The organism is Psychrobacter sp. BF1 (genome assembly GCF_019279065.1).
Taxonomy (GTDB): Bacteria; Pseudomonadota; Gammaproteobacteria; order Pseudomonadales; family Moraxellaceae; genus Psychrobacter; species Psychrobacter urativorans.
Genome location: NZ_JAGYWV010000016.1, coordinates 1 through 47,618, shown reverse-complemented (window position 1 = coordinate 47,618; position 47,618 = coordinate 1). Strand labels below are relative to the sequence as shown.

Below are 47,618 nucleotides of genomic sequence, written 5' to 3'. Positions count from 1 at the left end.
TTGTTTGCGCTTGGCCTGGATGTGTTGATTGAGGGCCTTCACTTGGTGTTCTTTAACAATGATAAGACTGTATTTCGACAGTTAGTTAGCTTTTTAACCCCTAAACCTATGAAAATCGGGTGGGGATGATTTTTTTGTCGTGTGCAGAGGTATAAGATATAATAGATCTCTTGCATAAGTCATTGCTAGCCTTTGATACTCCGTTAACGAAGGTCAATAAAACGGTACTTTTGCAAGAGGTCTAATATGTTACTATCTACTAAATTTTTCAGATAGAGCTAATAGATAAGGTATGCCTCTGCCTTACTAATAACAACCTAAGATCGAGGATTTACAGTTGGAGCCTACAGGCGTAAAAAGTTAAAAATACTAAATGACGCAGGAACGCATGTTGTTCTTAAAGTGTCTATTGCTCCTCTGAATTTTATTGAGTATACCTATGGCGAATCAATCAGGTGCCTTCACTGGTTCGGTCCCCTAGTGAGGACTTGAACCTTAGGCTGTGAGATATTGCTATTAGTACTCTAAATCTATTTAGATAAAATCAGTGTACATAGCAATGTAACTTTCAAAATGTAAGGTTGAGTATACAAACCGGGACGAATAATAATTATTCAAGATTATCTTTTACTTTGAAAGGTTCTGAGAATTGTAGAATTAAGAAATTAACAACTGATAATATAATCGCTATCTCATAACGTCCATAAGCAACAGAGATGCCGATAGCAGCGGTATTCCATAAACTTGCAGCTGTCGCAGTGCCTTTTACCGTATTATCACCTTTAAAAATCGCCCCACCACCGATGAAACCCATGCCCGTAATAATAGCGTACATGATTCTCGCTTCGGGTTCTGCTGCACCTCCATGATAGATATCGACAGCCACTAGCATGAAAGCACAAGATGCAATACTGACTAATGGGAAGGTTCTGAGTCCTGCACCCTTATCTTTCATCTCACGATTAAGCGCAATCGGTAGGGAAAGCACGAAAGCAATTGCTAATTGAATCAAATGATATAACATTAATTTTAAGTTTAAATCAAATTCAAACATGGCTTACTGCACTCTTTAAAAGAAGGTTAAAGGTTAAATGAACAAGGGTGATCATCGTTATTTTTAATGCGTCGAAGATGACTTATTACTGCGTAACTTACCAATCATGGTAACAATAGCCATGACAATAACACCGACTACTAAACCTACCAACGCATTTAAAAGCATGGTTGTCACACTTTCAAATATGCCAGTTAGGTGCGCTAAGTCTTCCACTTCATGATGCAAAAAACTGATCCCATGCACTAAGATACCGCCGCCCACTAGAAACATTGCTAATGTCCCAGCAATGGATAAAAACTTCATCAGCTTTGGTGCCGCAGACAATAAAATCCCACCTATTTTCTGCTTTGCACCGTTCGTCTGTTTCATTAGGTAAAGACCTAAATCATCCATTTTAACGATACCCGCTACTAAGCCATAAACGCCTACTGTAATGCCAATAGCAATAATAGACAGCATCACGCTCTTCTCTAAAAGCGTCGCTCCAACTGCTGAGCCGAGTGCAATTACGATAATTTCAGCCGATAGAATAAAGTCGGTGCGCACCGCACCTTTGATTTTGTCCTTTTCAAAAGCAACCAAATCAATCGTCTCATCAGCATTGGCACGTAGACGGGCTATTTGTTCTTCATCGTGAGGTAAGATATGTGGCCAGAACTTATGAATGATTTTTTCAGCACCCTCATAAGCCAAATAGACACCTCCGCACATCAATAAAAACGTGACTAATGGCGGGTAGATGGCACTAATCAGCAACGCTAACGGCACTAATATAAGCTTGTTAACGAATGAGCCTTTGGCAACGGCCCAAACTACTGGCAGCTCACGGTCTGCTTTAACACCTGAAACTTGCTCTGCATTAAGGGCTAGATCATCGCCCAATACACCCGCCGTTTTTTTAACGGCAACCTTGGTCATAAGTGACACATCATCTAATATCACACTGATGTCATCAAGCAAGGTTAATAAACTGGCTCCTGCCATGTGTGCTCCTTTGCGTCTATTTATATAAATTAATTGATAGGTTTTTTATTAAAGTCTTTCTAATGTTTTTTGGTGTCACCGACAATCTTATCCATCAAAGCAAATAACAGGCCTGACAGTACAAACGTCATATGGATAATCACTTTCCACATCAATCTATCAGCATCACCTTCGCTCATCTCTTTAGGTATATCCATAAATGATTTAAGAAGATCAATCGCAGAAATGGCAACGATGGCACCAATCACTTTTAGTTTCAGCCCAGAGAAATTGATTTTTCCCATCCATTCAGGGCGGTCCACATGATCTCCGGTATCAATTTTTGAGACAAAAATCTCATAACCACTAAATATGATGATAAGCAATAAACTTGCGACTAATGACATGTCGATAAGCGCCAACGTACCAACGATGACATCGGCTTCAGATGCACTGAACACATGAGTCGTCATATGCCACAGCTCTTGAAAAAACTTAATAAATAATAAAATGATACCGAGCACCAATCCCAAATAGAACGGTGCTAGCAGCCAACGACTATTAAATATGGTTTTTTCTAATCTTTGTTCAGCTTTCTTCAGCATTTGTGTCTCTTGTTGTGGGTAATATAAATGTTTAAATATGATGTCTATTATTAGGTAATAAAAAGCAATGCATGTTAATAACAGGTTATACCAATTATTTGGTATAACCTGTTATTAACGATATTCTAAGATAATAATTTTTTGCTTTACATTCTCTACACTCTAAGCAGTGAGTTTTGCCTGTTGCTTACGATGTTTCAGTGAAGCAAGCAGGGCCCAACCAATAAAGGCAATACCGATCAGTCCCGTAATAAGCTCTGGCACATGGAATTTCACCGATAACAACATGATGATGGCTAAAGCGCCGATGGCATAATGCGCGCCGTGTTCAAGATAGACAAACTCATCAAGCGTGCCTTTATCAACTAAGAAGATAGTCATCGAACGCACAAACATCGCACCGATTGCAAGACCCAGCATAATCACGATAACGTCATTGGTAATCGCAAATGCGCCAATCACGCCATCGAAACTGAATGAAGCATCAAGGACTTCTAAGTATAAGAAACCGATAATACCGCCTTTCATAATGGCGCTAGTTGCAGCACCAGTACTATTACCTTGAGCGTCTAGTTCTTCTTCAAGATCACCTTCAAGCATACCAGAAACCACTTGTACGCCAAGGTATACCAAGATACCCCAAATACCCGCAATCAATACCGCTGCTGACTGCTCAGGGTTAGCAAATGATACCGCAATCATCAACACGATAAGCGCCACAAACACGCTCATGGCATCGACTTTACCCAGTTTTGCCAAGCGGCTCTCGAGCCAATCAAACCAATGTACTTCTTTATCATCAAAGATAAAGTTCAAGAACACCAATAGTAAGAAGATACCACCAAAGGCTGAGATTTCAGCATGGTGTGCCATTAGTCTTGCCGAGTATTCTTTAGGATCGTTCAATGCCAAATCTATAACTTGCATCATACCAAGATCAGCGGTAACCGCGACGATGACAATAGGGAATACCAAACGCATACCGAAGACGGCGATTAAAATACCGACGGTTAAAAATATCTTTTTCCAAAACTCATCCCAGCCTTTAAGAACTGAGGCATTGACCACCGCATTATCGAATGATAATGAGATTTCCATGACGGCCAAAATCGCGGTAATAGATAAGGTTGCGATCAAACCACCCATCCCGCCATGTGAATATCCCCACCATGCCGCGATCGCTAATGCAATGGCGGTAAAGATGAAGTCTAAATAAAAATGTCTCATGACACATCCTGTCTGGTTGCGTAAAGCTAAGTGTATCTACTAAAAGTATGAGGCATAAAAAAAGTGGCTATCGTGAGCCACTTCCCTATGTGATTTTTAATAGAATATAAAGTATTTTTTTAAAATATTCTATGCAGAATTGTCACTGTATTTTTTATGCTTTGGCGATTAAAAACACCTTATATTTTAATAATAATTCTAAGTATAAGATACTGATCAAATAGAGTTATGCTGCGTAGTTTAGCTTCTGTATTAGCATTACTTAGAAAAATGCGAATTCCACTCACAAATAAAATTTTGCTATTTTGGGTATACCCTAGCGAGACCAGTAAAACAAACCATAATTTGAGCTAATGAGTTACCTAGAATGAACAATGTTAACAGGACTATTAATTATCTTAAATGGTTGCCTTTTGGCTACTAGCCCATGTTATGTCTAATAATGATAGAAACTATGCCACCGCTGGCCCCTCTAGTTGTTTTAGGCCAATCGTTCTCAGTCTTCCTTGGTCATCAACTTCTTTAATGACCAACAACCACTTCTCATTAATCGCAACCGTATCGCCTGCTACGGGTGCCATCTTTAAGCTATCCTTAATGTATTCAGCAACCGTTTGTTCCCACATGTTTTTTGTGTTCAAGCCATCGTCCAGAGACTCGGATTTCATCCTATCGGTAAAGAATGGCACATCTTTAAGTTTGACACTCGGCGATAGCATCCAATCGCCATAAAAATCATCGATGGCTCTACGGTCTAACGTCGTGTCATTAAAAACATTCGCAATCTGATCGGCATAATCGCCACTCATGGCATACCAAACGCTATCGCCAAATTTGAGCTTAGTCTCTTCATTAATTGCCAAGATTTGCTGACCACGCACCAAGGCAAAAACATGAATTCCTTCAGGGCTGATGCGCGTAGAGATGTCCCTCGGATGACGACCAATTGCAAACGCACCTAACTTTACTTCAAATTCATACAACGTAATGCTTGCTCTATCTGACACCCACACTTCATGCTCTTCTTTTGGGCCCTTATTGTTAGGAATACGCACCTTAAACAGATTGGCCATAAAAGGAATGGTCGTCCCTTGTAATACTAATGATAAAACTACCACACCAAAAGCAATATCAAATAGCATAAAGGCATTATCTACCCCTGCAATCACTGGCAACATGGCAAGGGTGATGGGTACCGCACCGCGTAAGCCAACCCAAGAGATGAAACCGATCTCTTTGTTTTTAAACTTAAAAGGTAAAACACTGGTATAGACTGCAATAGGACGAGCCACTAAAATCATAAAGGCAGCAATGGCCACCGAATAAGGCCAAACTTCAAGAACGTTCGATGGTGTGACCAATAAACCCAATACGACGAATAACACCGCTTGCGACAACCACGCAAAGCTGTCCATCACGCGCATGACATGTTCAGTTGAGCGTACCTTATGGTTGCCAATCATAATACCAGCGATAAAGACCGCGAGAAACCCACTACCGCCCAGTAAGTTAGTGGCAGAAAACACTGCTAAACCCGCCGACATTATTAAAATGGCATACATACCTTCTGCCAAATGTATCTTGGGTAATAACCGAGATAGGAAATAACCAAAGAACAAGCCCATTCCTAAACCAAAACTAAGCTGTTGTAATAGTAGGCCTAAGAAGCCTAGCGCTGTCTGTCCGGCAGGATCAACATTTAAAGCAATCAATCCAGTGACTAACAGAATCGCTAAAGGGTCGTTGGCGCCCGACTCTAATTCAAGCGTGGCTTGGACACGATCATTTAATTTAACACCGCCATTACGCAACAGTGAAAATACCGCTGCCGCATCGGTTGAACCCACGATTGCTGCCAGTAATAAGCCAAAGCGCCAATCGACATCCAGCAGCCATGTGACGAATACACCCAGTATCATGACTGTCGCAAGTACGCCCCAAGTGGCCAGTGTGATGGCTGGTTTTAAGCCAACTCGGAATGATTTAACAGAGGTGCGCAACCCACCATCTAACAAAATACAGGCTAGGGCTGCTTGTCCGACAAAATTGGCTATCGCATATTGAGAAAATTCAATACCCAAGATACCTTCTTCACCAGCGAGCATCCCGACGACTAAAAACAATAGCAAAAGTGGAACACCCAAACGCGCCGATAACGTACTTGCCATGATACTGGCGAAAATTAATACTGCTCCTACGAGATACACGATATTTAAGGTATCCATGTTTCATTAAGCCCTATTTTATAATACTAAGCTGTTTTAACCAGAACGGGAGTAACATTTACCCATTGCTTTCAACGGTTAATTATTGTTTTAACATACTCCTTAAGAATAACTGAGCTATGCTTGTATGTTGGTAAATATCTTATTATATTTTCGCTAAATGAGTCATATTATGAAAAAAGAGACACTGACAGGACTGTCTATTATTACATTTGCAGCATTTTATATTTGGATTCAAAATGGCAGTAACCCATCTGATAAAAAAAGAAACACTGAACTCGAACAAGCTCAAAAAACATCAAAGATTGCATTGCTAACGAAGTGCCAGAAAGCAGTACAGCCCATGCTTAAAGGTTTTAAATCTATGGACATTAAACGAAAAAACACAGACTACAGACGATTAAATAATGGTAACTTTGAAGTCATAACACATTACTACGCTGAAGATAGCTTGGATGCGGCCCCGCTCATTATCGTCGACTGCTTATTCGATAAAGATGGCAGTTTATTAGAAACAGGGCAGGTTAAATAACTTCCAGTATAGCTATGGAGCTGTAGTAGATAAGACTTTAAATAACACACCTTTTTCTAAAATTTTTTAAGCTGCTCATGATGCTGGCCATTTGCTCAGCCAGTTTTTTAATATCAGATTGAGTAGTCATTGCTTATTCTCCTGTTATTGAATTATAAGCAGTTGCACAATTTTTAGGAAAAGCTTTTCAATCTGGAATTAAATTACTGGTTCAGTTGGGGTATACCCGAGCGGAACCGGCTAACTCACCCTTCAAACCCATTGATAGACCATTTAAAATGGACTAAAGCAGTAAAACCACTTCAAGCGTACTATTATTAGCATATTTTTAATAAAAAAAAGCCAACCATAAGAGGGTGGCTTATTAGCGTTTGAATCACTCGAATTCATTATTACACATTAAAGCCTATGTGCTTCCCTGTTGGCAGCTCAACATCGATACGAAGCTTACCACCCATAGCTTCAACATATTTTTTCATGGTCGATATTTTAAGATCATTGCCGCGATTTTCTATAGCAGACAATGAAGGCTGTTTAATACCCATGGTTTGAGCCAGCTCTTTTTGAGAGATCTCTAACTCTTCACGGATACGAGACAGCTGGTTTTCTAAAAGCAGTTGCTCTGCCAGTTGTTTAATACGCGCTTGGCTATCCAAAGAGCGCTCAGCTAACATCTCTTGTAATGTCTTAGTCATGTTATGGATCTCCTAAAGTTCTGAGGTGACACTCATACTGTTGGTCTGCAGTGGCTAGCATTTCTTTATAAAAACGCTTTCTATTACCCTTATCACCAATACAAAGCACAATCGCTTGCCGCTTTGGGTCAAAGGCAAAAAAGGCTCTGAGTGGCTTGCCTCTGTGCTGAATACGCAACTCTTTCATGTTGGTAAACTTTGAATCATACACCGTATCTACTAAAGGGCGACCCAAGCTTGGACCTTGCTGTTCTAAAACCACCAAAGCTGCCAGTACTTTTTCTTGCGTTGATTCGTCTTGCTGATCAAACCATTGGTTGAACAGCTCTGTTGTGATGACAGTCCACATATAAAAACCAATATATAGATTATAGTCTATATTATACAGCTAATCGAGACAGTCTGCAATTATAGTGAGCAGCTCTTAACAGCCTATGCTTAGTGGCGACCATATTTTCTATCATTAGCCTATACCTAAAACATAAAACCTTTAAATGATAACCTATCTATCATTAGACTTTTTTATGTTATTAAATGATAGTAATATCTTGCTATTATCAATGAACATTAATTATTAAGTCTAAATAATAGAGGTGGCGTTATGACTGTTCGTATTTATGTGAGAGCCAGCACTAAGGATCAAGACGCGACCAGAGCATTGTCTGACTTGATTAGCTTTAGCCAAAGCTATGATGATAACCATGTTGAGTACGTAGAGCATTTCAGTGGTACAAAGTTAGATAGACCAGCACTCACTAAGTTACTCAATGATGCTGAGCAAGGCGATATATTGCTTGTTGAGAGTGTAGATAGATTGAGTAGATTGTCTCAGGATGATTTTGCTATCTTAAAGCAGCGCATCAAAGATAAAGGTTTGCGATTGGTAGTGGCTGATCTACCAACTACACATACGGTTAGCGAGGGTATGACAGGCGACATCCTTAGGGTAATTAACAATATGCTGATCGACTTATTAGCAACGATGGCAAAGCTTGATAACGATAAGCGTAGAGAACGTATCAAGCAGGGATTAGCAAACAGTGGATATAAACCTACTGGTAAGAAAGCAAATCTAGCAAAACACAATCGTATTAGAGAATTAGACAGTCAAAATAATATGACAAAAGAGGAAATCGCTAAGGCGGTTGGTGTTGGGGTAGCTACGGTTTATCGTGTCTTAAAACAGGGTTAATAGCTGAAGTATTTTAAACATTAATTTACGTTTCTATAGACGCGATGCTATCAAATATATAATCATTAAGTTGATAGATTTTAATCATGTATCTTGATTCAAAAAAACCCTGTATTTGAGTATTTGAGTATTTGAGTATTTGAGTATTTGAGTATCACTTTGCCTTTTTAGCTATGATAGTAATCAGCTGTATCAACTTTGTACGTACTAGCGTTGCAACTGATTTATTTTATATATCGAATGCAGCGACTTTATGCCCATGCTTTGAGCAAATGCTATAAGCTCATTTTTAGCACATATAAGTGGTTCCATTATAGCAGTCTGTTTTGAGTGGTCTGTTAATAGGGTTTTGGGGCTTTTAAGTCGGTTCCGCTAGGGTATACCCTAGGATAATAGGAAATCCATCGCGGATGACAAAACCTGTTTAGCTTTTAAACAATACGGGTTTGTCGATAGTATGTAAGATAAGTTCGAAAAGTGACTAGAGTGTTAGATTATTCATACTGGGTCTGAATTAAAATTTTATTGTGATTAATTTCTGCTCAATGTTATTCATTTGTCGCCATGATGAGTGATGGCGGCTTGTGATTTAGTTAGGAAAAATAATCTTGAGTAATAAGGTACGTTTGTAGCATTTGCAGCAGGGCTTGTTCTAGGCTTCTTTACTTACACTTTCCTGTAAATTCTTTTTTAGTAAATGATCGAATATAAACGGGCCAAAAGGTAAGAGTGAGCCGAGTACGCCCGCAGGTATTGCCCAAAGAGGCATTTTCATTTTGATAGCTGAGCCTATAAGTATTATGATATAGGTAATAAACAATATACCGTGTGCCATACCGATGTATTTCACACCTTCTGGAATGTCCAGCATATATTTTAGTGGCATGGCGATACAGAGCAATAATAAGAAAGAGGTGCCTTCTAGGTAGCCTATAATGGTAAGGCTTTTTAATGCGGCACTTTGTTTTTTTCTAAGATTATGTATTTGTTTGATAGTTAGCTGAGCATGTGACACTATATTATCCTTTTGTTATTTCAATAAATAATTTAGGCGGTATTCAATGTCTTTATAATAATGGCCCTGTCCAGAGCTTTGAAGTACTGGTTTTTGTCATCTACCACTTAGCACGTCACGCCTTCGTCTAGCCACTTCAAAATCATCCTGCGTTCACTCGCATACAATTATGCATTGGGTTTTGGGATATAGAATGAGAGAGTATTTGTATTAATCATATATCACCTTCCAGTTCGCATTTTTATAAACACACTTGAGTATAAAAAGTATCTTTCCGTATAGAGCAGCTATGACGCTAGTTCTTTTTATTTGTACTGATCAATATTCACTTGTTTATTCATTACGCTTACTTTCCAAAAATATCATATCAATTATAATCAACGCTACACCGACACAGACACCTATATCTGCAACATTGAAAATAGGATAATTCCAGACATCAGCATAATGCACATGGATAAAGTCAACCACTTTGCCAATTCTTAAACGATCGATTAAGTTGCCAATCGCACCGCCAAGCACTAAGGCCAACCCCATAGACAATAGCTTGGCTGTACGTGGCGCTTTGATTAAATAAATCGTTAAAAAGATAGCCATTACAAAAGCTAAGCCTGAGAAAAACCATTTCTGCCAACCGCCAGCGTCGGCTAAAAAGCTAAATGCTGCCCCATAGTTATAAGCGAGTGTCCAGTTGAGAAATGGTTCAATGACCGGTACGGGGTCATTGAACGCTAATTTGGTTTGGGCCAACCACTTAGTCCATTGATCAAGTATTAACACCATTATCGCCAACAAATACCAGATAAAAGCGCGACTGCCATTGGCAACCATTTTTGGCATTTTATCCAACTTACCTTTAGGTGTTATCGAGTTGCCTGAAGTCACGTACATAGCTTTAGGCGTATGATTCATGGTTTTAGAGTCAATCGATTGATGAGTACTACTCACAGCTATAGGTACTTTATTGTCAGCAATATTAGTACTAGCCGATTCAACGCTATTCAATTTAGTACTATCTAATCTGTCGGTAGATTCAGTCATAGTTGTTTTCTTTATCTGTGTTTATACAATGAACAATGTTAAACGTATATGTTTTTGGTATACGACTATTAATCGCGCCACTTTTATAAACGGCTCCACTTACCGCTCTGGTGTTATGAAACTTACGGTAATAATTTTTTATTAGGGAATCTGTTGATTGATTTCAACATTAACCTGAGTCTGTTCAGCGCTAATCACTATAGGATTACCCGATAAGTCGCCTGACTCTGCTATGGCATTACCGCTATGACTAATACGAGCAACGACTGCTAACTGAGTTTTGTCACTACGAGCTGAATTTAACGTACGATCTGGCATCATCGCATCAAGATTGCTTAAGCGGATACTAGCCTCACCTTGCTTGATAATACTAATGGGTAAACGTTTGGCGGCAAACGGTGGACCTCCTTTAACGTCACGTATCGCAACAAACAACACATCATCAGCTTTCACTAACGGTAATAAATTAGCGTTAATTTTCACTGTCACGTCAATACCTTCTAGCGCTTGCTTTTCTTGCGTGCTAACGTAGTTGCTTAACTCATCTAAGCTTGCTAAAGCTTTAGTATGATCACCTGGTTTGGCCACAATGCTGCCTTGTAAGCGTTTAATCCAACCTTGCGCTTGGGCAAAGTTACTACTACGAGTCTCACCCATTGCCATGAGCATTTGAGCCCGTTCATGCTGTGGATTCTTAGCTAATATAGCTTGTAATACACGGCGAATATTGGCGTCTAACTGACCTTCATTAACGAAAAAGCTAGTCTGAGCATAAGTGGTGGCGATTTCTTCATTTTCAGGAGCTAAACGATAGGCACGAGATAAGGCTTCCAGCGCAGAATCAGTTGCCTCCATAGATAAGAAAAGCTCGGATAGGCGCATCCAGCGATTAGGATCATCAGCATTACGATGAACATTGGTTTGCATGGCGCTAATCAGTTGACGACCATCTTCAAACGCCCATGATGGCGGCTTGTCAATTTTAGCTGTCAATAGGTCGTCAGCCACTTGTCCTACTTTGTCCTCAGCTGTCCACAAATCAAACACGGGCGTACGATTGCCTATTAGTAAATACGCCATTGCAGCCAATATTGGGATCCAAGCTGCGACAATTAAACGGCTTTTGACATCAGGGGTGACCATAGGTGTTATCTGACGCTGCGCATCTAATAGCTGACGCTCCAGTTCCAGCTTTTGATTTTGATAATGGCTATTATTAATAGTACCGCTGTCTTTATCTGTTTGTAGCTCAGCTAAACGTTCGCGAAATACTGCAACATTAATATCTAGCAGTTGATTGTCTATTGGTTTGGACTGCAAACGCGGTGCTCGTAGCCATGGCATAATAGCAATCAGCGCAAATATAAGGGCAATCAGCAAGCTTAGAGTTACAAATAAGCCAAAAGTAGAAAATAGAGTCATTTTTTGTCCTCTAGGCTAGTAATGTCGTGGTCGACACTCTCAGCTTGCGATAATAGACGATCAAGCTCAGCCTTTTCCGTAGAGGTCAAGGCAGCAGTACTGTTCACTGTGACGCCGCTTTGACCACGGGCAACAACTTGGCGACGCTTACTTTGCCAAAACCAACCAATAATTAAGACGAGCAATAATAGTGGTGGAAAAAACCATAGGATCCATGTTGATGGTCGCATAGGCGGCTTGTAGCTAATAAAGTCACCGTAGCGCTCTTGCATATAGACGCGTATTTCAGCATCACTACGTCTATCTTTAATTAAATCATAGACTTTTTGCTTTAGATCCTGTGCAATCGGTGCATCAGAGGCTGCAAGGTTTTGATTTTGGCATTTTGGGCAGCGAAACTCTTCTATTAATCCACGATACTGAGCTTCTTGCTGTGGTGAGTCAAAATCGTATACGTCAATAGCTGCGTTTGCCGTCATGTTAAGCAGACACGCTAGTATTAAGCTTGCTAGTTTTAAAACTATATTGGGTTTTAGTTGAGGAGCTCTTATTCGAGTAACGTTCATTTGCACATCTCCTCAACCTGAATGAGATCAGGACTATCGTTGTTCTTATTAGCCTTATTAAGTACTGTCAGGCACGGCTTAACACGCTGTTGCCAATTGGCTTCATTAATCTCACCAACAATATGCTGACGAATGATGCCATCTCCATCCACAACAAAGGTTTCGGGCGCACCAGTTATGCCTAAGTCTAGAGCAAACTGACCCAATGAATCCTGAATAGACATAGAAAATGGATCACCGCCTCGGTTTAAGTAACTGAGCGCATTACCAATCTCATCCTTATAATTCACACCAACGATATCAACGCCGCGCTCTTCTAGTTGCATTAAAAACGGATGCTCAATAACGCAAGTTGGGCACCATGAGCCCCAAACATTAAGTAAAAACGGCTTATCCGGCAAATTATCATTGGTGATAGTACGGGTAGTATCTGCTAATAACGGCAGCTCAAAGGTAGGAACCGGACGCTCAAGAGCGGTATTGGTCACAATGTCTGTTGGTTTACCTAAGCGCATGTACAATATAACTACCAAACCAAAAAAGAGGATAAGCGGAATTAAGAACCATAGCTTCGTCTGCTTTTTTTTCATTGTCTTTGGGTTACGCTGCTTACTGTTTTGGCTATCTTTTTGCTCAGGAGTATTATTCGACATAGTCATTTATTTCTCCTTTAGTGTCGACATCGTCGATGCTGAGATTGCCTGTTCAATAGCTACCTCATTGACTCCATCAGTAGCCAGATCACCAGTAACTAGCAATGGAGCTTTAACTTTTTTGATGCGGTATCGTTTATCAAGCATGCTAATTAATCCACCTAGAGCCATGATAATTGCCCCTAACCAAATCCAGCGAATTAATGGTTTTACATAAATCCTTAATGCCCATTGGTTACTACCATCGGCAATAGGTTCGCCCAGTGCGACATAAACATCGCGCATAAGACTGGGGTCAATAGCAGCTTCAGTTGTTGGCATCGTGCTGATAATATAAGTACGCTTTTCTGGAGTCAGTTTCGCCACTTCACGACCGTCTTTGGATACCACCACTTGCGCTTGCGTTGCATCAAAGTTACTACCCTTTATTTCAAAAAATTCAGTTACTTCAAAATCGTAACCTTGAACATTGACTGTATCGCCAATACCCATTGCTACGTCACGCTCAATACTCAGGCTACTAGTAAAGGCTATGCCAATGACAGCAACCAATACGCCAATATGAGCAGTCTGTTGACCCCAATAGCTCAGACGCAACTGCCGCAAACCGTTAAAAAGATTAGGCGCATTCTTAGTTTTATCTTTAAAATCAACTGCCATCCATAGCAGTGCCCAAAAGCTAACGGCTAAAGTCACACCAATATTAAGCATAGACGATGGATTAACAAAGTAAGTAATAATGGCGGCTAATACTAAGCTACTAACGGCGATGACCATGCCTATACCCAGTAGTGGACGGGTGTCTTTTTTCCAGCGAATATTTGAGCCCATACCCATAGCGATTAACAACAGCCATGTCAAAGGCACAAACAGCGCATTGAAGTATGGAGGCCCTACAGATACCTGACCGAGACTAAAGGCATCAGCGATAATAGGATAAAGTGTACCGAGCAATACCACGAGCGTTGCAATCAAGATAATAGCGTTATTAATGACTAAGAAAGACTCGCGCGAAACCAGCTGATACTGACTCTCAACCGTCAAACGCCAACCGCGAACGGCAAACATTAATAGACCACTACCGATGATAATGCCAAGAATAGCTAAGATGACCAAACCACGCGTCGGATCAGCGGCAAACGAATGCACTGAGGTAAGGACTCCAGAGCGTACCAGGAACGTGCCAAGCAAGCTTAAGGCAAAGGCGAAAATAGCCAGCATGATGGTCCATGCTTTAAACACCCCGCGCTTTTCAGTGACTGCTAATGAATGCAGCAATGCTAAGCCGACAAGCCAAGGCATAAACGAGGCGTTCTCTACCGGATCCCAAAACCACCAACCGCCCCAGCCAAGCTCGTAGTAGGCCCACCACGAGCCCAGTGCAATACCAATGGTCAAAAATCCCCAAGCCGCCAGCGCCCATGGACGTGACCAGCGTGTCCAAGCAGCATCTAAACGCCCTTCCCACAATGCCGCCATACAAAATGCAAAAGGCACTACCATACCCACATAGCCCATATATAACATGGGCGGATGAATAATCAGACCGAAATCTTGTAGGACAGGATTTAAATCAGCGCCATCGACCGCTAGATTGGGTAAGGTACGCTCAAACGGTGACGAGGTAAATATCAGCATTGTTAGCATCATTAACTGTACACCGGCCAAAATAACTAATACCCGCGCACGCATTGATAACGGCAAGCCGCGACTAAAGTATGATACCAGTGCACACCATGTGGCCATGATGGTCATCCATAGCAGCAAAGAGCCCTCGTGTCCGCCCCATGTCGCCGATAACTTATAGTACCAAGGCAACAGCGTATTGGAATGCTGCGCGACGTAACTGAGGCTAAAATCATTATAATAAAAACCTGCTATCAAAGCGCCAAATGACGTTATCATGGCGGCAAACTGTGCCCAAGCTAAGCTAGGGGCTAGTCGTTGCCAAGCAACTTGGTTACGAATAACACCAATAGTTGGCAGAATTACCTGCAATAACGCCAATACAAAAGCGGTAAGCAAGGCAAAATAGCCCAATTCTGTAATCAACATACGGTCTAACCTTATTTACTCTAATGCGGTTGCAGTTTACTGTAGCGGTGGAATTTTTATTATTAGAACCCACCCCCGAAATCTGCTGCTATCTCTAGTTTTTAATTGATTTCGAAGGGTTTTATTTAACTACTTTAGGCGGAGTTACCAGTGGAGGCGCGCCTTTAAAGCGCAGTAAACGTAACGCATTGAGAGTAACGAGCACTGTTGCTCCAGCATCAGCTAGAACCGCAATCCATAGTCCAGTAATGCCGAATACGGTCGTGATCAGAAAGACGCCTTTGAGACCTAAAGCGAAAATGACGTTCTGATGAATGTTGCGCATGGTGGCACGCGAAAGTGCGATGAGATGAGCCATGTCTGTAACACGACTTTTTAATAATGCGATATCGGCCGTCTCAATGGCCACATCGGTACCACCACCCATCGCGATGCCAACATCAGCGGTTGCTAGTGCTGGCGCATCGTTAATACCATCACCCACCATCGCTATTTTTCTGTTATTCTTCATCTCGTTAAGCAAGCGCAGTTTGTCCTCAGGCAACAGCTCAGCTTCCCATTCCACGTCTAAATTACTGGCAAGTGCTTGAGCGGTTAAGCGGTTGTCGCCTGTTAGCATGACGGAGCGCACACCCATCGCTTTAAGTTGAGCCACACCTTCATGAGCGTCGTCTCGTAACTCGTCTCTTAGTGCGACCAATCCAAGCACTTCTCGACTTTGCTCATCGAAAAGAACTGAGACGGTCTTGCCCTCATTTTGCAGCGCCTCGATTTGTGCCTGTTGCTCGGCTGAAATTGATGCCTCATCTGCGGCATAAACAGGCGAACCGATAGCTAGCGCGCGCCCAGCGATAGTTGCGTGTACCGCTTTACCCGCAGTAGCAGAAGCTTTAGAAGCCACAGGTATGACAACTTTGGCGGCTTTGGCATGACTGACAATAGCTTCAGCAAGCGGGTGACTAGAACCTGTCTCCACACTGGCAAAGAGCGCCAATACCTTATCTTTACCTTGAGAACCCTGATCCTGAGAATCCTGACCTTGAACACTTGAATACTCTTGTGTAAAGGCAACAACATCGGTCACGCGTGGTTTGCCTTCAGTTAAAGTGCCTGTCTTGTCAAAAGCGACTGTCTTCACTTGGCCGATGGTTTCTAAAGCACTACCGCCCTTGATCAGCAAGCCGCGGCGCGCACCGACCGCTAGACCAGAGGCGATAGCAGCTGGTGTTGAGAGCACAAGAGCACAAGGACAAGCGATCAATAATAAGGCTAGACCTCGATATAACCAAGTTGACCAATCTCCGCCCATGGTTAACGGTGGGACGATGATAATTAGGGCGGCAATAGCCATCACAGCCGGTGTATAGTAACGACTGAATTTCTCAATAAAACGGGCAGTGGGTGCTTTGGAAGCTTGCGCTTGCTCTACCAAATCAATAATGCGCGAAATAGTGTTATCGGCGGCTGTCTTTTCTACGCGCACTTGGAGCACACCATCGATGTTAATTGACCCTGCAAATACATTGTCACCCATCGTCTTGGCAACAGGAACAGACTCTCCCGTCACGGGCGAATCATCAAGGCTGGACGCACCTTGAACAATGGAACCATCAGCAGATACCCTATCTCCAGGACGCACCAGCACAAGGTCATTCACTTGTAGTGAAGTCGCTGGAACGTTACGCTGCCCACCTTGAGCATCAAGTAAAATCGCACTTTTCGGAACCAGCGATGATAAGGCTCTGATGCCAGCGCGAGCGCGATCAGCAGCGATACTCTCAAACAGTTCACCGATTGAGAACAAAAAGACAACCGCTGCGGCCTCTTCAGCTTCACCAATGATAAGTGCGCCAAGCACGGCGACGGACATCAGCGTTTCAATTGAAAAGAATGAACCTGTTTTAGCCAGTGCTAAGGCTTTGCGTGCAAATGGAAAAACGCCTACAATCACAGCGATGGCAAACACCCATATCCCATAAGCGGGGAACAGTAGTGACAGTGCATAAGCGCTGCCCATCAAAATACCGAGACCAACAACCTGTTTGCCTTTTTGAGTTTGCCACCACCGCTTATCCTGCGGAGCCATCTGATTGTCGCTGTCAATATCAATAGCCGATACAGTTTGTTGACCAGTATTGGCAGATATACCGAACCCTAGGCTTTTGATGGTTTTTTCAATATCACTAGCCTGAGTCGGCGCATCAGGGGCCAAGCTTAGCTCTAGCGTTTCTGTAGCAAAATTTAGCTCAACATCAGAAACCCCAGGCATACGTTTCAAAGCTGTTTCAATCTTGCCGATGCAACTGGCACAGTCCATACCTTCAATATGATATTTCATAATAATTTACCCTTTGAATAATGGTATTATGAACCCTCTAGTGGCTTTAGAGTCAAGGTTGTCTATCTACAGTTTTGTAAATTTAATTTCTCTAGCGCCAGTCTTTACAGCCACTTTAATTATTTAAATCATAGAGGTTATTATGACAATCAAAATTGGTGAGCTCGCTAAACGCACAGGTGCCACAGTGGAAACCATTCGCTATTACGAAAAGGAGCACTTATTACCTGAGCCTTCTCGCAGCGCAGGGAATTATCGTTTATATAATGAAGAGCACATTGAGCGTCTACAATTTATCCTACACTGCCGTACGCTTGACATGGCTCTAGACGAAGTACGAATCTTACTTGAGTTTTGGGAGGAACCTGATAAAGACTGTGGTGATGTGAGCTCCTTACTAGATAAGCAAATTTATGCTGTAGAAATACGAATGGAAGAACTGATGCACTTAAAGCAGCACTTGACTGTTTTGCGCCAGAAATGTGCAAGTAGTGCACCAGCGGTATCATGTGGGATATTAAAGGCTCTTGCCGATAATTCTTGTCATGAGTAATGATATTAGTAGTGTTCATTTCTGACTGATCAAATCATGAAAGGTTAAATACACCCTGATGTTAAGCACAAAAAAACCCAGCAATGATATTAAGATCACTACTGGGGTTGGAGGAAATAATAACTATGTTGTGCTGACTTATCAGGTCTTATTTATCATTCATAGCAAGGTAGATATTTCGATCTGATGCGGATGCGTCATCCACGTATTTTGAATCACGCCATGTGGTATAAGCATAGACACCACTGTATGGGCTGATGCTGTTCTGACGGAAATCAGAAATCCAGTTTTCGCCATCAAAGATTTGGATATGGCCATGTGGACGCTTTGATGAGCGATCATAGACAATAACATCACCTACTTGGGTTGGCATATCATTACTGATTTTGCTAAAACCTGCTTTATCAAGCGTGCCACGAGTGGCGTACTGATAGGCTGAAGGATTGGGGGTGAACTCATAACCTGCTGATTGTAGTGCTTTACGTACGTAACGGGCACAGTATCCAGAGCTACCAGATAGAGCCACTCGTGAAGCACGAGCAGCAGCGATAGCGGGGGCTGAATTGCTATCAGGAACTGTATTGACTTGCTGCTGTTGTTTTTCAGCGTATAAGCGGCTGTTTAATGATGAAAGCCGACTCTCTTTTTGCTTAGCCTGCGCACTTAGGTTGCTAATAGCTTGACTGATTTCGTCATTACTAGAAACATAAGCACCACTGCTAGTGCTATAGATGTTTTTTGATGAACCGTAGTTTGATGCCACAGAAGTATTGGTGATGGTATTATTTGTTTGAGAGATTGTGATAGCAGCACCACTCGTTTGTGCTATGCCCATACCCAGTACTGACAAAATCAATAAAGCCTGTTTCATAAATCTAATACCTACGGTTAATTCAAAATGGTCTGTTATCAACAACAGCGCAGTCAATTAAATTTCAACAACTCAAGTATATATACGTCATAGTGACTGATACTTCTGCTGCATATTATTCATATAAAAAATGATTATTGGCGATCACAGCATCATTGAAGTCTTACGAAGCTGTTGCAAATCAAGCTGCTGGCCAAAACACAAAGCCGACTTTAGCATAGGCTGTTTAGCCTGTCATCACCCTTAAAAACCCCAAAAATACTTTTTTGATGTTGAAAAAATTGCTAATATTCCACATTTTACAATGTAAGCTTGTGTAACATATACAGAATATAGCTGACTAAATTGACAACAATTTCTACTGTTTTATAAGCAAAAAAACGTCTGAGGGTTAAATCTAAATTACAGATTTAACCCTCAGACGTTTTTTTATTGGATGAAGTAATTACCCTATATAGGGTCTAACTAATTATTAAGATAATATAATAATTTATAATATTAATATAGATGTTAATTCCCTACTGGCTTATGTAATATTACGTAATTGTTTCGATACATCCTGTATATTCTTGTATTAACCCTTAATTATTTATCTATTTTAAGGGTTAATAACCGATAAATCCGCTTACATTGTCATCAAAAGTTACAAATTCAAAGTTATTTTTGCTTTTAAAGTCGCAATAGCTAATGATTTTTTTGATGAAGAATCATTTTATAAGCAATAGAACAGTCTTATACCTGCCTCATTTACTTTTAACGCTAACACTATAATCAAAGTATTCTTAACTGCTAACACACTATAATTGCTGCTCTACCGATTCAATATCAGCATAAACTTGGGTCGTCCCGTCTTTATTGAGCTGCATAACCTGATAGGGCATGAATTTATTTTGATACTCCATACCTGGGCTACCAACAGGCATGCCAGGTACGGCAAGACCCATAGCTTGTACTGGCGGATTTTCTAAGAACTGCGCCATATACTTAGCAGGTACATGACCTTCAAAGACGTAACCATCCGTAGTGACTACAGTATGGCAAGAACGCATCTCAGTTGGAACGCTGTAGCGCTCTTTAAATACGGCTAAGTCCGCAACATCTTGCGCGGTTGCACTTAGACCATTATCTTCTGCATGACTTATCCATTCTTTACAGCAGCCGCAATTGGCATCTTTATAGACCGTAGCTGAGACGTTTTTTAGTAGGTCTGGTTTACTTACTGACCTTGTCATCATGTGAGCACTTTTAGCGTTTGGTTCATCTTCCTTTAAAGTGATAGCTGTTGCATTTTCGGTTGTTACTGATGTTGTGTTTGCATCAGATACGCCACTACTCGGTTGGCTACAAGCAAATAGTGATGAGGCGGCAAGTAACACCAGCGTACCACGCAACCCCTTAGACAGATGACGATTGAATATAAGACTGGATTTTATTTTTAAGGGGGTCATAGTGCTCTCTCATGTACTGTAAATATTGTGAGCTATAGAAGGTCAAGTAACACTTCATATCGTTTGGTAATGTAGCATAATAACCCATCAAACGGGGTACGTAAATTTATACATTGAGCAGTGCGGACTGGTATCATAAGCAGTTTTTATTTTGAAATGCTGCCTGTAGTATTAACGGGTCTATCTGAGTTTTGGATTTTGATTAAAAATTCAAGGCTCATAATTTTGGATAATTTGCGATGCACCTGTCTACTATTAGTCTACAAAAGCGTTTGAGTACTCACTTAAATCAATTACCGCTATGGCTTACGCTAGTAGCAGCATGGCTTGCAGGGGCTATTTTTTTATTTGCATTATCGCCTTATGGGTTCTGGCCGCTAGCAATAGTATCACCAGCGATTTTATATGCGCTGTTGGTGCCAAATATGAGTGGTCGTCGCGCTTTTATTATCGGTGAAGCTTACGGTATGGGGCTATGGTGCGTCGGCGGCTTTTGGCTCTATACAGCTATCCATGATTATAGCGATACTCCAACGTGGCTCGCATTGATTATGATTGGATTGATGGGTCTCGGTATGGGACTGTTTCATGGATTTTTAGCACTAGCCTTTAACCGTATGGTAGGCAAACAACCCTTTTCATTTGCTGCTCTTTGGGTGCTACAAGAATGGTTAAAAACTTGGTTATTCACAGGCTTTCCGTGGCTGTTTGTTGGTTATGCGTTTACTGAAGAGTATTGGTTATCGTCCTTAGCACCCGTTGCTGGTGTTTTTGCCGTCTCTTTTGTTGCCATACTATTGGCTGCAAGTTTAGTAGAGCTACTGCTTCGGCGCAGTAGTTATGCCGTCGTTTCTGTACTGTTATTAGCCATTAGCACATCATTATGGCTGGTCAATCCGCAATGGACAAAACCTAAGGGCACACCTGATCTGTCAGTGTCATTGATTCAAGGTAATATTTCACAAGATATAAAGTGGCTGACTCAATATCAAGTAGAAACGCTAAAGATTTATGCGAAGTTAACGCGCACTGAGTGGGGACGTGATGTTGTGGTGTGGCCTGAATCATCTATTCCGATGTTTCAGGATGAGGCTGCGGGCTTTATTAGTGAAATGATAGAAATGGCTAATGCGACCAATACGACATGGATAACTGGTATCCCTTATAAGGATAAAGTGGCATTCAATGCCAATACGGATAAGTATCCCCCATTTTACAATAGCGTGATTGCTCGAGGTGTAGAAGCGGAAGGCCTATACAAGAAGCAGCGTCTGGTGCCTTTTGGAGAGTATATTCCATTTGAAGGCGTGCTCGATATTTTCCCAAGTTTGGCCGGTAGTCAGGATATTAAGAGCTATAGTCGTGGTAGTGATCAGCAGTCACCGCTACAGGTGCGTGGACACAATATAGGGACGGCTATCTGTTATGAGGTAGCTTATCCAGATACCACGCGTAAAAATGCAATCGATACTGACTTTTTGTTGACCGTCTCTAACGATGCCTGGTTTGGCACTTCAGCAGGACCATTGCAACATTTGCAAATGGTACAAATGCGCGCTCTTGAGAACGGGCGCTGGTTTATTCGAGCGACCAATACTGGTGTTACCGCTATCATTAACCATAAAGGTCGTATTGTAAAACGCGCACCGCAGTTTGAGCGTACTGTACTACGTGGTGAGATACAGGCACGGGTTGGTAACACTCCCTTTATGCTTATGGGAAATTATCCTATCTTGATAATAATAACCCTGTTATTACTACTAAGCTATTTTGGCCAAGGTCTAACCACACTTAGAAGACGAGGGTAATAGTAAACTTAATCATAATAATTTAATCAGCGTAAGTTTTTTATTTTTTCTAGGTAACGTCCTAACGCACGTAAATATAAAAGTTTTAAACTATTGATCACATAAGAACTGATTGAAAAAATTATGTCGACATAAGGCACGCGCCTCATACTTAAAAAGAGATAGCTATATACGGTCTATCATCTTTTAGTTGATACTTTCATTTAATGCACGCGATTTTTGATTGTCATCTGCCTTAGTACCAAATTCAATAGTTGCATGTTGTATATTCTGATGCGCCAAATCTTCCTTGATGTTTTCTTTCATAGTAATAGTCTCTTCAAACGTTATATCGGTCTTCGGTACAATATGAACTGTAAGAGCATTCTCAGTGGTACTCAAAGCCCAGATATGTAAATGATGAAAGTTTTGAATAAAATTATAGCTCTCTAAGATAGCAGTTATTTTACTGAGATCAACATTTTGAGGTACTCCGTCGATAGCAAGCTTGATACTCTCTTTTAGTAGACCCCAAGTCGATAACAGTATAACGACTGAAATAATCAAGCTAACTAGAGGATCAACGATATTCCAACTTGTATAGTAAATAATAATGCCCGAGATAACGACACCTACAGAGACCAATGCATCTACCATTAGATGCAAGAAAGCACCTTTGACATTAATATCGTCTTTTTGACCTTTGTAGAATGCAAAAGCAGAAACAGTATTTATAAATACACCTATTAGAGCTGTAATAATAATAACTTTTCCTGCAACTTCCGGTATGGTATCAAATCGACCCAAGGCCTCATACGCAATACCTATAACGATTGTAACTAACAATATGGCGTTAATAAGAGACGCCATTATAGAAGCTTTTTTGTAGCCATAGGTATAAAGCGTAGTAGATGCTTTCTGTGCTAATTTCATTCCAATTAACGAGATTATTAAACTGGCAACATCACTTAAGTTGTGGCTAGCGTCTGCGATTAAAGCTAATGAATTGATTGAGTAGCCCACTATGAACTCAATCAGCGTAAATGCAGAATTTAGACCAATTCCAATATAAAAAGCCTTATTCATATTTTTAGGGTTTGGAGCTTGATGACTGTGGTTATCTGGATTACTCATGATTCATCCGTATTTAGATTGCTGCATTTTAATTTGAAGAAAAATATATAAAGTCTATTAAATAGCTATTATGGTAATAAGTCTATATCTCATCTCAACCAGTGATTTTTTGGACAGGTATAATAATGAGAAGGTGAGTGTATGATGTATATATTTCACATGCAGTCGAAAGACAAAAATATCTTATGTTTTATCTGAGATTGATGTGCCACTACAAACTATCTTGAATCGGAAAAATCGATGAGTCAAACCGTTATCCATTATTTTCTACATTTTGGCATGCCGTTGATTATCGCCTATATGTTTTTTCGTAGTGACTATAAGCGAGTTTATTTGATCCTAATAGCAACCATGCTAGTTGATTTAGATCATCTTCTAGCGACACCTATCTTTTCGCCCAATCGTTGTAGTATTAATTTCCATCCGCTACATACTTATTATGCGATGGCAGTATATGCGGGCATGTTGTTTTTACCAAAGCCCTATAAGATAATTGGTTTAGGGTTATTACTGCATATGTTGACTGATTTAAATGACTGTATAATGACCTATATTAATTGTCCACAGTGTTTGAGTCAGGCTCCTGCCCGTGAGTTGGTAGCGTGGTTAGGCAGAGCTATTAAGTTTTAATACGGTTGTGACTACATTCCTTTGTTCAGAGGATATAGTCTAAACAGAGTTTGTGGCACAGCCAGCTATCAGTACAGTGGATAGTGGAGGAATGGTAAAGATAATTTTCAAGTTATACTCCTACTTAAACCACCCTAGTATGGTTGGAAATTTAACGTCTTGTGAGTATGTACTAAATGCTAACTTCAAAATAATTGAAATACTTACGCTAAATGATGATAAAAAAAGCCTAAGCAATTTAATGCAGAACTAGATATTAAAAACCTAGTCTATATGTCAAACAAAAAAATGCCTCTGGGAGTTGACTCCTAGAGGCATTTAGTTTTTAATGTAATTAACGGTTACAGTGTGCGTCAACACGCTGTAACGAACAAATAAGCATGTGAAGTGCGTTATTTGAACAGCATTAAATGCCCGTATAAGTGCATTTTATCTTAAAGTCTGCTCAATATCAATATACCTACCGTATACTTATTCGCTCGTTACATCCTCGTGCAGCTCTCTCTGTAATTGTTACCCGTCAAATGGGTGGCAGGCCTCGGTGACGACTGCGTTTGACATAAGGGTGAGCTCCCTACAGGGGTGACTAGACAAAGGATCAGAGCAACGCAATGAGTGGTTACTTGTGCATATCGTAGCGGTATATTGGGCGAACGCCCTTGCTAGCGTATGACAGCACAGTAGCGGTTATGAGCGTGTCTAGGCGGTGCTATCAGCCGTAATCATAACAGCCGTAGCTTGATACAGTGATACGGTCTTGATGACGCGATGGGCGATGAAGTCGGCATGACTAATCACATCAAATCCAAGGAATGCACTAAAGTGTTTGTGAGTGTTTTTATTATACTCATAACTGCTTTAGGGTGAGTGTTCCTTGAAATCTGCTCAAGGCTCCAAAATCAGCATAAACTCACTTAGGCTAATTTAAGTAGTATATAGCCCACTAGGCTATATACTATAAGAGTCCAGAGAAAAATTTAGAATAGTTAATATACAACAATCACTTATTCAGTGAGTCGATATTGTCATGGTTGATTCATAAGCTTAGTGTGAATAGAACGAGATCTATGTCTTGGGCAAAGTATCTTTCACACTCATAACTGTTCTTTATCTTGAAATCCTAATTAAACTGAAACCTCGAATACTTTTATTTAGTCAGCATCCAAAGTATTATCTTTGTTTTGAATAAGTATTAGAGCATCTTGTGCTTTCTTAAGTTGATCTTGTAACAGAGTCACTTGTTCCTGCTTTGATAAATGACGGCTTGATAGCTCGCTATATTGTTTATTCAATACGCTATGCTCGGCTTCAAGCTTAGCCTGAGTTTGAGTCAGCTGATTATTAAGTCCTGATAGCTTGTCACGTTCAGCGGTGACTGCCTTTAACTCTCCTTTGATCTCTGCGGTAGCCGTTTGTATATCATTCCGCTCAGTGGTGACTGCCTTTAGCTCTGACTTAGTATTTTTAAGTTCAATCTTTAAACGTGCAATCTCTGCCTTATCACTATCAGCTGTGGCTTTAAGCGTGGCTACCTCACCAAGACTGCTAGTCAGCTCTATAGATTGCTTATCTAATGCATTACTCACCTCTGCAAGCTGTGATTGCGCGGTCTTAGCCTTAGTGCGTTCAAGCTCTAATTCATGCCTAGTATCTAATAGCGTCTGTTTGGTAGCGTCATGGTCAGCTGTGGCTTGCTGTGCGCTTTTAGTTGCTGTTTCCGCAGTGCCGGTCACCTCGTCCAGTTGCTGTAGTAAATCCGCTTGTTCCCCCTCCAAGGTCTTAACCGCTTCTTGCGCTTCGTCCATCTCTGCTTGTGCCTTGATCTTAACCACCTCTAAAGCTTCACGCTCTTTAGACAATCTATCATTAGCCATATCAATAGCCGTCTGCCACATATCAGCCCCAAGCGTGTGCAAGCGTTCTGTGATACCACTAGGTAAGTCTACTTGCTGTAGCTCTTGCTCTTCTTGCTGTTCTCGCTTCCAGCTTTGCATCGCATCACTGATAGTCGTGAATGATCCACCGCCTAGCGCCTTACGCACCTCTGCCAGTGTCGGCTTAACCCCTTGCTCTTGTAATTGGTCTGCTGCTGCATGAATATCTTGTATCGTGAGTGCCATGATTTTGTATCCCTTAATAGTATATTGTAGTATGTTGTATATAATATACTACAATATACAACATACTACAATATAGAATGTAAAAAAACCCCAAGTAATCTTGAGGTCATGTGCTTGTTATTTAATGCCTAGTGATCGGTTAGGTATTCTTCTAGGGCATCGTTGATCATGTCTTGATAGTTACCGCCTGTTTGCTTAGCTCTGTCCTTGAATTTGGCAAGGATACTTGGGCTAATGACACTGGTTTCCGTAGACAACGCTTGAAATTTGATACTGCCACGGATCGCGCCTGACCAGTCGGTGACTTCTGGAATGTCCGATAAATCAATGTCGTCATCGCTAAGCGTGGCTAGATGCTCTGAATCTGCTTACTACTTAGCAGTTAGTGGCGGTAATTCGTCTATTTTATAGCTAACCTTGCTCATAATACTCCCTACTAAATCCTATAATATGCCTTGCATAAGAGACCGCACGAGTTCACTATCATCGACTCCCTTTGATGTGTGCGTCACAAGTGAGGTTAAAGCGCTGTTAATTGGCTCTTTTGAGCATATTTTTTATATGTAGCTTTTCATCAAAGTCGGTTAATTTTTTTAAGTAGCGCACATACTCTGCGTAGTATTCAGGTTTTGCCATACGCGCCTCGATCTCTTTTTGTGTCTCAACCGGCGTTTTAATCGATTGAGGAAAATTACTAACTACCTCATGCTTGTCTTTAAGTTTCCAACCATATTTTTTAATCTCAGCTGGACTAAACACTTTGACAATATCTTCAAGGCTTGTACTGCTGGTGTCCCGAATACAAAACACGATTTCACTGATTTCTCGGCCGATTTTGTTTTCTGTATAGCTAACCTTCAGCGGTGTGTGCTTCTCAACCTCTGCTATGGCTTTACCTAAGACCTTAGTTTTAAAGTCTGTGATTTTCTCATACTTGTCTGTGCAGTTGAATTTTTGGCGCAGATACGCAACTGAGTACGCTTTTTTACCACTCTGCAAGTGCAAACAGCTACTGACAAGCTCGAACATTAAAATACCGTAAGAGCCCAGCTCCACGATATAGTGCCTCTCGTACTTCGTGAACGTGTTTGACTTATCAAATACAGTTAACATCTCAGTCACTGTATCTGTCAACGTCACCGCTATTCGCCCTTGACCCTTTAGATACTCACACTCAGCAACCCAACTGCTACCTTTTCTATTGACGACCTCATCTGCTTTGAAATCATAAAACCAAAACGCTTTTTGTAGCAAACTATCCGATAACTCACTTAGCAGCTGGTATGTACCATCTTTTTCGAGCCCATATTCTTTGGCAAACTCTGAAGCTGTCAACATAAACGTCCGCTGATTAGCATTTTTATCAACGGCAGCTCGAACCTTTGGCGATAAAAGCATGATCAGTCGTCTCTCGTTATGCGTCAAATCTGTAATCGCGTTTAATAATCTGTTTTGTAGCACAATCCAATTCGGCCCATAAACCCAGTTGCTATGGTCTTTTTTATCGGATGCTGTACTACTGGCATCTGAACTTGCATTTTGAGGGGCTTGTATAGGCTTTTGAATCTCTTCTTCAAAAGGCAATACCTCAAAATCAAAGTCAATAGGAATGGGCTCAATAATCTCAATAGAGGCGTTGAAATCATTTCTTGTGTATCTAATATGATTGATTAAAGCCTCACGCTCCTCTGGTGTCAGCGGTTTTTCAACGCGTACCCTGATTGTATGGCCAAAGTCTTGCCTAAGCTTGTCTTGAAAACCCTGCATTTCTTCAGGTGTCATATCCTGACCTATTTGTTTGGTTTTAACTAATATAACATATATGACGAAAAATTTTATAATTTTTCGTCATATACAAGGTATTTGTCTACCTAAAACAAGCTAAATGTCTACCTATACACTAAAACAACAAGGTATTTGTCTACCTATAACAAGGTTAACGTCGTCATTTAAATAAAAAAAATCCCCTGTAATACTTATAAATGAAGCGCTACAGAGGATTGGCGAAAAACGTATAAATCTGTTAAATCTGTATATATAAATACAAAATAATATACGTGTATTTTTAGGTAAGAATAAAACAGCAACTATTTTATTCTGTGGTAACGTGATCAGAGGTATAGTCACCATTAGCAATTATATGGCGTCGTATGACCACATAAGGTTTGTTGTCGAATGTTTAGGTCGAAGTACTAACCAATATATTTAGACGTCTCTACAGAGCTTTCTCGTTCGTTTTAGGACACATAGCCAGAATGGAAAATAAAAAAGTGCCTGATTCTTAGGATCAAGCACTTTTGTGAACTAACACTGTTTACTTAATAATGATATCGGCACTGAACGATGATAATGGCATCATCTTGAACCTCATAAACCAGTCTATGCTCTTGATCAATGCGACGCGACCAATAGCCTGCCAGATCGTGTTTGAGTGGTTCAGGTTTACCAATACCCTCAAATGGATCACGTTTGATGGCTTTAATCAGCTTACTTATTTGCTTGACCTTCTCTTTGCTGGTTTTTTGCCAGTATTCGTAGTCCTCCCACGCATCCTGTGTCCAAGATAAGATCAAGCGTCCACCTCATCATCACAAGTCAATAATGCGTCATCCGTATTGATGTCATGCTCGATTAAACGACCCGCCTTAGCATCGGCTATAGAGCGTCTGAGGCGCTTGGCATTAGTGGGGCTTTTTAGCAGATGAAGCGTTTCCTCATATGAATTAAACTCTTCTAAACTCATGAGTACCGCAGGTTTGGCGTTTTGTCTAGTAATCACGATCGGCGATTTGTCGGTATCTACCTTATCGATATATTTGGCTAGGCCCTTTCTAAAATCAGTGTAGTTCACAACATCCATAACGATTACTCCGTGTTTGGTCATCTTTATTTGTATGACTGATATTATATACCATATCTGTACTTATATCTGTACATTTATTTTTACACTGATTTATTTATGGCGCTGGCCGCTCAATCCGTAATCACCCGCAGAAGTTTGTGGCGGCGTATTAAGATTAGAGGGTTTTTGATAATCAAAGGATAACGGCACGGTATTGGTTTGCGCCACTTGAGTTAAGAACAATTTGATTGCTTGAGACGGCGTTAATCCATAGCTTTCAAACACGGCAAAGGCGCTATCCTTGAGCTCTTGATCGAGCCTGATATTATAATTGGTTGTCGTCATGGCATTACAAATGGCTTATATATGTACGTACAATATAAACCATTTGTAATGCCAAAACTACTAAGCATGCTTTTTTCATATTATGATTTCTGCTTAGGGAACGTATAGCCTATCGCCAGTAAGTGCTTTTTGTGGGTCTTTAAAAAAGCCTCATCTCTTAATTGAGTGTGTAACCAACTAATAACTTCTTGAGTGCTTTTACCTGATGGTGCGTAACTACCAAACGGTGAGTAGTTAGCCAACAAAGGGGCAAAACGATCAATTTGCTTAACGGTTAGAGGTGGGATATCTCTATCCTCATTATTCTGATTTAGGCCCTCCTGTCCTTTTTTCTTAGTTGGCTTGGCCTTGACGGTGAATGTCAAACCTGTAACTGTGCGTCCACGTTTGATGTTTTCATAGGTGATTTTGATGTCGGTTTTCTGATTAATTTCTTTTATGGGCCCATCAACTGCATTCTCTTTCAAATTGTTGATGCGCTCATACGACTTAGGCGTGCCAAGTTCTTGCCTATATTGATCTAAAGTCATAGAAAAACCACCCTTCCCCTCAGACTTTTTTGCTAGATGGTAAAGGTCTAACGAGTAAGTCAATTTGAGGTTTAAGATATCTTCTTTTAAATATTTAGTGTAAGGGTTGAGCTTATCAAAAACCTGAAGTAAGTATATTACCTCATCTGTAAAATGCATCGATATATAGCCATCTGCATATTTCGACCTGATTAGCCATTGAACCTCTGTATCATCACCATCCTTATCCTCATAAATGAATGTACGCTTCATTAATTTTTTGCTAGCTGATTTCATTTGCTTATAAGCCGAGTTTCTATCTATTCCGCTAAGCTTAGCAAATTCAGAAGACGCAACCTCTATCGGTGTTTTTTCAGTAGCATTATTAACCCTAACCAATGGGCTCGCTAGAATAATGATGCGCTTCTCATCAATAGACATCTCTCTAAAAGCTTGAGTAATTTTATTCTGCATAACAATCCATTTTTCAGGATATTTTTTTTCGTATAGCTCGACATCATTCATTATGACAACCTCATTATGCTAGTTACTTTAAGATACTAGCATAATGCGGGATAAAAGTAGCATTTAAACGGGATAAAAGTAGCATAATGCGGGATAAAAGTAGCATAATGCGGGATAAAAGTAGCATAATAGAGTGCGTAACCCTTTAATAGCAAAGCTTACAGACTGTCTAAAAGTCTTTAAAAGTTTTTAAAAGTAAAAAATATATTTTTATTTTAAATAATAAGGAAAAAACCAAAAAACCGACGGATTTAAGATGATAATTTGATCGACCAATCACTTGTAAAACTGATCAGTAGCTCAGAATGCAATTGTCCATTTACTTAATGTTATTCCACGTTCGCATGGTTCGGATCAAGCTTAGATCTTTGAAGATCTTCAAAAGCATGGTCAAAGATATTTTGAATATCTTCGTCTGTCATTCTGGACAACCCTGTTTTCACATTCTCAATATCAGTCTCATTTTTTGTAGATAGTTTGTCTTCATTTTCAGTAGCCATTATCGACACATCTGTAAACACTTATCAAACCGTTGCTAAAAAGCCTAGAAACCACTCTTATATACGTTTTACGCTCTGTCCGATACGATGGTAGCTAAAGCTATTCTAAAACGCTTAAAACAGCCGATAACCGTCTCCTAACCTTTCGCTAATTAGTAGACGATCCAGCTGTACCTTCAATTAGGCGATTTCGAGTAGCTACTGTGATGATGAATAAATATCAAGCAATGAACCGTAGTCACTGTCCTGACTGTTTTTAGGTGGTGTAAAGCTGCTTGGTGTTTCCTTAGCTTCACTTTGCATCTTATGAGCGATTGATTTTAAAAATTCACGGTGCTTTTTCAAACGGACATATTTTTCATTATCGTGTGCGTCTAAAAAAATAGCTTGCAGTTCATGATTGTCATCATCGTCTAATGCGTTGGCCAACCACTCCCCCAATATTTTATGTGCTTCAAGCCTGTCCTGATCAATCTCTTTCTTAAGAGCCTGTAATTGCTTAATCTTATTTGCAAATAAATCATCTGATATTACTGACATTACCTCATCCTTTTTTTAGCCAACTATGATAGAGTTGATCCTAGCAGTACATACACAGGTATGCAAGGTAGTAAAATACACAAGACCACATCGTTTCGTGGGCGCAGTAGTATTTTAACACCCTGTTAAGAGCGAACTTAGGAGTTTATGTAAAAAAGGCCCACAAGGGGCGCTATTTTTTTACATAAACTCCGTCGTTCGGCAGGGGGCGAACCCCCTACAACCCCCAAAAAATCATCTCTCAATATTGGGTTTTTTTGCTATGAATAATAAAGGGTTCCATCTGTCGGTTAGCGCCGTTAGTAAGGCGAAAAATCATAGCGTGGTGGCAAAGTCGGCTTATAATTCTGGCTCAAAACTGGTTGATGAGCAGTCAGGAGTCGTCCACGATTACACCAGTAAAGCTAAAGACAAAATCTTAAATTTAGTGGACAGTGATGGTACTAAATACACGCAAGTTATTGAGAAAAATGTGATGCATACGGCGTTGATAACGCCAACTCTTGCTGGGGATTTGGCGGTAACGCGTGAGGGGTTTTGGAATGATATCGAACGTATTGAGACTCGTAAAAACGCGCAATTGGGTACTGAGATTGACATGATGTTTCCTGAGGGGATCACGGCTGATCAGCGCATGGTGCTGGTCGAGCGCTACGCTCAAACCTTATCTGATCGCTATAATGTGCTTGTCGATGTGGCCATCCATCGACCCCACAGTCATGAGAAACATGTGGGGAAAGGTGAAGTGGTTGAGCTGACCAGTCGTAACTTTCATGCCCATATTTTACTCTCAAGCCGTGAAGTATTAGCGGATGCGGATAAAGGTTATGTCTTATCGAAGCGTAAGAATTGGACACAGTGGTCAACCGGTGAGCGGCTATCCAAAGGACTAAATGGGCGCGGTGATGAGCTTAAATATCAACGCACCCTTTGGGCGGATATGGCTAACGAGCTATTGCCTGAGAATAAAGCGATCAATGAGAAATCGTACCGTGAGCAGGGCATTAATCGTTTACCAAAAATGAAACTGGGCAAGTCATTGTATAAGGATGTCTTAAAAGGTAAGCGCTCAGTGATTCATGAATACAACGAGACAATTGATGAGATCAATGCCTACATCGAAAAAAATGGTCTGGTAATTGAGTATGACGACAAGGGTCGCATTGATCTTGAGAGCAACGCACAAGAGGTTAATGGCGTTACAGTGCATTATAAAAAGCGTAAACCCTTTGCGCGACTTGAGCTTAGTAACATTCGCTTGGTGGATCCCGCCGCTGAACTGACACCCGCTACCCTTAAAAAGGACAGTCAGACTCATAGTGATGCGGCCAATGATGACGTACTTGATGAGCTTTTAGTGATCTCAGACGATTTTGAGCAGCAAAAAAAGATGGTACGCAGCGCCTTATTCTCAACCATTGATAGGCTGCATGAAGAGTTAGCACACCAGTCTAAACAGACCATCACTATTGACAAAAATATTAAAAGCACACCGAGGTTCACCGAAGAGGTGGGACAGGATTACAGCACGTCCCGCCAAAAAATGATTGAGCTTACCAAGCAAATAAACACAAAAGAGAAAAGCGAGGCTCTAAATGAGGCTTTAGCGTTGGTTGAGCAGTTTAGACAAGACGACACCCTACAAACGGGCCGTGCCGTTACCAGTCTTGAGAAGCAACTGTCACAGATTGATAAAATAGTGCTGAACAATAAAGCGGTGCTAAAAAAGCTGATCCCGCTTAATAATGAAGTCGTTGCTGACTACAAAGGGTTAAAGGCCACCCTAAAACCATTTGCCGCAAAGCTGAATAAACTGGCGACTGGCTTTAAAGCACTTGATGAGATTGATATTGAAAAATCCGACTTATCCTTACAGTGGGATCAAGCGTTTGCGGATCTACAAGAGATAGACGTCACCAATAACATGGACACTTATCATAAGTTTGCCGCATTTGCAGATCTGGATGTTGAGCGCCTTAAATACCTTGAAAAAGAGCGTGAGGCGCTCAGTACGTTAAAAGCAGTAGAGGTAGACGCGGATGCTTACACTCGTTTAACGGCATTGACCGCTGATGTTAAAGCGTTTAAGACCACAAATAATGAAGACATCAAACAGTTAAAGCAGCAAATTAATACCAGTCAAAAAACCTATCAGCGCCTGTCGCCGTTTTATGAGCAGCGTATCGCCTTACTGGATCAAAGTGAAGCTGTGATTGTGCAAGATGATGACCTATACGATGAGATTACCCGTACCAAGACCACTCAATTGAACGCAGATCGGCTTGATGACTGGCGCAACCGTACGATGGTGCTTCACCACCAGCTCAATAAAGCACATGAGCAAGCAAAGCTTAAGGAAGAGGCTGAGCGCGCACGAGAGGAGGCTTTAATCAGGCGGCGAGTAGCTTTACAACAGAGACGGCAGCAGGCATCTCTTAAGCGTCAGCGAATCAATGAGACCAAAGCATATCGAGATCGATTTGACAATTTAGTGGTACGGGTGCGTGACCGCGTTGATACCCTTGATTTTAAGGCCGTTGATGCACCGATCGAAGTGATCAACGCGGCTGAGGCGGTTGCCGCACAAGCATTTATATTCACCACTCTAAAACGCGCTGACAGCTTTACGACACTACAAAAGAGTTTACGAGACACCGATGCCAAAAAAATTGCAACGCAGGTGCAGAAGGCAGCAACATCGCTGTGGCAACAGCTTGAGCGCTTGCCTGACAATCAAGATAAGGTCGAGGTATTAACCCAGATCAATGAGCGCTTTGAGCACGTTCCTGCTATCACCATAGATGCGGCAACGCTCACGCAAACCGTGACAGATCATTTGCAAAAAACGAAGAGCGCTATCCAAGCGCATGAACAAGCACAAACACGCCGCTACCCATCACCACGTCCATTTTAGGCGGCATTATGATAATGAGCATCCCATGAATAAAGACAATAGCAATGAGCAGGACATTCACGACGAGCTTATTAATCTCGTGACCAGACTCAAACCTGTGATCGAAGCTCTGCGAGCACTGATTGGACAAGCTGACGATGTAGTGGCAACGCGCCTTGATCACTCTCTTAGCCGTATCGATACCAAGATAGATGAGATGACTTCAGTTACTCAAAAGCTGGATGGTAGCGCAAGCAGTGCCTCGAAGGCATTGAGTCAGTATCAAGAACTTGTATTAAAGCAGCTTCAAGCGGCAGTGACCACCTTTACTGACACTGAAATGCCGCGTCGTTATGATGACAAAATAGCGGGTATCATCACCGATATGAAACAGCAGATTGATACGGCTGTACAGGCGGTCGTCACTGCTAAAAACGCCAGCATAGAGGCGCAAGTGATTACCATGCAAGCGGTGGCTGATAAGCTTGGCGCTAGTGCGGACAGTCTTGCACTCTTTACCAATCAGTACCAAGCTGGTCATAAGCAGATTATTACCGATATTGAGGCGCTTGAGACCGCTACAAAAAAGCGGATTGGAGAAGTAAAAGAGGAGGCTGAAAAAGACTTGGATAAGATTTACAAGTCTATTGAGTCCATGAGTATTAAAAGGATAGCAGCAGTGGCCGCCGCCTGTATGGCAGCTGTGATAATAAGCCTTGTGGCCCTGATCTTTTGGTATGTGCCAAGCTTTGATGAGATTGCAGAAATGAGACAGCAGCAAGCAGAGCTACAGCGCGGCATCGATGAGCTTGAAACGGGTTGGAAACAGGCCTTTAATAATGCTCAAAGTGCGCAGTTTATTTTGGCTTGTGATGTTAATAAAGAGCAGCCTGATGTGATCAGCTGGTGCGTCAGAGCAGACAGTAAAAGCGTTTTGAGAGATGAAAAAGGCTTTGTTTATTATAAAATAGCTGGGTTGACGCGCGCGAAACCGACTGAGTAAAGGTTTATGGTAATAGTGAACCATACTGCCCAAAGAGGCTTTTATAGACTTATACTGGCAGCTGATAAATCTAGTAAAGAATAAGTCTTTTAGAAAATATAAGACTAAAAAAACTTTTGTTTGACTGCCGTTATCTTTGTCTATATTAAAAAGCCATTAATATAGCTTCTGTTAAATTTTTATGCCCATATCAGAAAAAAGCCAGATAATGAAAATTTATCTGGCTTTAAGGATTATTGTTTCTTGTCGAACAAGATATCTGCGAATATCAGCTAAAACAGTTATGCTACTTGGTCCGTGTTAGCTGTGACCAACTCTATAAAAGCAGTTTCAAGGGTACTTAACGCATAATCATCAATCATAAGACCGTCATCTATCTGTCGTTGCACCCAGACATAAATCGCTTCATCATTATAAAGAATAGCGTCAACACCAAGTAATGATGCCAGTTGTACGCCTTGCTGTACTTGTAAGCTGAATAACAGCTTAGAGGCTAAATTTTTAGTCTGTTCACTAAACCAAGCGCAGCTGTTGAGCCGAGATAGATTGTTATTCATTGGTATTCTCCTGTAGATTATTGTGTATAAATAATGGATAAAATGACTTACTACAGGTCAAATTATACCTATATTTTAATCTATTGCAAGAGAAAATGACCTTCTATAGGTCTTTTTATACTTTTAAAGGTGATAATGTCTTATGAGCGAAGGTGTTCACTCAGGTGATTCACTGCTGTCCTCATTTATGATTTCATATAAATCACCAACATTGATTCTAAGATACGTGCATAAAGACTCGATGACATCTAGATCAACTCGGGTGGCTTCTTCATGATACATGCGAGTAATGGTGCCACGATTGATACCAGTATCTCTTGCGACATCGGCAATTTTAAGGCGTCTTTCGCCCATGATGGTCGATAAGTGACACTTCACCATAATGGTTTCCTCATTAACGATTGGTGGTTTTTGATTGGTGAGCGGATTATAACGAATATGAGCGGCTAAAGTATTCCTTTTAGTAGCTCAAATTGATATTCAACAGCGGTAATTTACCTAGTAGTAGGCAGTTTGTTATGCTGTCTTTAATGCAGGACGTCTATCATAATGGATAGACGCTAGTTAGAAAAGACGATGCTATTTTGACTATGAAGTATTGCTATTAATAGTGATGTGACGTACATTTTTAGTTATACTTATATACTTATATACTTATATACTTATATACTTATATACTTATATACTTATATACTTATATACTTATATACTTATATACTTATATACTTATATACTTATATACTTATATACTTATATACTTATATATTCAATGCATGCTACAGGGATCTGTATTTATGAAGGTAATCGCGGTATTAAATCAAAAAGGTGGCAGCGGCAAGACTACCATCGCAACGCATCTGGCTCGTGGCTTACAGTTGAAAGGCCATAGTGTTCTGCTAGTAGATAGCGATCAGCAGGGCAGTGCGCGTGACTGGAGAGCAGTTGATGAAGACAATCCGGTACCAGTGATCGGGCTCGACAGACCAACACTTGATAAAGATTTAAAAAACGTCTCTGATAAAGATTATGTGGTGATCGATGGATCGCCGCAAGCTACTAGTCTGGCTATTTCTGCTATAAAAGCGGCTGATTTTATATTGATTCCGGTGCAGCCGAGCCCCTATGATATCTGGGCGACCAGCGATTTGGTTGATTTAGTGCAGCAGCGTATTGAGATGATGGATGGCCAACTAAAGGCAGCCTTTGTTGTCTCACGCGCCATTCAAAATACCAATATTGGTAAAGAGGTTGCAACCGCGCTGCTTGATTATAATATTCCGGTATTAGAGACCAGAGTGATGCAGCGAGTTGCTTATCCTAATAGTGCTGCCCTTGGTAAGACAGTATTTGATACCGAATCGCCTAGTAGCAATGCGATACAAGAGATAACCGCATTGGTCAGTGAGATTCAAATATTTTTTGGTGAGGAGTAAGCCATGAGTTTATCAGCAGGTCGTCCTAGTAAGAACGTTAAGGATCAATTGGCTTTATCGGATGTGACGGACAGTCCCAAAAAGACGGTACGCGTGAATTTTAATTTAGATGAAAATAAACACATTGCGCTCAAGCGGTACGCGCTTGAAAGCCGAAAAACGGTGACTGAGTTGTTGACTGAAATGATTGAGGAAAAATTGGTTGAGCGATAGGTATAAAAAATTCGTTTTTCTATACCTATAAAAAGGATATGTATAAAAAACTCAAAAAATTACACATATCGTCGAACGCTGTGCACCTTACTAGTATCATCAGATGCTTGTTTTCTTAAGCCAGACGTAGAAGCAAGGTGTAAAGAAAATGCCCATGGAAAAACAAGCACTGTTTCCTATATCAGTACCATATTATAGAACCAAAAACGGTTAGCAGTACTAAGGTATATTGCCCTTAATCAAAGCGCACTCAATAACGATTTAAGTTAAACAAAATATAAGGGGCTTCTAGCCCCATCATTACTCCTATAGGATTTTTATCATGACAAGTACCCAACAACGTGCCGAACTACACCGCCAAATCTGGCAAATTGCAAATGAGGTTCGTGGTTCAGTAGATGGCTGGGACTTTAAGCAGTATGTACTCGGTACGCTTTTTTATCGCTTTATCAGTGAGAACTTTGCCAGTTATATTGAGGCAGGTGATGAGAGCGTTAATTATGGGGCACTTCCCGACAGTGTGATTACTGATGATATTAAAGACGATGCCATTAAGACTAAAGGCTATTTTATTTATCCAAGCCAACTTTTTGCCACTATCGCGGCAGGCGCTCACAGAAATGAGAATCTCAATACAGATCTAGCAGCTATATTCAAAGCGATTGAGGGCTCAGCCAATGGCTACCCCTCTGAGCCTGATATCAAAGGTTTGTTTGCGGATTTTGATACTACGAGTAACCGCCTAGGTAATACAGTTGCCGATAAGAACACGCGCTTAGCAGCGGTGCTAAAAGGCGTGGCTGGTCTTAAACTGGAGCAGTTTTCTGATAATCAAATTGATTTATTTGGTGATGCTTATGAGTATCTGATCTCGAACTATGCCGCTAATGCAGGTAAATCAGGAGGCGAGTTCTTTACCCCACAAAGCGTCTCTAAGCTGATTGCACAAATTGCTATGCATAAGCAGGAAACCGTTAATAAGATTTATGACCCAGCAGCAGGTTCTGGCTCATTGTTACTGCAAGCTAAGAAGCACTTTGATAACCATATCATTGAAGAAGGTTTTTTTGGTCAAGAGATCAACCACACCACGTATAACCTTGCACGTATGAATATGTTTTTGCATAACATCAATTACGACAAGTTTAATATCGTGCTGGGTGATACTCTGCGAAACCCGCACTTCGCTGATGACAAACCTTTTGATGCTATTGTCTCTAACCCACCTTATTCAGTGAAATGGATTGGCAGCGACGATCCTACCCTGATTAACGATGAGCGTTTTGCGCCTGCCGGAGTGTTAGCGCCAAAATCTAAAGCTGACTTTGCTTTTGTGCTTCATGCGTTGAATTACTTATCAAGTAAGGGACGAGCAGCGATTGTCTGCTTCCCTGGTATCTTCTATCGTGGTGGTGCTGAGAAAAAAATCCGAGAATATTTGATAGATAACAACTACGTTGAAACGGTGATTTCCCTTGCGCCTAATCTGTTCTTTGGCACAACGATTTCGGTCAATATCTTAGTGCTATCCAAACACAAAACGGATAGCAAAACGCAGTTTATCGATGCCAGTAAGTTGTTTAAGTCAGAAACCAATACTAATATTCTGACTGAGGCAAACATTGAGCAGATTATGCAGCTGTTTGATAGCAAATCGGACAGCGAGTATTTAGCCGTGAGCGTCGATAATAGCGCGATTGCAACCAATGACTATAATCTGTCCGTCAGCGCCTACGTCGCAGCTGAGGACACGCGTGAAGTGATTGATATCAATACCCTCAATGCTGAGCTAAAAACCACCGTTGCCAAGATTACTCAGCTGCGTACTGATATCGATGCCATCGTTGCGGAGATTGAAGCATGAGTGAGTTAAGTTATATGGAAAAGCTGCTTGATGGGGTTGAGGTTGAGTGGAAAGTATTAGAGGATGTGTTTGATATTCTAGCTGGCGGTGATGTACCTAAAGAAGCACTATCAGATACGGAAACAGAAGAATTTAATATTCCTATCTTATCTAACGGAATAGGCGATAGATCTTTATATGGATGGACAAATAAAGCTAAAGTTGTTCGACCAAGCATAACTATATCTGCTAGAGGCACAATAGGGTGGACTAGTTATCGAAACGAACCAATTTTTCCTATCGTTCGATTGCTTGTACTAACATCTAAAATTGAATTGAATCTAAAATATGCTTACCACTACATGAAAGCAATAGAGAACAATTACAATGTTCCAAAAAATGGAATCCCGCAGCTTACTAAGCCGATGGTAAAAAATATAGTAATCCCCATCCCACCCCTCAATGTTCAAGCCGAAATCGTCCGAATTTTAGACACATTTACCGAACTTACAGCAGAACTTACAGCAGAACTTACAGCAGAACTTACAGCACGTAAGCAGCAATATGCCTACTATCGTGATCAGTTGCTGACGTTTGAAGAGGGGGATGTTGAGTGGAAGACCTTAGGAGAGGTATCACAATATTCAAAAGAACGTATCGGCTCTGAACAGCTGAACGAAAAAAATTATGTAGGAGTTAACAACCTCTTGCAAGATAAAGCAGGTAAAGAAAACTCTAGCCATGTTCCTACGAAGGGTAACTCAACTAAATACCAAGAAAATGATATTTTAATTGGTAATATTCGTCCGTATTTAAAAAAAATATGGCAGGCTGACTGTACTGGTGGAACGAATGGTGATGTTTTAGTTATTCATATAACCGATGAGGTAGTACTTCCTCGATATTTATATCAGATTTTAGCTGACGATAATTTCTTTAATTACAATATGCGGTATGCTAAAGGCGCAAAAATGCCACGCGGGGATAAATCTAAAATAATGGATTACAGAATTCCTATACCGCCCCTTGATGAGCAAAAACGCATCGTCTCTATTCTCGATAAATTCGACGCCTTAACCACATCTCTAACCGAAGGCCTCCCGCGTGAAATAGAGCTACGTCAGCAGCAATATGAGTATTATCGTGATCTGCTGTTAAGCTTCTCTAAGCCTGAGGTAGTAGCTCATGACTGAACAAACAAAAACGATTGCTGAATCGAATAATTTTATCGTTTTAAATAAATATACCAAGTGCGATCAGCCTGATGGGGGGTATCAGACTGAAGACGATCTAGAGCGTGAGCTACTCAAAGACTTACAAAACCAGGGATATGAGTTTGTCCCTGGTTTAAACTCACCTGAAACGATGCTCGCTAACGTACGTGTACAGCTGCAGATCTTAAATGAGGTGCAGTTTACAGATGCTGAGTGGCAGCGCTTTGTGATGGAATATCTTGATAATCCTAGTGATAACATCACGGACAAAGCTCGAAAGATTCATGATGATCATATCTATGACTTCACCTTTGATGATGGACACCTGCAGAACATTGCCTTGCTGGACAAAAAAAACATCCCACGTAACAAAGTACAGGTCATTAAACAGTTTGCTCAAAAAGGCACACAAGCCAATCGCTATGATGTGACTATCTTGGTCAATGGCTTGCCGCTTGTGCAAATTGAGCTTAAAAAACGTGGTATTGCCATTCGCGAAGCATTTAACCAAGTACATCGTTATAGCAAAGAGAGCTTTAACTCCGATAACTCCTTATACAAATACCTACAGCTGTTTGTGATCTCAAACGGTACTGATACCCGTTACTTTGCCAATACCACCAAGCGAAATAAAAACAGCTTTGATTTCACCATGAACTGGGCGCGATCAGATAACACCCTAATCAAAGATCTAAAAGATTTTACCGCGACCTTCTTTCAAAAAAATACCCTATTAAACGTGCTGATGCATTACACCGTTTTTGATGTGAGTAATACCTCATTAGTGATGCGTCCGTATCAGATCGCTGCTACTGAGCGTATATTATGGAAGATAAACAGTGCTTATCAAGCCAAGAAGTGGAGCACTCTTGAGAGTGGCGGCTATATTTGGCATACCACAGGCTCAGGTAAGACTCTAACCAGTTTTAAAGCTGCCCGCTTAGCAACGTCGCTGCCTTTTATTGATAAGGTGTTTTTTGTGGTGGATCGTAAAGATCTTGATTATCAAACCATGAAAGAGTACCAGCGCTTCTCCCCTGATAGCGTTAATGGCTCCGACAGTACCGCAGGACTCAAGCGCAACCTTGAAAAAGACGATAATAAAATTGTTGTCACTACCATTCAAAAGCTAAATAACCTGATCAAGGGTGAGGCTGATTTACCCATTTATCATAAACAAGTGGTGTTTATCTTTGATGAGGCACATCGTAGCCAGTTTGGTGAAGCACAAAAGAACTTAAAGAAGAAATTTAAAAAATACTACCAGTTTGGTTTTACAGGCACCCCCATCTTCCCAGAGAACGCTTTAGGTGCAGAGACAACTGCCAGTGTGTTTGGCCATGAACTGCATTCATACGTCATCACTGATGCCATTCGTGATGAGAAGGTGTTGAAGTTTAAGGTGGACTACAATGACGTACGCCCGCAGTTTCAAGCCATTGAGAGCGAGCAAGATGAGAAGAAACTCACAGCTGCTGAAAACAAGCAGCTGTTATTACACCCTGATCGTATTGAAGAGATATCAAAGTACGTTTTAAAAAGCTTTAAGCAAAAAACCCATCGCTTAAAAGGAGGTGGTAAAGGCTTTAATGCCATGTTTGCTGTTAGTAGTGTGGACGCGGCAAAGGCTTACTATGAAGCCTTGAGTCAGCTACAAAAGGACAGCGAGAGACCCTTAAAGATTGCCACCATCTTTTCCTATGCTGCCAATGAAGAACAAGATGCAATCGGTGACATTGCTGACGAAGGCTTTGAGCCTACCGCTATGAATAGCAGTGCCAAAGAGTTTTTAAGCCGTGCTATTCATGATTACAACGAGATGTTTAAGACCAATTACGGCGTAGACAGTAAGTCTTTTCAAAACTACTACCGTGATCTTGCAGGACGCGTTATTAAGCAGGATGTGGATTTACTGATTGTTGTCGGTATGTTCCTCACAGGTTTTGATGCGCCGACCTTAAACACGCTCTATGTTGATAAAAACCTTCGCTATCACGGTTTGATGCAAGCGTTCTCACGTACTAACCGCATTTATGATGCCACTAAGACCTTTGGTAACATCGTGACGTTTCGTGACTTAGAGCAAGCGACCATTGATGCCATCACCTTATTTGGGGATAGAAACACTAAGAACGTCGTGTTAGAAAAAAGCTATAGGGAATATCTAGAAGGCTTTACTGATATTGCGACAGGCAAAGCACGACGTGGCTATTTGGAGGTGATTAAGGAGCTACAGCAACGCTTTCCTAACCCTGATAAGATCGTCAAAGAGGCGGACAAAAAGGACTTTGCTAAGTTATTTGGTGAGTACCTACGTGTCGAGAACATCTTACAAAACTATGATGAGTTCGCGAGCCTAAAAGCGCTTCAAAGCATAGACATTACTGATGATGAGGCAGTTGAGACATTCAAAGCTGAGCATTATTTGACGGATGAAGATCTTGCTGCCATGCAAAGCATCGATGTACCTGCTGAACGAGAAGTACAAGACTATAGATCAACGTATAACGACATACGTGATTGGCTGCGACGTGAAAAAGCAGCCAAGGATCAAAGCGAGTCCTCGCTTGACTGGGATGAAGTGGTTTTTGAGGTAGATCTTCTTAAGTCTCAAGAGATTAACCTTGATTACATCCTTGAGCTGATTTTTGAGCATAATAAGAATACCAAGGATAAGTCCGCCTTAGTTGAAGAAGTACGTCGTGTAATTAGAGCAAGCATTGGTAATCGCGCTAAAGAAAGCCTGGTGGTAGATTTCATCAATAAAACCAACTTGGATAACATCCCTGATAAATCCAGCATCATTGAGGCCTTCTTTAGCTTTGCTCAAATAGAGCAGCAGCGTGAAGCCCAAGATATGATTGTTGCTGAAAATCTTAATGAAGAGGCAGCTAAGCGTTATATAACGGCATCTTTAAAGCGTGAGTACGCCAGCGAGAATGGTACGGAGCTAAATGAGGTCCTACCTAAGCTAAGCCCTCTTAATCCACAGTATCTCACCAAGAAGCAAAGTGTTTTCCAGAAAATGTCGGCTTTTGTTGATAAGTTTAAAGGTGTTGGTGGGAAGGTCTAGCCAAAATAATAGTTAGCATTTCATCATTGATTCATGACGTAGACTATAAATAGTAAGACCATCGCGTAAACGATGGTCTTACTGTGATCTTGGCGTATAACTCAAATACTATTTTAGCGAAGGTAATTGAGTATATTTAAATAAAGCCAGTAGGGATTAAATCCTTATTGTCATTGCATTTTTACTATCTGGCTAACAGCTGATTGTGTAATACCATACTGTGATGCTATCTGACTTTGAGTATATAAACCAGACATATACAAGCCTCTAATCTGCTGTTTTTCTACCTCTGAAACTGCTGCTGTGGAAATCTGCGAGTTTGATTTAAGCTCGTTAGAGTATCCCCGAACCCTATCTTCTAAATCAAATAATTCTTTACGTTGTTTATTGATTTCAACAATATCTAAATCCCTCGTCGTCGCTAATTTTTCGTTAAGAAGTTCGCGGCTTCGTTGCAAACTTTTGCTTAGATCTTCTACAGCTCTAATATTTGTAGCAATTTCAGAGCGATTTAGCTGTTGTTGAGCTTGTGCAAACTGTACGTTTTCAACTTTTTCAGTTTTGGTCATCGAATACCACCTATACTTATATAACTTATAAGTAACAATATAAGTTATATAAGTATAGAAAGCAATAGATTTTTATCTTTTATCCATTGTTTAAAAAAACTTCACCTAGTTAGTGTGCTTAAGTTTTCTCACTGGTTCGCTTCCCTAGAGAGGAATTAAACTGTTAGCTGTATGCTGATTATATCGATTCTAAAGCTTACTTCTTCCTTTAGTTCTTGTTTTTTAACCACGAATGAGGTTAAAATATCGGAAGTCATTACTATGGATTAGGGAAGAAATATGCAGGCTAAAAATATCGAGGTCGTAAATTATAAAAACGAAGCAGAGAGTGATATTGCAAAATTAGGAATTTCTTTGAGATGCTTAGAAAGAGCAATAGAAGAAGGCTTCAGAGCTTTCAGTAGAGAGGGAGAGGATTCTCCTAGAACAGCTGGGGGGTATAATGCCTGGAGCTATATCTTAAAACAGCTAAGATTTGATCTTAGAACATCAAAGTGGGGTGATAACCACCATTCTAATGGTGTTGATGAGATTAGAAGCTTATCAAGAGAAATATCTATCGTTGTTTGTACAGGGGATGAGAATACAGGAATAGTATCAGAAACTCCGAGACCGAAAAATCAGAAAGGCACCGCACTACAAGCAAGAATAGAAACAAATAATCTGCTGTTTGAAAGGAATGATATTACCGTTCCTGAACCAATAGACCCATATCAGACTTGGATATTACTTTTTTATATTGATGAAGGAAAAAAGGAGGTTCGCTATGAGCTATCATTACCTAAGATATATGAGAAAAAAATCATAGTTGGTTGGTCAAAACGTATTATATGTGAGCCTTTCGACATATCTAGCGAACCTAAAGTGAAGCGAAAGCTGGACATAGACCAATCGTCTGAAACTGAAGAAATTGATTTTGAGATAGTACGAAAAAATGGATAAAGAATTTAATCCTGACCGCCTGAAAATAGCACGGTTAAGACGCAAAATGACCTATAAAGAGCTTGCAGCTAGTGTAAAGCTAACATCTAAAACTATCTCTAAGTATGAGAATGACGGTTTTAATAATCCGCCATCAACTGAATCATTAAGCAAGTTAGCAAAAGTGCTACGCTATCCTGTTCAATTTTTTCTTGAAGATAATGTTGATGAATTGCCTACAGAAGCAGTATCTTTCCGTGCTTTGAGTAAAATGACAGCTGCTCATAGAGATGCGGCTATTTCTGCTGGGCGGCTAGGATTTATAGTTAATGATTATATTAGTAGTAAGTTTGAGCTACCTCGACAAGAATTCAAAGACTTACGTGGTATAGAGTCAGAAGCTGCTGCTGAGTATATGAGAGATTATTGGGCTTTAGGCAACAAGAAAATTAGTAATGTTGTCCATCTATTAGAATCTAAAGGGGCTAGAGTATTCTCTTTAGCGGAGAACACTCTAGATGTCGATGCGTTTTCTTTTTGGAAAGAAAATATACCGTTTATTTTTTTAAATAATAAAAAATCTGCCGAACGTAGTAGGTTTGACTCTGCTCATGAATTAGGTCACCTCCTTTTACACAAGCATGCGTCACCTTTCGATAGTGAGGCACCTGCAGGCTCTCTCTTTTCCACTAGATACGCAGAACAACAAGCCGATGACTTTGCATCTGCTTTTTTAATGCCAGCTAAAAGCGTAATCGATGCAGCTCCTACTTTTATTACACTAGAATCTGTTGTAGAGCTAAAGAGTAAATGGGGAGTTTCGGCAGTCAGTTTGATAGTACGTTTGAAAAAACTAAATTTAATCACGGATTGGCAGTATCGTCGGCTGATGCAAGAAGCGTCAATAGAGGGTTATAGGAAAAGGGAACCAAAACCTATTGAGAGAGAAAAATCACTTATTTTTGAAAAAATATTACCTCTTTTAGCAGATGATGGCCTTAGTGTTAAGAGTTTCGCCACTGAGCTTAAATTGCCTATAGATGAGGTAACAAATCTGATGTTTATGCCAAGACTAGTGTAATCTCGTTCAGAGAAATAGAACCCATATAATCACTTAGGATTAAATAAATGATAGTTAGAACATGTTTTGAATGTTTAACCTGTGGCCAAAAACATATTTTCCGAGTACAAGTAGGCCAATCTAATTATCAAAAACATGAGGTTAAATGTCATACATGTCATGAAAAAATAGTTATCTCTTTTGACTTGGATCAGGATGCAGGAGAAATTGCAATAAACAGTTTAGAGAACTGTCAGCCAGCTATTCTAAACAAACCCTCTGATGGCTTACTATTACCTACAGAATATTTGAGTGATGATTTTCAAGTATCAGAGTCGGATCGGAAGGCACAAATGTCTTTTCCTGCTCTAAAACTAATGCAAGCAATGAGACAGCAGGTTGAAGATAAGAAACTAGTAGCTTACCCAAAAAAAGTTTCAACTCATATTTTAGATCAATGGAAAATAGTTAAAAAATCATGGAGTCTAACGCGAAGTAATCAGCATGAACTAGCTAAAAAGGAATTTGAGAAATACAATAAAATTTGTGATATCGGCGAACTTGATTTAGAAAGTGCACTTTATGCGTTTACTAGAGAATACATTATCTTGAATCCTCATATACAAGAAAATTTTGCTGAATCTATAGGTTGGCTAAGATCTATAGATGACAAAAAAATCAAAGACTTATCTGTATATTTTGATACGGTTAACGATGAGCATATGAGAAGATACTATGAAACGTTTAATAGTTTCTTCGAAAACTATAGTGAGTTTAGCCAAGTTCAATTTTCGCACTTTCTTCCAAATAATTTTGTAGCTACATCTAATTCTTTTGAATCTGTAAGAATGTTCTATGGCAACTGTTTTGAGCATCTTGGAAGTAATTTAGATATCATTGCATGCTTGAACAATATACAAAATGGTAGAAATTATGACCAGTTTGAACGGATGAATTTAAAGCAATACAACTCACTTGATAAAGCAAATAAGCTGGGACCTCTAAGGAATACACCAGAAATATTTGATATTTTTAAGTCTTTTGATAATAAATTACGAAATGCCTCTCATCACGGGCATATGGTCTGTGAAAATAATATCGTTAAATTTAAGCTGAATCAAAATAAAGATTATGATGAAATCACATACACAAATTATTTAATAAAGTGTAAGTCTATATTTGACTCTATGTGCCTTGTTTTGATGTTAGAGTTATTTTTCAAAAGGGTTATATGTGAAAAATCTAAAACTCCTAGAAAAAGTACATTAGGCAATGCAATAAGAAGAAGCATGTATAAGATCTCTGCACACGACAAAAAAATTATCCCCACCCGATTTTCATAGGTTTAGGGGTTAAAAAGCTAACTAACTGTCGAAATACAGTCTTATCATTGTTAAAGAACACCAAGTGAAGGCCCTCAATCAACACATCCAGGCCAAGCGCAAACAA

General features: G+C 40.5%; 44 protein-coding genes. 15 read left to right on the top strand and 29 right to left on the bottom strand.

Annotated elements, in window-relative coordinates; translation table 11 throughout:
• Positions 1 to 610 precede the first annotated feature (610 nt).
• From KZA12_RS13800 to KZA12_RS13780, 5 genes are all read right to left on the bottom strand, one after another.
• On the bottom strand, positions 611 to 1,054 hold the full coding sequence (locus KZA12_RS13800) for an MgtC/SapB family protein (protein WP_095570547.1): 444 nt from the start codon (positions 1,052 to 1,054) through the stop codon (positions 611 to 613).
• 63 nt (positions 1,055 to 1,117) lie between these two features.
• Positions 1,118 to 2,041, bottom strand: a complete 924-nt coding sequence (locus tag KZA12_RS13795; RefSeq protein ID WP_218690618.1) for a DUF808 domain-containing protein — start codon at positions 2,039 to 2,041, stop codon at positions 1,118 to 1,120.
• A gap of 59 nt (positions 2,042 to 2,100) precedes the next feature.
• Entirely contained in the window at positions 2,101 to 2,625 is a 525-nt protein-coding gene (locus KZA12_RS13790; RefSeq protein WP_218690617.1) for a TIGR00645 family protein, read from the bottom strand.
• Positions 2,626 to 2,787: 162 nt separating this feature from the next.
• Positions 2,788 to 3,852: a DUF475 domain-containing protein gene (locus KZA12_RS13785; protein WP_011512375.1), complete on the bottom strand. Its 1,065-nt coding sequence runs from the start codon at positions 3,850 to 3,852 to the stop codon at positions 2,788 to 2,790.
• Between the two features lie 452 nt (positions 3,853 to 4,304).
• Complete coding sequence (locus KZA12_RS13780) at positions 4,305 to 6,077, bottom strand: potassium/proton antiporter (protein WP_218690616.1); 1,773 nt, start codon at positions 6,075 to 6,077, stop codon at positions 4,305 to 4,307.
• A 172-nt stretch (positions 6,078 to 6,249) separates the two neighbouring features.
• Here KZA12_RS13780 and KZA12_RS13775 point away from each other — a divergent pair, with 172 nt between their 5' ends.
• Positions 6,250 to 6,609 carry a hypothetical protein gene (locus tag KZA12_RS13775; protein ID WP_041753786.1) on the top strand — a complete coding sequence of 120 codons (360 nt, stop codon included), beginning with the start codon at positions 6,250 to 6,252 and terminating at the stop codon, positions 6,607 to 6,609.
• A gap of 392 nt (positions 6,610 to 7,001) precedes the next feature.
• Here KZA12_RS13775 and KZA12_RS13770 read toward each other — a convergent pair whose 3' ends face one another.
• Positions 7,002 to 7,304 carry a helix-turn-helix domain-containing protein gene (locus KZA12_RS13770; RefSeq protein ID WP_011512377.1) on the bottom strand — a complete coding sequence of 101 codons (303 nt, stop codon included), beginning with the start codon at positions 7,302 to 7,304 and terminating at the stop codon, positions 7,002 to 7,004.
• Between the two features lies 1 nt (position 7,305).
• Positions 7,306 to 7,653 (bottom strand): type II toxin-antitoxin system RelE/ParE family toxin, encoded by a 348-nt coding sequence (locus KZA12_RS13765; protein ID WP_011512335.1) that lies wholly within the window; start codon positions 7,651 to 7,653, stop codon positions 7,306 to 7,308.
• 252 nt (positions 7,654 to 7,905) lie between these two features.
• Between KZA12_RS13765 and KZA12_RS13760 the strand changes: the two genes are divergently transcribed.
• Complete coding sequence (locus KZA12_RS13760; RefSeq protein WP_025643766.1) at positions 7,906 to 8,496, top strand: recombinase family protein; 591 nt, start codon at positions 7,906 to 7,908, stop codon at positions 8,494 to 8,496.
• Between the two features lie 652 nt (positions 8,497 to 9,148).
• Here the strand turns inward: KZA12_RS13760 and KZA12_RS13755 are convergent.
• The 7 genes from KZA12_RS13755 to KZA12_RS13725 form a co-directional block, all read right to left on the bottom strand.
• Positions 9,149 to 9,511: a DUF3817 domain-containing protein gene (locus KZA12_RS13755; protein ID WP_058023733.1), complete on the bottom strand. Its 363-nt coding sequence runs from the start codon at positions 9,509 to 9,511 to the stop codon at positions 9,149 to 9,151.
• A 333-nt stretch (positions 9,512 to 9,844) separates the two neighbouring features.
• Complete coding sequence (lspA, locus tag KZA12_RS13750) at positions 9,845 to 10,552, bottom strand: signal peptidase II (RefSeq protein WP_037026031.1); 708 nt, start codon at positions 10,550 to 10,552, stop codon at positions 9,845 to 9,847.
• 141 nt (positions 10,553 to 10,693) lie between these two features.
• Positions 10,694 to 11,974 (bottom strand): c-type cytochrome biogenesis protein CcmI, encoded by a 1,281-nt coding sequence (ccmI, locus tag KZA12_RS13745; protein WP_101211261.1) that lies wholly within the window; start codon positions 11,972 to 11,974, stop codon positions 10,694 to 10,696.
• The gene (locus tag KZA12_RS13740) at positions 11,971 to 12,453 is read right to left on the bottom strand and encodes a cytochrome c-type biogenesis protein (protein WP_020443538.1); all 483 of its coding nucleotides are present in this window, start codon (positions 12,451 to 12,453) and stop codon (positions 11,971 to 11,973) included. The genes ccmI and KZA12_RS13740 overlap by 4 nt, the downstream gene beginning before the upstream one ends.
• Before the next feature lie 83 nt (positions 12,454 to 12,536).
• Positions 12,537 to 13,199: a DsbE family thiol:disulfide interchange protein gene (locus KZA12_RS13735; protein ID WP_011513682.1), complete on the bottom strand. Its 663-nt coding sequence runs from the start codon at positions 13,197 to 13,199 to the stop codon at positions 12,537 to 12,539.
• A complete protein-coding gene (locus tag KZA12_RS13730) occupies positions 13,200 to 15,248 on the bottom strand; it encodes a heme lyase CcmF/NrfE family subunit (protein ID WP_218690615.1) in 2,049 nt (682 codons plus the stop codon).
• A 121-nt stretch (positions 15,249 to 15,369) separates the two neighbouring features.
• The gene (locus KZA12_RS13725; protein WP_218690614.1) at positions 15,370 to 17,586 is read right to left on the bottom strand and encodes a heavy metal translocating P-type ATPase; all 2,217 of its coding nucleotides are present in this window, start codon (positions 17,584 to 17,586) and stop codon (positions 15,370 to 15,372) included.
• A gap of 142 nt (positions 17,587 to 17,728) precedes the next feature.
• Here KZA12_RS13725 and cadR point away from each other — a divergent pair, with 142 nt between their 5' ends.
• The gene (gene cadR, locus KZA12_RS13720) at positions 17,729 to 18,139 is read left to right on the top strand and encodes a Cd(II)/Pb(II)-responsive transcriptional regulator (RefSeq protein ID WP_011513679.1); all 411 of its coding nucleotides are present in this window, start codon (positions 17,729 to 17,731) and stop codon (positions 18,137 to 18,139) included.
• 148 nt (positions 18,140 to 18,287) lie between these two features.
• Here cadR and KZA12_RS13715 read toward each other — a convergent pair whose 3' ends face one another.
• Both KZA12_RS13715 and KZA12_RS13710 read right to left on the bottom strand, forming a co-directional pair.
• Positions 18,288 to 19,010 (bottom strand): CHAP domain-containing protein, encoded by a 723-nt coding sequence (locus KZA12_RS13715; protein WP_011513678.1) that lies wholly within the window; start codon positions 19,008 to 19,010, stop codon positions 18,288 to 18,290.
• Positions 19,011 to 19,807: 797 nt separating this feature from the next.
• Positions 19,808 to 20,458, bottom strand: coding sequence for a DUF411 domain-containing protein (locus tag KZA12_RS13710; RefSeq protein ID WP_218690613.1), 651 nt, complete (start codon positions 20,456 to 20,458; stop codon positions 19,808 to 19,810).
• 239 nt (positions 20,459 to 20,697) lie between these two features.
• Between KZA12_RS13710 and lnt the strand changes: the two genes are divergently transcribed.
• Complete coding sequence (gene lnt, locus KZA12_RS13705) at positions 20,698 to 22,266, top strand: apolipoprotein N-acyltransferase (RefSeq protein ID WP_181718485.1); 1,569 nt, start codon at positions 20,698 to 20,700, stop codon at positions 22,264 to 22,266.
• 186 nt (positions 22,267 to 22,452) lie between these two features.
• Here lnt and KZA12_RS13700 read toward each other — a convergent pair whose 3' ends face one another.
• Entirely contained in the window at positions 22,453 to 23,379 is a 927-nt protein-coding gene (locus tag KZA12_RS13700; protein WP_181718484.1) for a cation diffusion facilitator family transporter, read from the bottom strand.
• A gap of 240 nt (positions 23,380 to 23,619) precedes the next feature.
• Here KZA12_RS13700 and KZA12_RS13695 point away from each other — a divergent pair, with 240 nt between their 5' ends.
• A complete protein-coding gene (locus tag KZA12_RS13695) occupies positions 23,620 to 24,009 on the top strand; it encodes a DUF6122 family protein (protein ID WP_025652669.1) in 390 nt (129 codons plus the stop codon).
• A 1,151-nt stretch (positions 24,010 to 25,160) separates the two neighbouring features.
• Here KZA12_RS13695 and KZA12_RS13690 read toward each other — a convergent pair.
• From KZA12_RS13690 to KZA12_RS13655, 9 genes are all read right to left on the bottom strand, one after another.
• Entirely contained in the window at positions 25,161 to 26,129 is a 969-nt protein-coding gene (locus KZA12_RS13690; RefSeq protein ID WP_025652670.1) for a DNA-binding protein, read from the bottom strand.
• Between the two features lie 128 nt (positions 26,130 to 26,257).
• Positions 26,258 to 26,386 (bottom strand): BrnA antitoxin family protein, encoded by a 129-nt coding sequence (locus KZA12_RS14980; RefSeq protein WP_143007432.1) that lies wholly within the window; start codon positions 26,384 to 26,386, stop codon positions 26,258 to 26,260.
• Between the two features lie 274 nt (positions 26,387 to 26,660).
• Positions 26,661 to 27,911, bottom strand: a complete 1,251-nt coding sequence (locus KZA12_RS13685) for a replication initiation protein (protein ID WP_218690612.1) — start codon at positions 27,909 to 27,911, stop codon at positions 26,661 to 26,663.
• A gap of 536 nt (positions 27,912 to 28,447) precedes the next feature.
• On the bottom strand, positions 28,448 to 28,702 hold the full coding sequence (locus KZA12_RS13680) for a Txe/YoeB family addiction module toxin (RefSeq protein WP_025652646.1): 255 nt from the start codon (positions 28,700 to 28,702) through the stop codon (positions 28,448 to 28,450).
• The gene (locus tag KZA12_RS13675; protein WP_025652647.1) at positions 28,699 to 28,989 is read right to left on the bottom strand and encodes a type II toxin-antitoxin system Phd/YefM family antitoxin; all 291 of its coding nucleotides are present in this window, start codon (positions 28,987 to 28,989) and stop codon (positions 28,699 to 28,701) included. Before KZA12_RS13675 ends, KZA12_RS13680 begins: the two co-directional genes overlap by 4 nt.
• A 93-nt stretch (positions 28,990 to 29,082) precedes the next feature.
• Complete coding sequence (locus KZA12_RS13670; RefSeq protein ID WP_025652648.1) at positions 29,083 to 29,316, bottom strand: type II toxin-antitoxin system RelB/DinJ family antitoxin; 234 nt, start codon at positions 29,314 to 29,316, stop codon at positions 29,083 to 29,085.
• A gap of 80 nt (positions 29,317 to 29,396) precedes the next feature.
• Positions 29,397 to 30,350 carry a replication initiation protein gene (locus KZA12_RS13665; protein WP_045448300.1) on the bottom strand — a complete coding sequence of 318 codons (954 nt, stop codon included), beginning with the start codon at positions 30,348 to 30,350 and terminating at the stop codon, positions 29,397 to 29,399.
• Positions 30,351 to 30,679: 329 nt separating this feature from the next.
• The gene (locus tag KZA12_RS13660) at positions 30,680 to 30,850 is read right to left on the bottom strand and encodes a hypothetical protein (RefSeq protein ID WP_157292455.1); all 171 of its coding nucleotides are present in this window, start codon (positions 30,848 to 30,850) and stop codon (positions 30,680 to 30,682) included.
• Between the two features lie 198 nt (positions 30,851 to 31,048).
• Positions 31,049 to 31,390 (bottom strand): hypothetical protein, encoded by a 342-nt coding sequence (locus tag KZA12_RS13655; RefSeq protein ID WP_218690611.1) that lies wholly within the window; start codon positions 31,388 to 31,390, stop codon positions 31,049 to 31,051.
• A 262-nt stretch (positions 31,391 to 31,652) separates the two neighbouring features.
• On the opposite strand from KZA12_RS13655, the gene KZA12_RS13650 reads away from it, so the two are divergent.
• Together KZA12_RS13650 and KZA12_RS13645 are read left to right on the top strand one after the other, a co-directional pair.
• Entirely contained in the window at positions 31,653 to 34,304 is a 2,652-nt protein-coding gene (locus KZA12_RS13650; RefSeq protein WP_218690610.1) for a MobA/MobL family protein, read from the top strand.
• Positions 34,305 to 34,329: 25 nt separating this feature from the next.
• Positions 34,330 to 35,286 carry a hypothetical protein gene (locus KZA12_RS13645; RefSeq protein WP_218690609.1) on the top strand — a complete coding sequence of 319 codons (957 nt, stop codon included), beginning with the start codon at positions 34,330 to 34,332 and terminating at the stop codon, positions 35,284 to 35,286.
• Positions 35,287 to 35,567: 281 nt separating this feature from the next.
• On the opposite strand, the gene KZA12_RS13640 is transcribed toward KZA12_RS13645, so the two are convergent.
• Positions 35,568 to 35,843, bottom strand: coding sequence for a hypothetical protein (locus KZA12_RS13640; RefSeq protein WP_218690608.1), 276 nt, complete (start codon positions 35,841 to 35,843; stop codon positions 35,568 to 35,570).
• A 156-nt stretch (positions 35,844 to 35,999) separates the two neighbouring features.
• A complete protein-coding gene (locus tag KZA12_RS13635; protein ID WP_025652654.1) occupies positions 36,000 to 36,224 on the bottom strand; it encodes a helix-turn-helix transcriptional regulator in 225 nt (74 codons plus the stop codon).
• Between the two features lie 413 nt (positions 36,225 to 36,637).
• On the opposite strand from KZA12_RS13635, the gene parA reads away from it, so the two are divergent.
• The 5 genes from parA to KZA12_RS13610 all read left to right on the top strand — a co-directional run bounded on the left by parA (position 36,638) and on the right by KZA12_RS13610 (position 43,619).
• The gene (parA, locus tag KZA12_RS13630) at positions 36,638 to 37,276 is read left to right on the top strand and encodes a ParA family partition ATPase (protein WP_025652655.1); all 639 of its coding nucleotides are present in this window, start codon (positions 36,638 to 36,640) and stop codon (positions 37,274 to 37,276) included.
• A gap of 3 nt (positions 37,277 to 37,279) precedes the next feature.
• Positions 37,280 to 37,489, top strand: coding sequence for a plasmid partition protein ParG (locus KZA12_RS13625; RefSeq protein WP_218690607.1), 210 nt, complete (start codon positions 37,280 to 37,282; stop codon positions 37,487 to 37,489).
• 322 nt (positions 37,490 to 37,811) lie between these two features.
• Positions 37,812 to 39,353, top strand: coding sequence for a type I restriction-modification system subunit M (locus tag KZA12_RS13620; protein ID WP_218690606.1), 1,542 nt, complete (start codon positions 37,812 to 37,814; stop codon positions 39,351 to 39,353).
• Positions 39,350 to 40,525, top strand: a complete 1,176-nt coding sequence (locus tag KZA12_RS13615) for a restriction endonuclease subunit S (RefSeq protein WP_218690605.1) — start codon at positions 39,350 to 39,352, stop codon at positions 40,523 to 40,525. Before KZA12_RS13620 ends, KZA12_RS13615 begins: the two co-directional genes overlap by 4 nt.
• Complete coding sequence (locus KZA12_RS13610; RefSeq protein ID WP_218690604.1) at positions 40,518 to 43,619, top strand: HsdR family type I site-specific deoxyribonuclease; 3,102 nt, start codon at positions 40,518 to 40,520, stop codon at positions 43,617 to 43,619. Before KZA12_RS13615 ends, KZA12_RS13610 begins: the two co-directional genes overlap by 8 nt.
• A gap of 170 nt (positions 43,620 to 43,789) precedes the next feature.
• Here the strand turns inward: KZA12_RS13610 and KZA12_RS13605 are convergent, their stop codons facing one another.
• Complete coding sequence (locus tag KZA12_RS13605; protein WP_218690603.1) at positions 43,790 to 44,188, bottom strand: hypothetical protein; 399 nt, start codon at positions 44,186 to 44,188, stop codon at positions 43,790 to 43,792.
• A gap of 279 nt (positions 44,189 to 44,467) precedes the next feature.
• Here KZA12_RS13605 and KZA12_RS13600 point away from each other — a divergent pair, with 279 nt between their 5' ends.
• Genes KZA12_RS13600 through KZA12_RS13590 form a run of 3 tightly spaced genes read left to right on the top strand, consistent with a single transcriptional unit; the run spans position 44,468 to position 47,512 of the window.
• Positions 44,468 to 45,130: a hypothetical protein gene (locus KZA12_RS13600; protein WP_218690602.1), complete on the top strand. Its 663-nt coding sequence runs from the start codon at positions 44,468 to 44,470 to the stop codon at positions 45,128 to 45,130.
• Complete coding sequence (locus tag KZA12_RS13595) at positions 45,123 to 46,190, top strand: ImmA/IrrE family metallo-endopeptidase (RefSeq protein WP_218690601.1); 1,068 nt, start codon at positions 45,123 to 45,125, stop codon at positions 46,188 to 46,190. The genes KZA12_RS13600 and KZA12_RS13595 overlap by 8 nt, the downstream gene beginning before the upstream one ends.
• A 47-nt stretch (positions 46,191 to 46,237) precedes the next feature.
• Positions 46,238 to 47,512, top strand: a complete 1,275-nt coding sequence (locus KZA12_RS13590; RefSeq protein WP_218690600.1) for a hypothetical protein — start codon at positions 46,238 to 46,240, stop codon at positions 47,510 to 47,512.
• Positions 47,513 to 47,618 lie beyond the last annotated feature (106 nt).

Bases quoted from the DNA above. Each gene is read 5' to 3' on its own strand.
- KZA12_RS13800 (WP_095570547.1), bottom strand. From the start codon at position 1,054: ATGTTTGAATTTGATTTAAACTTAAAATTAATGTTATATCATTTGATT.
- KZA12_RS13795 (WP_218690618.1), bottom strand. From the start codon at position 2,041: ATGGCAGGAGCCAGTTTATTAACCTTGCTTGATGACATCAGTGTGATA.
- KZA12_RS13790 (WP_218690617.1), bottom strand. From the start codon at position 2,625: ATGCTGAAGAAAGCTGAACAAAGATTAGAAAAAACCATATTTAATAGT.
- KZA12_RS13785 (WP_011512375.1), bottom strand. From the start codon at position 3,852: ATGAGACATTTTTATTTAGACTTCATCTTTACCGCCATTGCATTAGCG.
- KZA12_RS13780 (WP_218690616.1), bottom strand. From the start codon at position 6,077: ATGGATACCTTAAATATCGTGTATCTCGTAGGAGCAGTATTAATTTTC.
- KZA12_RS13775 (WP_041753786.1), top strand. From the start codon at position 6,250: ATGAAAAAAGAGACACTGACAGGACTGTCTATTATTACATTTGCAGCA.
- KZA12_RS13770 (WP_011512377.1), bottom strand. From the start codon at position 7,304: ATGACTAAGACATTACAAGAGATGTTAGCTGAGCGCTCTTTGGATAGC.
- KZA12_RS13765 (WP_011512335.1), bottom strand. From the start codon at position 7,653: ATGTGGACTGTCATCACAACAGAGCTGTTCAACCAATGGTTTGATCAG.
- KZA12_RS13760 (WP_025643766.1), top strand. From the start codon at position 7,906: ATGACTGTTCGTATTTATGTGAGAGCCAGCACTAAGGATCAAGACGCG.
- lspA (WP_037026031.1), bottom strand. From the start codon at position 10,552: ATGACTGAATCTACCGACAGATTAGATAGTACTAAATTGAATAGCGTT.
- ccmI (WP_101211261.1), bottom strand. From the start codon at position 11,974: ATGACTCTATTTTCTACTTTTGGCTTATTTGTAACTCTAAGCTTGCTG.
- KZA12_RS13740 (WP_020443538.1), bottom strand. From the start codon at position 12,453: ATGACGGCAAACGCAGCTATTGACGTATACGATTTTGACTCACCACAG.
- KZA12_RS13735 (WP_011513682.1), bottom strand. From the start codon at position 13,199: ATGACTATGTCGAATAATACTCCTGAGCAAAAAGATAGCCAAAACAGT.
- KZA12_RS13730 (WP_218690615.1), bottom strand. From the start codon at position 15,248: ATGTTGATTACAGAATTGGGCTATTTTGCCTTGCTTACCGCTTTTGTA.
- KZA12_RS13725 (WP_218690614.1), bottom strand. From the start codon at position 17,586: ATGAAATATCATATTGAAGGTATGGACTGTGCCAGTTGCATCGGCAAG.
- cadR (WP_011513679.1), top strand. From the start codon at position 17,729: ATGACAATCAAAATTGGTGAGCTCGCTAAACGCACAGGTGCCACAGTG.
- KZA12_RS13715 (WP_011513678.1), bottom strand. From the start codon at position 19,010: ATGAAACAGGCTTTATTGATTTTGTCAGTACTGGGTATGGGCATAGCA.
- KZA12_RS13710 (WP_218690613.1), bottom strand. From the start codon at position 20,458: ATGACCCCCTTAAAAATAAAATCCAGTCTTATATTCAATCGTCATCTG.
- lnt (WP_181718485.1), top strand. From the start codon at position 20,698: ATGCACCTGTCTACTATTAGTCTACAAAAGCGTTTGAGTACTCACTTA.
- KZA12_RS13700 (WP_181718484.1), bottom strand. From the start codon at position 23,379: ATGAGTAATCCAGATAACCACAGTCATCAAGCTCCAAACCCTAAAAAT.
- KZA12_RS13695 (WP_025652669.1), top strand. From the start codon at position 23,620: ATGAGTCAAACCGTTATCCATTATTTTCTACATTTTGGCATGCCGTTG.
- KZA12_RS13690 (WP_025652670.1), bottom strand. From the start codon at position 26,129: ATGGCACTCACGATACAAGATATTCATGCAGCAGCAGACCAATTACAA.
- KZA12_RS13685 (WP_218690612.1), bottom strand. From the start codon at position 27,911: ATGACACCTGAAGAAATGCAGGGTTTTCAAGACAAGCTTAGGCAAGAC.
- KZA12_RS13675 (WP_025652647.1), bottom strand. From the start codon at position 28,989: ATGGATGTTGTGAACTACACTGATTTTAGAAAGGGCCTAGCCAAATAT.
- KZA12_RS13670 (WP_025652648.1), bottom strand. From the start codon at position 29,316: ATGACGACAACCAATTATAATATCAGGCTCGATCAAGAGCTCAAGGAT.
- KZA12_RS13665 (WP_045448300.1), bottom strand. From the start codon at position 30,350: ATGAATGATGTCGAGCTATACGAAAAAAAATATCCTGAAAAATGGATT.
- KZA12_RS13660 (WP_157292455.1), bottom strand. From the start codon at position 30,850: ATGGCTACTGAAAATGAAGACAAACTATCTACAAAAAATGAGACTGAT.
- KZA12_RS13655 (WP_218690611.1), bottom strand. From the start codon at position 31,390: ATGTCAGTAATATCAGATGATTTATTTGCAAATAAGATTAAGCAATTA.
- KZA12_RS13650 (WP_218690610.1), top strand. From the start codon at position 31,653: ATGAATAATAAAGGGTTCCATCTGTCGGTTAGCGCCGTTAGTAAGGCG.
- KZA12_RS13645 (WP_218690609.1), top strand. From the start codon at position 34,330: ATGAATAAAGACAATAGCAATGAGCAGGACATTCACGACGAGCTTATT.
- KZA12_RS13640 (WP_218690608.1), bottom strand. From the start codon at position 35,843: ATGAATAACAATCTATCTCGGCTCAACAGCTGCGCTTGGTTTAGTGAA.
- KZA12_RS13635 (WP_025652654.1), bottom strand. From the start codon at position 36,224: ATGGTGAAGTGTCACTTATCGACCATCATGGGCGAAAGACGCCTTAAA.
- parA (WP_025652655.1), top strand. From the start codon at position 36,638: ATGAAGGTAATCGCGGTATTAAATCAAAAAGGTGGCAGCGGCAAGACT.
- KZA12_RS13625 (WP_218690607.1), top strand. From the start codon at position 37,280: ATGAGTTTATCAGCAGGTCGTCCTAGTAAGAACGTTAAGGATCAATTG.
- KZA12_RS13620 (WP_218690606.1), top strand. From the start codon at position 37,812: ATGACAAGTACCCAACAACGTGCCGAACTACACCGCCAAATCTGGCAA.
- KZA12_RS13615 (WP_218690605.1), top strand. From the start codon at position 39,350: ATGAGTGAGTTAAGTTATATGGAAAAGCTGCTTGATGGGGTTGAGGTT.
- KZA12_RS13610 (WP_218690604.1), top strand. From the start codon at position 40,518: ATGACTGAACAAACAAAAACGATTGCTGAATCGAATAATTTTATCGTT.
- KZA12_RS13605 (WP_218690603.1), bottom strand. From the start codon at position 44,188: ATGACCAAAACTGAAAAAGTTGAAAACGTACAGTTTGCACAAGCTCAA.
- KZA12_RS13600 (WP_218690602.1), top strand. From the start codon at position 44,468: ATGCAGGCTAAAAATATCGAGGTCGTAAATTATAAAAACGAAGCAGAG.
- KZA12_RS13595 (WP_218690601.1), top strand. From the start codon at position 45,123: ATGGATAAAGAATTTAATCCTGACCGCCTGAAAATAGCACGGTTAAGA.
- KZA12_RS13590 (WP_218690600.1), top strand. From the start codon at position 46,238: ATGATAGTTAGAACATGTTTTGAATGTTTAACCTGTGGCCAAAAACAT.